Raw genomic sequence first — 48,768 nt, forward strand, 5'->3', positions numbered from 1 at the left:
AGGCCGGCGCCGGGCGCGGCTGGGACGGAGCGGCCGGGCGCGCGGGCGCGGCGCTCTCCGCCGGCGCGTTGACCGGGTGGAAGGCCAGCATCCGCAGCAGCGCCATATTGAAGCCGGCGTGCTCGTCCGGCGCCAGCGCCAGGTCTTTGCGGCCGTGGATGGCGATTTGATAGTACAGCTGCACGTCCTGCGGCGCGATGGCGTCGGCCAAAGCGAACAAGGTGTCGCGCTCGGGCTCGTCGGCTGCCAGCGCCGTCGGCACCGTCTGCGCAAGCGCCAGTTGCTGCAGCAGCACCGCCAGTTCGGACAGCGCGGAATCGAAACTGACGCCGCGCTCGGCCAGGCGGTCGGCCTCGGCCATCAGCGCCGGGCCGTCGGCAGCGGCCAGCGCCTGCAGCAAGGTGAACAGGTAGCGGCGATCCACCGCGCCCAGCATCGCGCGCACGCCGTCTTCCTTGACCTCGCCCAGTCCGTAGGCGATGGCCTGATCCAGCAGCGACTGCGCGTCGCGCATCGAGCCGGAGGCGGCGCGGCCCAGCAGCGCCAAGGCCGGCGCCTCGTACTGGATGCCCTCGACGTCCAGCATGTGGGCCAGGTGGGTCGACACCTGCTGCGGCGTCATATTGCGCAAGGAAAACTGCAGGCAGCGGGACAGCACCGTCACCGGCACCTTCTGCGGATCGGTGGTGGCCAGGATGAACTTGACGTGGCCCGGCGGCTCTTCCAGCGTCTTCAGCATCGCGTTGAACGCGCTCTTCGACAGCATGTGCACTTCGTCGATGATGTAGACCTTGAAACGGCCCATCGTCGGCGCGTACTGGGCGTTTTCCAGCACTTCGCGGATGTTGTCGATGCCAGTGTTGGACGCGGCGTCGATCTCCAGGAGGTCGACGAAGCGGCCGGTGTCGATCTGGCGGCAGGCCTGGCACTCGCCGCAGGGCTCGGCCGTGGTGCCGGTCTCGCAGTTCAGGCTCTTGGCCAGAATCCGGGCGATGGTGGTCTTGCCTACGCCCCGGGTGCCGGTAAGCAGGTAGGCGTGGTGAAGCCGCTGCTCTTTCAGGGCGTTGGAGAGGGCGCGCACCACGTGCTCCTGGCCGACCAGGTCGGCGAAGCGTTTGGGGCGCCACTTGCGGGCAAGGACTTGATAGCTCATGGGGGCGGATTTTAATGGCAATTGCCGCGCAAGGCGACAGGTTTCACCGGCGCGGCCTCCCAGGCGGCGCCGGCGTCTTGTTGCGAAAGCCCGCGTCTTACTGCGCGGCGGAGGCCGGGTCCGGCCGCTGCGCCAGCGACGCGTAGTAGCGCTGGCGCAGTTGGCCGGCGATCTCCTGCACCGCCTTGGCGTACAGCGTGCTGCGGTTGTAGCGGGTGATCGCGTAGAAATTGTTCAGGCCCAGCCAGTACTCGGTGACGCCGGGCGTGGTCTCCAGCGAGAACAGCACCGCCGGCACGTTGTCGGCCAGCGGCGTTTGCGGCGCCACGCCCATCTTGCGCAGATCGCCCACCGTGTAGTGCAGGTTGAATTTGTCGGCCAGCAACTTGTCGACCTGAGCCTCCGGCTCCACGCTGGCCGGCGCCACGATGTCGTCGCCGCGCCTCCAGCCGTGCAGCTGGAAGTAATGGGCGACGCTGCCGATGGCGTCGTGCGGGTTGCTCCAGATGTCGCGGTGGCCGCTGCCGTCGAAATCCACCGCCCACTTGCGGTAGCTGGACGGCATGAATTGCGGCAGGCCCATCGCGCCGGCGTAGGAGCCCTTCAGCGTCAGCGGGTCCTTGCCCTCTTCCTTGGCCAGCAGCAGGAACTGGGTCAGCTCGCCGCGGAAGTACTCGGCGCGGCGCGGGTAGTCGAAGCCTATGGTGGACAGCGAGTCCACCAGCCGGAAGCTGCCAGTGTTGCGGCCGTAATGGGTTTCCACGCCCAGGATGGCGACGATCACCTCCGGCGCCACGCCGTACTCCCGCTCGGCGCGCGCCAGGGCGTCGGCGTTGCCTTGCCAGAACGCGGTTCCGTCGACGATCAGCTTGTCGTTGACGGTGGACGCGCGGAACTGGTACCACGGCCGCGAGGTGGACGGCTTGTCGAGGATGCGGATGATGTTGGGCTTCAGCTCCACATTGGCGAACACCGCCTCCAGCTCGGGGCGGTTGAACTGGCCTGTGGCCACCTGCTCGTCGATGTAGCGCTGCACGTCGGGGCGCGCCAGAAAGGCGGCGTCGGCCTGGGCTTGCGGAGCGGTAAAGGCCGCGCCGGCCAGAGCGGCGGCTATGGCCAGTTTCAACATCGATTTCATGATTCTGCTTTCTTTTTCGATATGGCTTGAGTTCATTCGCGGAAGGACAGCGCGTTGCTGACCAGGCGGGCGGTGATGTCGACGATGGGAATCACCCGCTCGTAGGCCATGCGGGTGGGGCCGACCACGCCCAGCGTGCCCACCACTTGGCCGTTGATGCAGTAGGGCGCGGTCACCACCGAGCATTCGTCCAGCGTTATGACTCCAGACTCCTCGCCGATGAAAATGTTCACCCCCTGCGCCTCCCTGCCCTGCGCCAGCAGCTTCAGGAGTTCGGTCTTGCGCTCGAACACGCCGAACAGCTCCCGCAGCCGCGACAGGTCGTCGGACAGGTCGTGCACCTGCAGCAGCCGCGAGCCGCCGCTGACCACCACGTCCTCGTTGCGCTTGGCCAGAGTCTGCTGGCCCAGCCTCACCGCGGCGGCCATCAGCTCGGCGATGTCGCCCTGCAGCTGTCGCAGCTCGCCCTCCACCCGCGACGTGACGGCGCTCAGGCCTTGTCCGGCGTAATGCTGGTTGATGAAGTTGCCGGCCTCCACCAGTTCGGACGGCGTATAGTCGCGCTCGGTGTTCAACAGGTGGTTCTGCACGTCGCCGTCCAGCGTCACCAGTATCATCAGCACCCGCCGTTCGGACAGGCGCAGGAATTCGATCTGGCGGAAGGCGACGTCGCTGCGCTGCGGCGTCAGCACCACGCCGGCGAAGCTGGTCAGCTCGGACAACAGCGACGACGCCGCCTGGGCGATGCGCTGCGGGCTGTCCGGCTGCAGATTGGCCTCCAGCTCGTTACGCGACAGCTCGTCCAGCGGCCGTATCGTCAACAGCCGGTCGACGAACAAGCGATAGCCGCGCGCGGTGGGAATCCGCCCCGCCGAAGTGTGCGGCGAGGCGATCAGGCCCATGTTTTCCAGATCGGCCAGCACGTTGCGCACCGTGGCCGACGACAGCTCCACCCCGGGCAGCAGCGACAGAGTCTTGGAGGCCACCGGCTGACCGTCGGCGATGTACCGTTCGATCAGCGCCTTCAGCAAATGTTGGGCGCGTTCGTTCATCATGTCCCCATTGTACACATCCTGCACCGCGCCAAAAGGGGGCGTGGCGCGGCTTTACGACCATGGCACGAAAACCGCCCTCCCCAAGCTGCTGTTAGCCCTCTGGTTTTCTGCGATAATCGCCCCCATCATTGGTCCGACTACCCCATTGGAGACAGCATGGCTTCCGAAGACAAGAGCAAGGCGCTGGCCGCCGCCCTCTCCCAGATTGAAAAGCAGTTCGGCAAGGGTTCGATCATGCGCATGAGCGACAACCAGATCAACGAAAACCTGCAGGTGGTCTCCACCGGCTCGCTGACTCTGGACCTGGCGCTGGGCGTCGGCGGCCTGCCGCGCGGCCGCGTGGTCGAAATCTACGGCCCGGAGTCGTCCGGCAAGACCACCCTGTGTCTGCAAGCAGTGGCCGAGATGCAAAAATTGGGCGGCACCTGCGCCTACATCGACGCGGAAAACGCGCTGGACCCGCAATATGCGCAAAAGCTGGGCGTCAAGGTCGACGACCTGCTGATCTCGCAGCCGGACACCGGCGAGCAGGCGCTGGAAATCTGCGACATGCTGGTGCGCTCCAGCGGCGTCGATCTGATCGTGATCGACTCGGTGGCCGCCTTGGTGCCCAAGGCGGAAATCGAAGGCGAGATGGGAGACAGCCACGTCGGCCTGCAGGCCCGCCTGATGAGCCAGGCGCTGCGCAAGCTGACCGGCAACATCAAGCGCACCAACACCCTGGTGATCTTCATCAACCAGATCCGCATGAAGATCGGCGTGATGTTCGGCAACCCGGAAACCACCACCGGCGGCAACGCGCTGAAGTTCTACGCCTCCGTGCGCCTGGACATCCGCCGCACCGGCGGCATCAAGAAGGGCGAGGAAGTGATCGGCAACGACACCCGCGTCAAAGTGGTGAAGAACAAGGTTTCCCCGCCGTTCCGCCAGGCCGATTTCGAAATCCTGTACGGCGAGGGCATCTCGCGCCAGGGCGAAATCATCGAGCTGGGCGTCAAGCACGGCTTCGTCGACAAGTCCGGCGCCTGGTACGCCTACAACGGCCAGAAGATCGGCCAGGGCAAGGACAACACCCGCGAATGGCTGAAGGCCAACCCGGCCATCGCCGAGGAAATCGAGCGCAAGATCCGCGAAGCGGTGGGCATCAAGATCGAGATCAACGAAGCCCAGGGCGACGAAGAGTTCGCCGACGACGCCTTCGACGCCTGATGGCGGCGGAAGGCAAAAGCCTGAAGGCGCGAGCCGCCGAACTGCTGTCCCGCCGGGAATACACCCGGCAGGAACTGGTTCGGCGGCTCGCGCCTTTTGCCGACAGCGAGGATGAGCTGAACGCGGCGCTGGACGAGCTGGCCGCTGCCGACTGGCAATCGGACGACCGCTTCGCCCGCCAGTTCGCCAGCAGCAAAGGGGCCAAGTTCGGCAGCCGCCGCCTCGCGCAGGAAATGCGCCAGCGCGGCGTGGACAGCGAAACCATACGCGAGGCGCTGTCCGGCCAGGACGATCTTGCCAGCGCGCGCGCGCAGTGGCGCAAGAAATTCGGCCGGCTGCCGGCCGACGCCGCGGAAAAGGCCAAGCAGTACCGCTTCCTGGCGCAGCGCGGCTTTCCCGCCGACGTGATCCGCCAGGTATTGGCGGGCGGCGGAGACGACGACTTCTACGAGGACTGAGCCATGGCAACGCGCAGCATCGCCACCGAAATCGACATCGCCGCCAGCCCGGAACGGGTGTGGCAGGTGCTGACCGACTGGCGGCGCTACCCGGAATGGAACCCGTTCATCGTCGGCCTGCATGGCCGCCACGAAGCCGGCGCCCGGCTGGTGGCCACTCTCCATCCGCCGGGCGGACGCCGCCTGACTTTTCGGCCGCGGCTGAGCGAATTCGCCGCCGGCAGCCTGATGGCCTGGCGCGGCAAATTGCTCGTTGCCGGCCTATTGGACGGCGAGCATCGCTTCCGGCTGGAAGCGCTGGATGGCGGCGGCACCCGCCTGCATCACGGCGAGGATTTCTCCGGCCTCTTGCTGCCGCTGATCGGCGACGGACTGCTGGAGCGCGCCCGCCAAGGCTTCCTGCAAATGAACCAGGCGCTGAAGCGGCGCTGCGAAGCGCTTGCCAGCCAGGCCCCGGCTTGACACAATCGATGGATTCGTCCTGGCACGGCGCCCGGACCAGATTTTGAAAATTGACCAAAAATCATGAAAACCTCTGAAATTCGCAAGAAATTCCTGGATTTCTTCGCCTCCAAAGGCCACCAGGTAGTTCCCTCCAGCAGCCTGATCCCCGGCAACGACCCGACGCTGATGTTCACCGTCGCCGGCATGGTGCAGTTCAAGGACGTGTTCCTGGGTTTTGAAAAGCGCGACTACACCCGCGCCACCACCAGCCAGAAATGCCTGCGCGCGGGCGGCAAGCACAACGACCTGGAAAACGTCGGCTACACCGCGCGCCACCACACCTTCTTCGAAATGCTGGGCAACTTCAGCTTCGGCGATTACTTCAAGCGCGACGCCATCACCTTCGCCTGGGAATTCCTGACCGGCGAGCAATGGCTGGCGCTGCCGAAGGACAAGCTGATGGTGACGGTGTACGCGTCGGACGACGAAGCCTACGACATCTGGCACAACACCGTCGGCGTGCCGGCCGACAAGATCGTCCGCATCGGCGACAACAAGGGCGCGCCGTACGCGTCCGACAACTTCTGGACCATGGGCGACACCGGCCCCTGCGGCCCGTGCACCGAGATCTTCTTCGACCACGGCCCGTCCGTCGCCGGCGGCCCTCCGGGCAGCCCGGACGAAGACGGCGACCGCTTCATGGAGATCTGGAACAACGTCTTCATGCAGTTCAACCGCGACGACGCCGGCACGCTGCACCCGCTGCCCAAGCCGTCGGTCGACACCGGCATGGGTCTGGAGCGCCTGTCCACCGTGCTGCAGCACGTGAAGTCCAACTATGAAACCGACGCGTTGGCCTGTCTGGTGCGCGCCGCCGCCCGCGAAACCGGCGTGGAATACAGCCAGGACGTGCCGTCGCTGAAAGTGATCGCCGATCACATCCGCGCCTGCTCCTTCATGGTGGCCGACGGCATCCTGCCGTCCAACGAGGGCCGCGGCTACGTGCTGCGCCGCATCGCCCGCCGCGCGATCCGCCACGGCTACAAGCTGGGCCAGAAGGGCCTGTTCTTCCACAAGATCGTCGCCGACCTGGTCGCCGAGATGGGCGAAGCCTATCCGGACCTGCGCGAGAAGCAGGCGCATATCGAAGACGCGCTGCGCGCCGAGGAGATCAAGTTCGCCGAGACGCTGGAAATCGGCATGGGCCTGGTGGACTCCGCGCTGGAAGGCGGCAAGGCCGCTCTGGACGGCGACACCATCTTCAAGCTGTACGACACCTTCGGCTTCCCGGTGGACCTGACCGCCGACATCTGCCGCGAGCGCGGCATCCATGCCGACCTGGAAGGCTTCGAGCGCGCGATGGAAGCGCAGCGCGAGCGCGGCCGCGCCGGCTCCAACTTCAAGATGAGCGGCAAGATCGCCTACAACGGCGACGACACCCGCTTCCACGGCTACGACAAGAGCAGCGTCGACGCCAAGATCCTGGCGCTGTACAAGGGCACCGAACCGGTCGACAGCCTGTCCGCCGGCGATGAGGGCATCGTGGTCCTCGACCACACCGCCTTCTACGCCGAAGGCGGCGGCCAGGTGGGCGACGTCGGCGAAATCTCCGCCGCCGGCGGCATCGCCGCGCTGTTCGACGTGGCCGACACCCAGAAAATCCAAGGCGCGGCCTTCGGCCACAAGGGCAAGCTCGCCCGCGGCGCGCTGAAGGTGGGCGACGCCGTCACCGCCACCATCGACCTGCACCAGCGCCAGGCCAGCGCCCGCAACCACTCCGCCACCCACCTGCTGCACGCGGCGCTGCGCCATGTGCTGGGCGGCCACGTGGTGCAGAAGGGCTCGCTGGTGAATCCGGAGCGCACCCGCTTCGACTTCGCCCACGGCGAAGCCGTCACCGCCGCGCAGATCGCCGAGCTCGAGCGCGTGGTCAACCACGTGATCGCCGCCAACTACGAGGTCAAGGCCGAGCTGATGAGCATGGAAGCCGCGCAGAAGTCCGGCGCGATGATGCTGTTCGGCGAGAAGTACGGCGACGAAGTGCGCGTGCTGACCATGGGTGACTTCTCCGCCGAGCTGTGCGGCGGCACCCACGTCAAGCGCACCGGCGACATCGGCCTGTTCAAGATCGTGGTCGAAGGCGGCGTGGCCGCCGGCGTGCGCCGGATCGAGGCTGTCACCGGAGAAGGCGCGCTGGCCTACATCCAGGCCCAGGACGCGCTGATCAAGGAAGCCGCCGGCGCGCTGAAGGCGCAGACCAGCGACGAGGTGGTCGCCAAGATCACCGCGCTGCAGGACAACGTGAAGTCGCTGGAGAAGGAGCTGGCCAAGTTGAAAGGCCAGCTGGCGGCCTCCGCCGGCGACAGCCTGTCCGACGCCGCCGCCGACGTGAACGGCGTCAAGGTGCTGGCGGTCGAGCTGCCGGGCGCCGACAACACCGCGCTGCGCGAAACGCTGGACAAGCTGAAGGACAAGCTGGGCTCCGCCGCCATCGTGCTGGCCGCCAAGGGCGACGGCAAAGTGGCGCTGGTGGCCGGCGTCACCGCCGACCTGACCGGCAAGCTGAAAGCCGGCGAACTGGTCAACTTCGTCGCCCAGCAAGTCGGCGGCAAAGGCGGCGGCCGTCCGGACATGGCCCAGGCAGGCGGCACCCAGCCGGAAAACCTGGACGCCGCGCTGAAAGGCGTGCAAGCCTGGGTGGCGGGCAAGCTGTAAACCGCCTCTTGTTGCGCAGAACAAACGGCCGCATGGATTCCATGTGGCCGTTTTTCATATGTTCATAATTTCTGGTTACACTCGACGGCGGCCCATCCTCAGGAACACGCCATGAGCGATACCGCATTCCGCCTTGCCGGCTGGGACGACCTTCCCGCCATCCGCCTGCTGCTGCAGCAGGCCTTCACGCCATTGCAAGAGATATTGCCCAGCCGTCCCACCGCACTGGACGAAACCATAGGCAGCCTGACCGGCCACCTGGCCAGCGGCAGCCAGATTTTCGTCGCCGAGCGGCAAGGGCTGCCGGTCTCCTGCCTGCTGGTGCTGCCGCCCGACGACGGCTGCGCCGAAGTCAAACGCGTCTGCACCCACCCCGATTGGCAAGGCCATGGCCTGGGATCGGCGCTGATGAGCCACGCGGAGCGGCAACTCAGCCTGCAAGGCGTGCAAAGGCTGAAACTGTCCACTCGCCGCCGGCTGCCCGACAACCTGCGCTTCTACCAGCGGCTGGGCTACAGCCAGAGCGCGATCCAGCCTTACCCGGCCGGCATCGACGACGAGCGCATCGAACTGAGCAAGACGCTGGCGGCAGCCTGAGCATCTTGTAATAGTCTCAATTATCCAAACCAACAAAATCTGTAAGTTTGTTTCAAATCAAAGCACATGAAATCATAAATTACTAATATAACCATGCTTCTTATGGCTTCTCCTTTGTTGTTTGCTTTGATGCCCCGGTACCCCCGGGGCTCTTTTTTTGTCCGCCGCGCTTATAGTGGGAAATGAAAACATGCTGCCGCACCGGAGACATCCATGCGCGTCGCCGTCATCTCCCTGCTCTGCCAACTCCTGGCCCTGCCCTCCCACGCGGAGGCGCCGCCTCCCGATCTGCTCGCGCTGACCGAATCCCTGCCCCCTCTCAGCTATGAGGAGGGAGGCGAACACAAGGGTTTCTCCAACGAATTGCTGCAGATGATGCTGCGCGACAGCGGCTTGCGCGCCGTGATTGAAGTCAAGCCGTGGAGCCGGGCGCTGAGGGAAGCGCAGCAAACGCCCAATACCCTGCTCTATCTGACGGTCAGGACGCCGGAACGCGAGGCATGGTTCAAATGGATAGGCCCGGCGCTGCCGTTGCCGATCGAGGTATTCCGGCTGGCCGGACCGCATGCGCCGCCGCCATCGCCAGACGAAATCCGGCGGGCCAAGATCGCGGTGGCTCGCGACACGCCGGGAGAGAAGATACTGGAGGAAAAGGGCCTCGCCGCCAGCGACAATCTGGTGCTGACCAACGACGAGGCCCAGTCCGCCAGACTGCTGTACGCGCGCCGCGTGCAATTCAGCGCCGGCGTTGGCCTGTTTCAGCGCTACGCCGCTCGCCAGCAAGGACAAAATCCGGAACAGCTGGAACCGGTGCTGGCGCTGGACGACCGCACCCGCTTCTATTTCGCATTGCAAAAAGACAGCAAGCCGGAATACGCCGCGCGGCTGCAGGCGGCGCTGGACAAAATCAAGCAGGATGGCCGCTACGCCGCGCTGTTGAAGCGCTACAACCATCCATAGGAAATAGGCCAGTCGCAGGAACCGGCCGCCTCAAACGCAAGCGCCGCTGACAAAAGTCCCTAAGCAAGGCGCGCCGCCGCAGGCGGTACACATGGTACGACAAGGAGGCGCAACGCAATCGAGGCTTTTGTCCGCGGCGCAAAAAAGCTAAAGCACCAGCTTGCCGCCCGCCAACGCCAACATCACCGCCAGCGCCGGCCGCAGCCAGTGGTCGGACAGGCGGCCGGCCAAGCGGCTGCCCAGCCAGATGCCCGGCAAGGAACCGCTGAGCAGCTTCAACAGCAGCACCCAGTCCAGATGACCCATGCCGGCATGGCCCAGGCCGGCCACCAGCGTCAACGGCACCGCGTGGGCGATCTCGGTGCCGACCAGCCGCGAAGTGGGCAAGGCCGGATACAGCATGAACAGGGCCAATGTGCCCAGCGCGCCGGCGCCGATCGAGCTTAGCGTCACCAGCACGCCCAGCACCACGCCGACCAGCGCCGTCGGCCACCAGCGTCCATCGGCGCCCAGCTTGGCCGCATGATGGCCGCCGACCTTCAGCAGCCAGGGCTTGAACAGGATGGCGAAAGCCGTCAGCAGCAGCGCCAGTCCCAGCACGAAGCGGAACAGCGCGTCCATCACCTGGGCCGGCACGTGCAGCCAGGACAACAGGCCCAGCGTCAGCAGCGCCGCGGGCACGCTGCCCAAGGACAGATGCCAGGCGATGCGCCAATCTATGTGGCGCTGCTTGTGATGCACCACCACGCCGCCGGCCTTGGTCACCGCGGCATACAGCAGATCGGTGCCGACGGCGGTTGCCGGCGAGATGCCGAACCACAGCAGGATGGGCGTCATCAGGGAGCCGCCGCCCACCCCGGTCAAACCGACGATGAAACCGACGGCCAGCCCCGCCATCGTATATCCCAAATCCATGGGAGCCCCCATTCATGCTGCAAGATGTCGTTGATGCTACGCGCTTTGCTTATAACAATTTAGACCTATTAGCTACAACTTTATGATCAACAACACTAACCCATGCTTCCATGCAGGTTTCATCGCAGCGTCAAGCCGGCGTAACACGGTTCGACTATGTTTCGATATGAACAAAACGACAAGGAACGCCACAACCCTTTCCCGATTTACACCCAAGTGCTTTACAAACCAGGCAAATCGCGTCAACTTGATACCGTCAGGGCGCAGCCTGACCGCTTGCGACACCCAACAGCACGCCAGCCGCCAGGCACCCCTGAGAAGCCCACGTTTCGAGATCGAAAGGTGCAGGATGATTTCTCGTATCCCCCTGAGCGTTCGCAGAAAACAAGCCCGTGACCAACATGAAAGCTTTCTCTACGCAGTAGCCAAGCCCCAGCTGAGCGACGAGGAACGATCCCGCCAACAGAAGGTTCGCCAGCGCGCGCACGACCGCGACGACGCCCGTTTCCTGGCCGATCGCTGCGACGATCTGTTCTGACCCTATGCCCGGGGCCCCTGGCCCCCCGCAGCCTTCCCCTCGCCCAAGGCTGAGCGTCTCCTGTTTTTCTTTACACCCCCTCTCCCGCCCTAACTGCCCGTTGATCCCGACGGACAAAGCCTTCAAACTCGCCGGCATCCAGGCTCTCCAGCTAAAGAAAATCCCCCAAAATAGCCAAACCGCTAATTAATCAATCAAAAAATTGCCGATAAAGATAATTTTTATATTTTCTTTATGTCCGTTAGCGCGCTTTTATCATGTTTTTGACGCCGGTTTGATTACCTTCCACATCGCACATTACGTATGGAGATTTTCGTTATGGATCTGCTCTACCTGGGCCTCATCGCGCTGTTCGGCGCGCTGACTTGGCTCTTGATCGCAGCCTGCGACCGTTTGGGAGGCAAGCAATGACTGCCTGGTACCTGATCAGCGCCTTGCTGGCGCTGGGACTGTTCGTCTACCTGATCTACGCATTGGTCAAACCGGAGAATTTCTAATCATGAGCACACCCGCCATGCTGCAACTGGGCTTGTTCCTGGTTGTGTTGATCGCGCTGGCCTGGCCGCTGGGCGCTTACATGACGCGCGTCATGCAGGGGGAAAATGTCGGGCCGGTCCGCTTCTTCGCGCCGCTGGAGCGCGCCTTCTACCGCCTGGCCGGCATCAAGCAGGATGAAGAGATGGGCTGGCGCGGCTACGCGGTGGCGCTGATCCTGTTCAACGTGCTGGGCGTGGCCGCCGTCTACGCGCTGCAACGGCTGCAGGGCATGCTGCCATTCAATCCGCAGGCGATGGCCGCGGTATCGCCGGACTCCTCGTTCAACACCGCTGTTTCCTTCGTCACCAACACCAACTGGCAAGGCTACGGCGGCGAAACCACGATGAGCTATCTGACCCAGATGCTGGGACTGACGGTGCAGAACTTCGTGTCCGCCGCCACCGGCGCCGCCGTGGTGATCGCGCTGATCCGCGGCTTCGCCCGCCACAGCAGCGCCAAGATCGGCAACTTCTGGGTGGACGTCACGCGGATGACTCTGTACGTGTTGCTGCCGCTGGCCGTGGTATTCGCGCTGGTTTTCACCCAACAGGGCGCCATCCAGAACCTGTCCGCCTACAAGGACGTCCACACCGTCGAAACCGTCAAATACCAGCAGCCCAAGCAAGACGCCAAGGGCAACCCGGTGCTGGGCAAGGACGGCAAGCCGGCGATGGACGACAAGACCAGCCAGACGCAGACGCTGCCAATGGGCCCGGTGGCCTCGCAGGAAGCGATCAAGATGCTGGGCACCAACGGCGGCGGCTTCTTCAACGCCAACTCCGCCCACCCGTATGAAAATCCGACGCCGCTGGTCAACTTCCTGCAGGACATCGCCATCTTCCTGATCCCGGCCGCGCTGTGCTTCCTGTTCGGCCGCATGGTCGGCGACCGCCGCCAGGGCTGGGCCATCCTCGCCGCGATGACCATCATGTTCGCCACCGCGGTGGTGGTGGAAACCAGCGCCGAGCAGGCCGGCGTGCCGCAATACAGCTCGCTGGGCATAGACCAGCGCGCAAGCCAGCTGCAATCCGGCGGCAATATGGAAGGCAAGGAAACACGCTTCGGCATCATCGACACCTCGCTGTTCGTCGCCGTGACCACCTCCGCCTCCTGCGGCGCGGTCAACGCGATGCACGATTCGCTGACGCCCATCGGCGGCCTGGTGCCGATGTTCCTGATGCAGCTGGGCGAAGTGGTGTTCGGCGGCGTCGGCTCCGGCCTGTACGGCATGCTGATCTTCGCGATCCTGGCGGTGTTCATCGCCGGCCTGATGGTGGGCCGCACGCCGGAATACCTGGGCAAGAAGATCGAAACCTACGAGATGAAGATGACCGCGATCACCATCCTGGTGACGCCGACCCTGGTGCTGGCGCTGACCGCGATCGCCGTCAGCCTGGCCGCGGGCAAAGCCGGCATCGCCAACCCGGCCGCGCACGGCTTCAGCGAGATCCTGTACGCGTTCACTTCGGCCGCCAACAACAACGGCAGCGCCTTCGCCGGCCTGTCCGCCAACACGCCGTTCTACAACATCATGACCGGCCTTGCGATGTTCTTCGGCCGATTCTTCATGATCGTGCCCATCCTGGCGATCGCCGGCTCGCTGGCCGCCAAGAAGCGCCTGGCCGTCACCGGCGGCACCCTGCCTACCCACGGCCCGCTGTTCGTGACGCTGTTGATCGGCACCGTGCTGCTGGTGGGCGCCCTCAACTATGTTCCGGCCCTGGCGCTGGGCCCGGTGGTCGAGCACCTGCAAATGCTCGCCGCCCGCTAAGCGCGTCAGTCAAGGAAACTCGATATGAACGACAACAATCATTCCAAGCCGCTGGCGGCCCCCGCCGCCAGCCACAAGAGCGCCAGCAAGTCGCTGCTCGATCCGGCGCTGATGAAGCCCGCCATCGTCGACTCGTTCAGGAAACTGTCGCCTCGCACCCAGTGGCGCAACCCGGTGATGTTCGTGGTGTACGCCGGCAGCATCCTGACCACGGCGCTGTGGATCCAGTCGCTGGTCGGCCATGGCGAGGCTCCGTCCGGCTTCATCCTGGCCGTGGCGCTGTGGCTGTGGTTCACCGTGCTGTTCGCCAACTTCGCCGAGGCGCTGGCCGAGGGCCGCAGCAAGGCCCAGGCCGCCAGCCTGCGCTCCGCCAAGAAAAACGTGGTGGCCAAGAAACTGGCCGGCGGCAATCACGGCGCCGCCAAGAGCATCGTCGACGGCGCCAGCCTGCGCAAGGGCGACTACGTGCTGGTGGAAGCCGGCGACGTCATCCCGGTTGACGGCGACGTGATCGAAGGCGTGGCCTCGGTGGACGAATCGGCCATCACCGGCGAATCGGCGCCGGTGATCCGCGAGTCCGGCGGCGACTTCTCCTCGGTCACCGGCGGCACCCGCGTGCTGTCCGACTGGATCGTGGTGAAGATCACCGCCAACCCGGGCGAAACCTTCCTCGACCGCATGATCGCGATGGTGGAAGGCGCCAAGCGCCAGAAGACGCCGAACGAGATCGCGCTGACCATCCTGCTGGTGGCGCTGACCATCGTGTTCCTGATCGTCACCGTGACGCTGCTGCCGTTTTCGCTGTTCAGCGTGGACGCGGCCAAGGCCGGCACGCCGATCAGCATCACCACCCTGGTGGCGCTGCTGGTCTGCCTGATTCCGACCACCATCGGCGGCCTGCTGTCCGCCATCGGCGTGGCCGGCATGAGCCGCATGATGGGCGCCAACGTGATCGCCACCTCAGGCCGCGCGGTGGAAGCCGCCGGCGACGTGGACGTGCTGCTGCTGGACAAGACCGGCACCATCACGCTGGGCAACCGCCAGGCATCGGCCTTCATCCCGGCGCCGGGCGTGTCCGAGAAAGACCTGGCCGACGCCGCCCAGCTGGCCTCCCTGGCCGACGAAACGCCGGAAGGCCGCAGCGTGGTGGTGCTGGCCAAGCAGAAGTTCAACCTGCGCGAACGCCAGCTGGCCAGCCATGAAGCCGTGTTCATCCCGTTCACCGCGCAAACCCGGATGTCCGGCATCGACTACGACGGCCGCCAGATCCGCAAGGGCGCCATCGACGCGATCCGCCGCCACATCGCGGAACAAGGCGGGCAGTTCCCCGACGCGCTGGCGAAAAACGCCGAGGACGTGGCCCGCCGCGGCTCCACCCCGCTGTTGGTGGCGGAAGGCAACCGCGCGCTGGGCGTGATCGAGCTGAAGGACATCGTCAAGGGCGGCATCAAGGAACGCTTCGCCGAGCTGCGCCAGATGGGCATCAAGACGGTGATGATCACCGGCGACAACCCGCTTACCGCCGCCGCCATCGCCGCCGAAGCCGGCGTGGACGACTACCTGGCCGAGGCCACGCCGGAAGCCAAGCTCAAGCTGATCCGCAGCCATCAGGCCGAAGGCAAGCTGGTGGCGATGACCGGCGACGGCACCAACGACGCGCCGGCGCTGGCCCAGGCCGACGTGGCGGTGGCGATGAACACCGGCACCCAGGCGGCCAAGGAAGCCGGCAATATGGTGGATCTGGACTCCAATCCCACCAAGCTGATCGAGATCGTCGAAATCGGCAAGCAAATGCTGATGACGCGGGGCTCCCTGACCACCTTCTCCATCGCCAACGACGTGGCCAAGTACTTCGCCATCATCCCGGCGGCGTTCGCCAGCACCTATCCGCAGTTGAACGCGCTGAACGTGATGGGCCTGAACAGCCCGGCCTCGGCCATCATGTCGGCGGTGATCTTCAACGCCGTCATCATCGTGGCGCTGATTCCGCTGGCGCTGAAGGGCGTGAAATACCACGCCCGAAGCGCGGCCGAACTGCTGCGCGGCAACCTGCTGGTCTACGGCCTGGGCGGCCTGCTGGTGCCCTTCGCCGGCATCAAGCTGATCGACATGCTGCTGGGCGCGATGGGCCTGGTGTAAGCGGCGGCCGCGGCTCCCGGCATGCCGGGAGCCCGGCGACGCGGCGCGCTCCGCGCCAACAGAATGGAAAGGATTATCATGAAAGTCATTCGTCCCCTGCTGGTGATCTTCGGCGGCCTGTCGCTGATCACCGGCCTCGCCTACCCGCTCGCCACCACCGGCATCGCCCAGGCGGCGTTCCCGGCGCAGGCCAACGGCAGCCTGATCGAGAAAGACGGCAAGGTGGTGGGCTCGCGGCTGATCGGCCAGAACTTCGCCGGCGAGCAATACTTCTGGAGCCGCCCGTCGGCCACCAGCCCGATGCCGTACAACGCCGGCAGCTCCGGCGGCTCCAACCTGGGCCCGACCAATCCGGCGCAGCTGGCCGCGGTGAAAGGCAATGTGGAAGCGATCCGCAAGGCGCACCCGACCCAGACCGGCCCGGTGCCGGTGGACCTGGTGACCGCTTCGGCCAGCGGCCTGGACCCGGAAATCTCGCTGGCCTCCGCCTATTACCAGGTTGACCGCGTGGCCGCCGCGCGTAAACTGCCGGCAGACGCGGTGCGCAAGCTGGTCGACGGCCGCGTCGTCGGCGAAACCTTCGGCTTGCTGGGCGAGCCGCGCGTCAACGTGCTGGAGCTGAATCTGGCGCTGGACGAACTCTCCAAGAAAGCTTAAACCCGCATGACCGATCAGCGCCCCGACCCGGATGCCCTGCTGGATGAACTGAAGCGCGAAGAGCTGGAGGCTCAGCGCGGACGGCTGAAGATTTTCTTCGGCGCCTGCGCCGGCGTCGGCAAGACCTTCGCCATGCTGGCCGCCGCGAGGATCAAGCAACAGGAGGGGGTCAAGGTGCTGGTCGGGGTGGTGGAAACCCACGGCCGCAAGGAAACCGCGGCCCAGCTGGACGGCCTGGAAGTGCTGCCGCCCAGCCGGATCGAGTACAAGGGCCGCGCGCTGTCGGAATTCGACATCGACGCGGCGCTCGCCGTCAATCCGCAACTGATCCTGATCGACGAGTTCGCCCACTCCAACGCCCCCGGCTCGCGCCACCCCAAGCGCTGGCAGGACGTGGAGGAGCTGCTCGCCGCCGGCATCGATGTCTACACCACTCTCAATGTGCAGCACCTTGAGAGCCTTAACGATGTGGTCGGCCAGATCACCGGCATCATCGTCAGGGAAACGCTGCCCGACCATGTGTTCGACATGGCCGATGAAGTCTCGCTGGTGGACCTGCCGCCGGACGAGCTGTTGTCCCGCCTCGCCGCCGGCAAGGTCTATCTGCCGCAGCAGGCCGAGCGCGCGGTGAAGAATTTCTTCCGCAAGGGCAATTTGCTGGCGCTGCGCGAGCTGGCCCTGCGCCGCACCGCCGACCGCGTCGACGCGCAGATGCGCGCCTATCGCGCCGACCAGTCGATCAAGCCGGTCTGGCACGCGCGCGAGCGGCTGCTGGTCTGCGTCGGCCCCGGGCCCGGCACGGAAAAGCTGGTGCGCAGCGCCAAGCGGCTGGCCGCCAATCTGGACGCCGACTGGATCGCCGTCTACGTGGAGACGCCCAAGCTGCAGCGGCTGCCGGAAGAGCAGCGCGCGCGGATATTGAAGGGGCTGAGGCTGGCGCAGGAGCTGGGCGCCGAAACCACGGTGCTGGGCGGCAGTTCGCTGGCCGCCACCTTGCAGGCCTACGCCCGCACCCGCAACGTATCCAAGCTGGTGGTGGGCAAATCCAGCCGCGGCTGGATCGCCCGGCGGTGGGAAGGCTCGCTGGTCGCCGAACTCAGCCGCCTGTCCGGCGATGTCGACGTCTACGTGGTGGCGCATGAGCTGGAGGAGGACGCGGACAAGCGCGGCAAGCGCGTGCCCAGCCTGCTGTTCAGCGACAGCGAGTCCGGCAACGCCGCGCGCGGCTACCTGGCCGCCGCCGCCATCTGCTTCGCCACCACCGAGCTCAACCACCTGCTGGTGCCCTACTTCGCGCTGTCCAACGTGATCATGGTGCACCTGCTGGCGGTGGTGCTGATCGCCACCCGCTACGGCCGCGGCCCCGGCGTGCTGGCGTCCTTCCTGTCGGTGGCGGCGTTCGATTTCTTCTTCGTGCCGCCGCAGCTGTCGTTCGCGGTGTCCGACACCCAGTACTTGCTGACCTTCATCGTGATGCTGGTGGTGGCGCTGATCATCAGCCAGCTGACCGCCCGTTTCCGCTTCGAAGCCACCATCGCCACCTACCGCGAGCGCCGCACCCGCGCGCTGTACGATCTGGGCCGCGAACTGGCCGGCGCGCTGACCGCCTCGCAAATCATCGAAACCGCGGTCGGCCGGCTGGAGCCGCTGTTCCGCGCCAAGGTGATGCTGTTCATCCCGGACAGCGAGGACCGCCTGCGCGCCGCCACCGACAGCGGCAACGACGCCGACGCCGGCGTCGCGCAATGGGTGTTCGACAACCAGCAGCCGGCCGGCCTCGGCACCAACACGCTGCCGTCCAACGCCGCGCTCTATGTGCCGCTGAAAGCGCCGATGCGGGTGCGCGGCGTCATCGCGCTGTTGCCGGAGGAAACCGTCCACCCCTTCCTGCCGGAGCAGCAGCGGCTGCTGGAGACCTGCGCCGCCCAGATCGCGCTGGCGCTGGAGCGGGTGCATTACGTGGAAGTGGCCCAAGACGCCATCGTGGCGATGGAGTCGGAGCGGCTGCGCAACAGCGTGCTGTCGGTGGTGTCCCACGACCTGCGCACGCCGCTGACCAATATGCTGGGCATGGCCAATATGCTGAACGCACCCACCCTGCCGCCGGGCCAGCAAGCCGAGATCGCCCAGTCCATCCAGGACGAAGCGCTGCGGATGACCAAGCTGGTGACTAATCTGCTGGACATGGCCAAGCTGCAGTCCGGCGTCAAACTGAACAAGGAATGGCAGCTGCTGGACGAGGTCGTCGGCAGCGCCGTGCGCGCCTGCGAGCGCAGCCTGCGCCACCACAAGCTGGAGCTGGATCTCAGCCGCGACCTGCCGGTGCTGGAGTACGACGCGGTGCTGATCGAGCGCGTGCTGGTCAACCTGCTGGAAAACGCCGGCAAGTACACGCCGGCCGGCTCGCGCATCGAGCTGGCCGCCCGCCACGACGGCGACAAGGTCCGCATCACCGTCACCGACGACGGCCCGGGCCTGCCCGCCAGCATGGAACAGCGCGCCTTCGACAAATTCACGCGCGGCGCGCCGGAATCCACCACGCCCGGCGTCGGCCTGGGCCTGGCCATCTGCCGCGCCATCATTGAAAACCACGGCGGAACGATAGAAGCCGGCAATGTCCGTCCGCACGGCGCCCGCTTCTGCTTCACGCTGCCGGCCGGCGCGCCGCCCGCGCTGCCGCCTGACGACGCCTGAAACCACAAGAGCGACAAGACATGAACGACGCACCCATCTCCGTAGTGATCATCGAAGACGAAAAGCCGATCCGCCGCTTCCTGTCGGCGGCGCTGGAAGAGGAGAATCTTACCGTCTACGAGGCCGAGACCGGCAAGCAGGGACAGATAGAGGCGGCGACCCGCAAGCCCGATCTGGTCATCCTGGACTTAGGGCTCCCGGACATGAACGGCATAGACGTGATCAAGAGCCTGCGCGAGTGGAGCGACATCCCCATCCTGGTGCTGTCGGCCCGCACCCAGGAGACCGAGAAAGTGGCGGCGCTGGACGCCGGCGCCGACGACTACCTGACCAAGCCCTTCGGCGTCGCCGAATGCCTGGCCCGGATCCGGGTGCTGCTGCGCCGCCGCATCCACGGCAGCGCGGCGGCGCAGCAAACATTCCAGTTCGGCGACATCAAGGTGGATCTGGTCAACCGCCTGGTGCACAAGGGCGAAACCCCGGTGCATCTGACGCCCATCGAATACCGCTTGCTGTCCACGCTGATCCGCAACGCCGGCAAGGTCATCACTCACCGCGAGCTGCTGCTGGCGGTATGGGGGCCGTCATTCTCCGAACACAACCAGTATCTGCGCGTCTACATGGGCCACCTGCGGCAGAAGCTGGAAGACAATCCGGCGATGCCGCGCCACATCGTCACCGAAACCGGCGTCGGCTACCGGCTGGTGGAGCAGGAGCTGCGCCAGCCGGCGGATTGAAAGCCTTTCAGCGCGCGGCGCCGGACAGCAGCATGCCGATGAAAGCGTCGATGTCGCGCTCGGCGTCCAGTTGATCGGTCAACAGCCGATACCAACAGAAGCCGAATACCATGTCCAGCAGCAGCTCCAGATCGGCGTCCGCCGCCAGCTCGCCGCGCCGCGCCGCGCTTTCCAGCAGTTGGCGCGGCAGCTCTCGCCGGCGGCCCATGAATTCGTTCTTCATCTGCATCAGGGTCTGCGGGTCCAGCTGCGCCTCGGCGATCACGCTGCGGAACGCCTCGCCGCAGATCGAAGAGCGCCACACCCGCCATAGATTGTGCAACAGGAAGGACAGGTCCTCTCTCAGCGAACCGCATTCCGGAAACTGCCTCACCTGCCCGCTTTCGCTTTCATACACCTCGGCGATCAGCGCCGCCTTGTTCGGCCACCAGCGATAGATGGTGGGCTTGCTGGCGCCCGCGCGCCGCGCCACCGATTCGATGCTGATGCCGCAGTAGCCGACTTCCTTGAGGATTTCTATTGTCGAATCCAGGATCGCCCGATGCGTCTGCGGATTGCGCGCAGCCCCGGTCGAGCTTCTGATGGTGTTCTGCGACATGGAAAGCCATCCTCCTATTCTATTCATGATGAAGTGCCGCCGGCACTCGGGCGCGCCTTTCCGGCGGATCTCGGCGCGGCATCGCCACGCGGGCATGATAGCAAGACGGCCTGGGCGGCTTCTTAATCAAAAGAAAAAACGAAACGTTTCGTTTTGTTATAGAGAGCCCGCTTACAACGAAACGACGATGCCCGCGGACCATGGGTGCCAACAGCGCCGATATCCTGGCCTTTGCAATACAAGGAAAGGAATCGGCGCATGCGCGCGAGGCGAGAGCGCCAAGATCAAAAATATCGTGAGCGGCAACATATCACCTAACCGGCCCGCTGCGACACCCATCGCCGCCGCCGCTCGCCTCTTCTTCGCAAAAAAACAACAATGAATCGGCGAGGCCCGCAGACTGAAAACTAATTCTAAAGATAAAAATCATATAAAAAACAATGCCAAAGCAGACAAATTTACTGTCACTCAACTGTCAATCTCGACTCCCGCCGCCCAACAATATTCCCAATCGGAAAACCTTGTCCTCGAACAACAAAACCATACAAGCGCCAACGAAAATTTCCGATCCAAGCAAAAATTGTCCACTTTTCATCAATTGCGCAGCAAAAAAATCTCACTTTGCTTAGTCTCGATTGATGAATCATCAAGAAAAACCAACCTAGAACAGACATTCAAGCGGACTCCATACCCGGCGCGCGCTATCGATTCATTAAAACCATCATCTTAAATAACATTTCAATTAGTCTATTTTGTTCATTAATAAAATAATTCATGCTCGGCTAAAATTATAAGTTCACGAAATTTACCATTGACACAAAATGCCAACGGCATGCTAACTAAAAAAAGGAAACGGTACGTTTCGTATTTTTAGCGGCATGCCCGTCCATCACGCCAAGATCTTCGGCGCCAAGCGGGCTGCGGCCGCCCACGCACAACCCGTTTAGCGAAAAGGAAGCGCCATGAAGAAGGCAGGCATAGTGAGCTATGGCAGCGCCATCCCGGTTTGCCGGCTCAAGATAGAAGACGTCGTCGACGTCTGGAAAAACACCGAGGCCGCGCTGGTGCGCGACCATCTGGGGGTCAGCGAGCGCGCGGTGCTGCAACCCGACGAGGACGTGATCACGCTAGGCGTGCTGGCCGCGCAGCGCGCGCTGGAGCACGGCGGACACCCCAGGCTGGACGCGCTGTACCTGGGCACCTGCACCAATCCCTACGAGTCCCGCGCCTCCGCCGCCGTGATCCTGGAAATGCTGGGCCAAGGCTATGACCTATACTGCGCCGACATCCAGTTCGCCGGCAAATCCGGCACCTCCGCGCTGCAGATCGGGCAGGCGCTGGTCTCCGCCGGCATGGCGGAACACGCGTTGATCGTCGCCGCCGACGCCATCGGCCGCCACACCGCGCCGGGCGATCTGACCGAGTCCTACGCCGGAGCCGGCGCCGCCGCGCTGGTGCTGGGCAGCGGCAAGGTCATCGCCGAGATCGACGCCACCTTCTCCTGCGCCGCCGACGTCGCCGACAACATCCGCCCGCAAGGCGAACGCTACATCCGCTCCGGCATGGGCTTGGGCTCGGACAAGAACGGCATCGGCCTGGAAGAGCAGACCCGCCGCGCGGTGCGCGGCCTGCTGGACAAACTGAAGGCTTCGCCGTCGGACTTCGACTACGCGGTGTTCCAGCAGAACGTGGCGGCAACCCCGCGCTCGCTGGGCCGACAGCTGGGCTTCGCCGCCGAGCAGGTGGAAGCGGCGCTGTTCGCCGGCAGCGTCGGCGACACCGGGTCGGCCAGCCCGCTGCTGGGCCTGATCCAGGCGCTGGACCAGGCCAAGCCCGGCCAGCGCATCCTGCTCGCCTCCTACGGCTTCGGCGCAGGCAGCGACGCCGTCGCGCTGACGGTGACCGACGAAATCGTCGAACACCAGCGCCGCGCCAAGCCGCTGGCCGCGCAACTGGCCGCCAAGCGCCACATCGATTACGGCACCGCGATCAAGTACGAGTTCAAGTACCTGCGTCCGGACTACGCCCTGACCGCCTACCTCTGAGATCGAGCAACAGGAGAATAATCATGAGCGCACGACGCGTCGCCATCGTGGCGGCGGCCTACACGCCCAAGCCGGGCAGCAGCCGGGTCCGCCAGACTTTCAAGGAAATGATCGTCGAGTCGTCCTACCAGGCCTTGGCCAACGCCGGCATGGACGCCCGTGAAATTCAGGGCGTGGCCTATGGCTACCACGGCGAGGGCATCTCGGAATACGGCGGCCTGGGCCCGACCATTTCCGACACGCTGGGCGTCAGCCCCGCCCCCACCTTCATCACCAGCTCGAACTGCACCAGCAGCTCGGTATCGTTCCAGATGGGCCACCAGATGGTCGCGTCCGGCGAGTACGACATCGTGTTGTGCGGCGGCTTCGAGAAGATGACCGACCATTTCAACTACGCCGAATACATCGGCTCCAGCACCGAGTGCGAGTACGACTACTTCCTGGGCATCTCGCACACCGACGCCTTCGCGCTGGCCACCTCGGAATACTTCCACCGCTACGGCTACGCCGGCCGCGAAGCCGACGTGCTGGCCGCCTTCGGCCGCCAGATGCGCGTCTACGCCCACAACACGCCGACCGCCACCCGCTACGGCCAGCCCATCCCCTCGCTGGACGAGCTGAAGAAAAGCGAGGCGCACGGCTCGATGCTGGCCTGGGGCGAGGCCAGCGGCTGCGCGATCCTGGTGGCCGAGCACCTGGCGCACAAGTACACCGACAAGCCGGTGTTCATCAAAGGCTGCGCCTACACCGGCGTGTCGCATTACTTCGGCACCCGCTACCACAATCCGACGCTGCGCCACCCGGGCCTGGCCACCGACACCGGCATGGCGCTGTCCGCCAACTCGGTCGCCTGCGCCGAGATCGCCTACAAGAAGGCCGGCATCAGCGCCAAGGACATCGACGTGGCCCAGGTCTACGACCTCTTGGGCGCCGGCCTGATCCAGATGGAATCGATGGGCATCTGCAAGCCCGGCCAGGCCGGCCACTTCGTGCTGGAAGGCGGCATCGCCATCGACGGCGAAACGCCGCTGAACACCGACGGCGGCAACATCGGCCGCGGCCACGCCTCCGGCTGCGACGGCATCCTGCACATCACCGAGCTGTTCCGCCAGCTGCGCGGCGAATCCGACAACCAGGTGAAGAACGCGCGCATCGCGGTCTCGCAAAACCTCGGCGGCTACGCCGCCCACAACTCGGTCATCGTACTGGGCAACGAATAAGGAGCGTCAGCATGTCCCTGTATCCGGAACACATCCACCGCATGACCACGGCCAGCATGCTGCGCGAATGGCGCGAGCATGGCGGCAAGTACCGCCTGGAAGGCACGCGCTGCAAGGCGTGCGGCGAAATCTTCTTCCCGCGCCGCAGCGTGTGCGGCGCCTGCAACTCGCTGAGCGTGGAAACCTACCGCTGCGCCCGCGCCGGCGTCATCGTCGCGCTGTCCGAGGCATCCAACCCCATCCTCGCCGGCATGGGCTACGGCGAGACCGTGCCGCGCCACATGGCGATGCTGAAGCTGGACGACGGCATCGGCCTCGCCTCCGAAGTGGTGGACGTGCTCGACCCGTCCCGGCTGAAGATCGGCGCCCGCGTGCGCATGGTGCTCCGCAAGCATGTGCGCGAGAGCAACCTGGCCTGGCAATACGCCTACAAGTTCGTGCTGGAAGATTGATCGCGACCGGGCGGGATGCGTCGCCCCGCCCGGCGCCCAGGATGAAAACGACGCCACCCGAATCTTAGCCACTCACTGATATAAAGGTCTGAACCATGTCCACGCTCTGCCAACCGTCCGTGCTGTTCCCGCAATACAAGATCACCCAGGCCCAGATGATCGAGCACCTGGAAGAACTGCACGGCGACCACCCGCGCCTGCCGCTGGCGCGCAGGATGATCCAGAACACCGAGGTGAACACCCGCCACCTGGTGCTGCCGATCGACGAATTGTCGGTGCACACCGGCTTCACCCACCGCAGCATCGTCTACGAACGCGAGGCGAGGGCGATGTCGTCCAAGGCCGCGCTGCAGGCGCTGGAAAGCGCCGGCCTGACGCCGCAAGACATCCGCATGGTGATCGTCACCTCGTGCACCGGCTTCATGATGCCGTCGCTGACCGCCCACCTGATCAACGATCTGAACATGGCGCAATCGACGATCCAGCTGCCCATCGCCCAGCTCGGCTGCGTGGCCGGCGCCGCCGCCATCAACCGCGCCCACGACTTCGCCAGCCTGGGCGGCCTCAACCACGTGCTGATCGTGTCGCTGGAATTCTCGTCGCTGTGCTACCAGCCGGACGACACCAAGCTGCACGCCTTCATCTCGTCCGCGCTGTTCGGCGACGCGGTGTCGGCATGCGTGGTGCGCGCCGACGACGACGCCGCAGGCTTCCACATCAAGGGCACCCGCTCCTTCTTCCTGCCCAAGAGCGAGCACTTCATCCGCTACGACGTCAAGGACACCGGCTTCCACTTCACGCTGGACAAGGCGGTGATGAACTCGATCAAGGACGTGGCGCCGGTGATGGAGGAGCTGAACCAGCAGGTGTACAACCAGCAGTGCTCGTACAACGACTTCTTCGTGTTCCACACCGGCGGCCGCAAGATTCTGGACGAACTGGTCAACAAGCTGGAGCTGCCGGCCGAGAAGGTGGCCCACTCCCGCAACAGCCTGTCAGAAGCCGGCAACATCGCCAGCGTGGTGGTGTTCGACGTGCTGAGCCGCCGCTTCGCCGCCAACACCGAAGAAGGCTCGATCGGCATGCTGGCGGCCTTCGGCCCGGGCTTCACCGCCGAAATGGCGGTGGGCCAGTGGGCGGCCTGAGGCCATCCGCCTGACAGGCGCGCCGGAACGGCGCGCCTGTCCCCTCCCATCGTCAGCTTCCCTTTCGCCACTCCCGCCGCGGGCAGGCGCGCCCGTCGGCGACGCCTCAGGAAAACGCGATGAACAAGACCACGCTGCCCGGCCCCGGCGCCGGGAGACACGAAACCATCATGGTGGTGCTGCTGTCGCTGGGCTTCGGCCTGGTGGGACTGGACCGCTTCATCATCCTGCCCTTGTTTCCGGTCATCATGCGGGACCTGCAAATGAACTATCAGGATCTGGGCAACCTGTCCGCCGCGCTGGCGATGGCCTGGGGCCTGGCCGCGCTGACCGTGGGCGGCATGGTGGACCGCCTGGGCCGCAAGACGGTGCTGGTCGGCTCGTTGTTCCTGGTGTCGATGCTGTCCGGCCTGTCGGCGCTGGCCGGCGGCCTGTTCGGCCTGCTGGCGCTGCGCGCGCTGATGGGCATGTGCGAGGGCCTGTTCACGCCCGCCGGCATCACCGTCGCCACCGAGGTGTCCCATCCGGACCGGCGCGGCTTCAATCTAGGCGTGCAGCAAGCATTGTTTCCGGTGCTGGGGCTGGCGCTAGGGCCGCTGATCGCCGTCTGGCTGCTGGAAACGCTGCACTCCTGGCGCGGCGTGTTCGCCGTGGTGGCGCTGCCCGGCTTCCTGCTGGCCTGGCTGATCCACCGCCACTACCGGCCGGAGCTCGGCCACCTGCCCCCCGCTTCCGGCCAGCCCGCCGGCTCTCCCCTGCCATGGCGGCGGCTGCTGCGGCTGGGCAATATCCGGCTCAACGTGTTGCTGATGTTCTGCATCCTGGCCTGCCAGTTCGTGCTGTGCGCGATGCTGCCCAACTATCTGACCGACCACCTGCGGCTGTCGACGATGGAAATGGCGTCGGTGATCTCCGCCATCGGCATCGGCGGCTTCATCGGCCAGTTGATCGTGCCAGGCCTGTCCGATCTCTACGGCCGCAAACCGGCGGTGATGCTGTCATTCGCCGCCAGCGCGGCGCTGGTGCTGCTGCTCAAGATGGCGCCGGCCCAGCCATGGCTGCTGTTCATCCTGCTGTTCGGTATTTCCTTCTTCAATTGCAGCCTCACCTGCCTGACCGTGGGCCCGCTGACCGGAGAGTCGGTGCCCGCCGCGCTGCTGCCGGCCGCCACCGGCATCGTGGTGGGACTGGGCGAGGTGCTGGGCGGCGGCGCCGCGCCGGCGCTGGCGGGTTTCGTCGCCACCCGCTTCGGCCTGCCGGCCATCCTTTATGTGGCGCTGGGCGGCAGCCTGGGCGGCCTGGCGCTGTCCACGCTGCTCAAGAGACCCCGCGAGGAACCGTCCAGCCTGCCTATACCGGATGAAATCCCGCCGTCGGCCCGCGCGCTGCCGGAACGGGTCTAGCCGGGAAACCGGTGTTGACAGCCAGCTGCCATCGGCATAATCTAATACTCATGCGCCGATTTGACACAGCTTGCGGGCGCTTGATAAATGCCAGCTAAAGCGTATCCGGATCAACCCGCTTGCGCTTAATGGCCAGCGGTTTTTTTCATGGCTGGCCGGGCATGCTCTCCCGCAGGCGGTTTCGGATCGGTTCAGGCGCCGAGTTAATGACAACTTGCAGGGCGCCGAAAAATCCTGCTAAAGCGTCGCCGGCCATCCAGGCCCGGCACGCGCAGCGCGACCGAACCTGGAGAGCCAAAAATGTACGACTGCCTGCAAGACAGCTATACCGATTTCTCTTTTGCGATTTTTGATGCCGTGGGAAGACCTCGCCCCCTCTGTGGCAGCCTGAGCGCCACACCGCTGCCGTCCGGCGACGACAGCGCCCTGCACGACCTCGCCGCTTTCGCCCGCGACCAGGGCTATGAGATAGACCGCTGCGAACAGCAACTGACCGTCCGCGACATCAGCCTGGCCGACGCGCTGGCGATCAACACCCGCTTCGGCGGCGAGCTGATCATCAGCTGCGATCTGCGGCGCGATCCGCCGGTGCGGTTCTAAGCGCGTCCTGCCAAGCGCCTGGGTCTATACTCCGTAGCGCAACGTGGCGCCATGTCCACGGGGCTTGGCCGTCCTTATGCAGACAGTATGCGGGCGGGACGGCTATAATCGGCAGTTTCTGCCCCAAATCCGCAGGACCGCATGCTGTTCGAACTCAACCGCGCCTCGCGCGCCGAAATCCTGGCCGAAGCGCGCCAGATCGCCGGCCTCGCGCTGCCGATGATGATCGCCCAGATCGCCCAGGTGGCCACCAGCTTCGTCGACACCGTGATGGCCGGCCGCGTCGGCACCGACGACCTGGCCGCCGTGTCGCTGGGCGCCAGCGTGTTCATCACCGCCTACGTGACGCTGATGGGCGTGGTCGCCGCGCTCAATCCCATCCTGTCCCACCACTTGGGCTCCCGAGACCAGCGCGCCTTCGGCCACGACGCGGCCCAGGGTTTGTGGTTCGGCCTCATCCTCGGCATCCTGGGCGGCGGCCTGATGCTGGCGCTGGAAGCGCCGCTGCGCCACTGGCTGCACTTGCCGTCCGAGGTCACCGACAAGGTGATGCTGTTCATCACCGGCGCGGCCGTAGGCATGCCGGCGGCGATGATCCACCGCGCGCTGCACGCCTACGCCTCCAGCCTGGGCCACCCCAAGGCCATCATGGTGGTCAGCCTCTTGGCGCTGGCGCTGAACATTCCGCTCAACTACATCCTGATCCACGGCCTGTTCGGCATGCCCAAGATGGGCGGCGCCGGCTGCGGCTGGGCCACCGGCATCGCGTTCTGGTTCAACTGTCTGGCGCTGCTCGCCTATGTCAGCTGGCACCGCAATTTCCGCGACAACCGCATCCTGGCCGGCTTGGCCGCGCCGGATTGGCGCCGCTTCCTCGCCTTCCTGAGGCTGGGCGTGCCCATCGGCCTGTCCTTCTTCGTCGAAGTCAGCCTGTTCTCTTTCATCGCGCTGCTGATCGCCGAGCTGGGCACCGTGGTCGTGGCCACCCACCAGTCGGTGCTGAACTTCTCCAGCCTGATCTACATGCTGCCGCAAAGCGTGGCCACCGCGCTGTCGGTGCGGGTCGGCCATCACGCCGGCGCCGGCGACTACAAGGCCGCCCGCTTCATTTCCGGCGTCGGCATGCTGATGGGGCTGGCGATGGCCGGTGGCGCGATGTTGCTGGTGCTGATGCTGCGCGAGCCCATCATGTGGATGTACAGTACCGATCCCAGAGTGATCGCGATGGGCACCACGCTGCTGCTGTTCGCCGCCGTCTATCAACTGACCGACGCCGCCCAGACCATCGCCTCCGGCGCGCTGCGCGGCTACAAGCTAACCGCCGTGCCGATGCTGATCCACATCACCTCGTTCTGGATGGTGGGCCTGGGCCTGGGCATGCTGCTGGGGCTGACCGACTGGATCGTGCCGCGGATGGGCATCTACGGCTTCTGGACCGCGCTGGTGATCAGCCTGACCGTGGCCGGCCTGCTTCTGACCTATTATCTGGCCCGCGCCAGCCGCAAGCGGCTGCGCCGCGATCAAGGAATCATGTTATGACCCTGCAGTTTCGCGCGGATGTCGACCTGCGCTCCTACAACACCTTCGGCATGGCCGTCCGCGCCGCCCACTTTTGCCAGCTGGACGATGCCGCCGACCTGCCGGCCCTGCTGGCGCATCCGCTGTACCGCCAAGGCCCGGTGCTGTGGCTGGGCGGCGGCAGCAACCTGCTGCTGACCCGCGACTATCCCGGCCTGGTCATCAAGGTGGCGCTGGCCGGCATCCGCCTGCTGGGCGAAGACGGCGACGACGTGATCGTCGAGGCCGCGGCCGGCGAAAACTGGCACGGCTTCGTCCAATACGCGCTGGCCCAAGGCTGGTACGGCCTGGAAAATCTCAGTCTGATACCCGGCACAGTCGGCGCGAGCCCGGTGCAAAACATCGGCGCCTACGGCGTCGAAGTGAAGGACCGCCTGCTGGAGGTGGTGTGCGCGCGGCTGGACCGGAACGGCGAGGCGCTGACGCTGTCGAACGCCGAGTGCCGCTTCGGCTACCGCGACAGCGTGTTCAAGCGCGAGTCCGCCGGCCGGCTGCTGGTGACGGCGGTCCGTTTCCGGCTGTCCCGCCGCGCGGATCTGCGCACCGGCTACGGCGACATCCAGAAACAGCTGCAGGCCGACGGCGTGGATCAGCCGACGCCGCTGGACGTCAGCCGGGCGGTGGTCGCCATCCGCCAGAGCAAGCTGCCCGATCCCGCCGTGCTGGGCAACGCCGGCAGCTTCTTCAAGAATCCGGTCGTCGACGCCGGACAAGCCGCCGCGCTGCTGGAGCGCCATCCGCAGTTGCCCAACTATCCCGCCGCCGACGGCCGGGTCAAGCTGGCCGCGGGCTGGCTGATAGATCAATGCGGGCTGAAAGGCTATCGCGACGGCGACGCCGGCGTGCATGACAAACAGGCGCTGGTGCTGGTCAACCACGGCCAGGCAACCGGCGCCCAAATGCATGCGCTGGCGCGCAAGGTGCAAAACTCGGTAAGCGAGAAATTCGGCGTGGCGCTGGAACCGGAACCGCTGATCCTGTAAGCGCCCGTCCCCGACAACGCAATGTCTTTGGAGAGCAAATGAGCAAGCAAGCGGAAGTTCTGGTATTCGATCTGGGCGGCGTATTGGTGGACTGGAACGGCATCGACCCGCTGGTGCGGCTGTCGGATGGCCGGCTGGAGCGCGAACAGGCGCGTCTGTTCTGGATCGACAGCCCCTGGGTGGCCAAGCTGGATTTGGGCGAATGCGCGCCGCGCGAGTTCGCCGCCGCGATGACCGACACCCTGCAGCTGGGCGTCGACGCCGACGCGATGCTCGGGCAGCTGTCCGACTGGCTGGCCGGCGCCTACCCCGGCGCAGCGGAAATGCTGGCCGAACTGTCCCGCCGCTTTCCGCTGGCCGCGCTCAGCAACAACAACCCGCTGCACTGGGACAAGATAGACCGCGAATTCGGCCTGCTGCCCCACTTCCGGCACACCTTCGCCTCCCACCTGCTGCATCTGCGCAAGCCGGACGCCGCCATCTACCGCCACGTCCAGCAAACCCTGGGCGTCGCGCCCGAAGCCATCGCCTTCTTCGACGACAACATCGAGTGCGTGGAGGCCGCGCGCGCCCAGGGCTGGCAAGCCTTCCACACCGCGGGCCTGCCCCAGGTACGCGCCGCGCTGCAGGCGCAGGGCTGGCTATAAGGCGATCACGCCGCCGGCGCGCAAGAACAGGTAAAGCACGGCCAGCAGGCCGATCAGCCAGGCCAGCGAGCGCAGCGCCGCCTGGTCCGCCACGTACAGCAGGCCGTGTCCGACGCGCGCCAGCGCGAACACGGCCGCGGCGGCGTTCATCTCCGCCACCGGCACCTTCATCAGCCAGGCGGCCGTAACGGCCGCCAGATAAGTGGGCAGCGCCTCCCAGGCATTCTGCTGCGCCCAGTTGGCGCGCTGGCGGCGGCCAGCCAGCTGCGCCGCCCACTCCCGCGGACGATGGTTGTCGTAACGCACCCCGGCCTTGGCCACGCCGGCCCAGATCAGCGGCAGCACCGCGGCCAACAACAGACTCCATAGCACGAACGGCATCGACTCCTCCTTGTTTTGACAGCGGCAAACGCCGCTCAGCCGGGGCCCGGCTTGCCTCCAAGATAGCGCCCGTCGTCAAAGGTCGCCACCCAGCGCGGCTTGTACACCACCAGCACCGCGAGCAGCAAGCCGGTGGTGAAGGCTTCCGACCACGACAGCAAGAAGTAATAAGGCAATGCTTCCTCCAACAGCGCGTCCCAGGGATAGGCGCCGGCCAGGCCCAGCCCCAGCACGCCGCACAAGGCCGCCGCCAGCAGGCTGGCCCCGCCGGCCAGGAAGCCGTTGACGAAAATGTAGACGAAGAAATGCGCGGGCAAGCGCCGCCGCGCCAGTTCCAGCATGCCGGCGGTCACCGCCACCGCGGGCAGCGCCGTCAAAAGCCAATTCAGCCCCAGCGCCCGCCAGTCGGCGTGGCCGGCCGCGGCCAAGGCCAACTGCACCGCCGCCAATGCCAGCATCGCCAGCCACGGCCCCATCAGCAAGGTGAACAACGCCGCTCCCAGCAAATGGAAGGATAAGCCCGGCTGCAGGCCGCCGCGCAGCAGCCATAGCGCCAGATCCAGCACGCAGGCCCCCATCCAGGCATTCAGCGCCGCCGGATCCAACATGCGCCATCGCACCCGGAACGCGGCGAAAGTCAGCGCCGCGGCCGCGAGCGCGCCGGCCAGCCACGGCGCCCAGCCGGCAAACAGCAATGCGGACAAATCCATGACATTCAAATTTAAAGAAACCGGGCCTCAGCATAACAGATGCCCGCGCGCCCTCCCGGACTTTCGCCGCCGGCGCACGCGCCAACTCCGGCTCCTGCCGTTACAATACGCTTTTGGATGGAGACCTTCATGCCCCTGCCCGCCCACCACCTGATCGCCCAACACGTATCCCTGGCCCTGGCCGAAGACATCGGCCCCTGCGACTGGACCGCCCGGCTGATAGCCGCAGACAAAACCGGCGCCGCCCGCGTGATCGCCCGCGAAGACGCGGTGATCTGCGGCCAGGCCTGGTTCGACGAGTGCTTCCGCCAGGTGGACGCGGGCTGCGCGGTGGAATGGCTGGCGGCCGAGGGCGAACGCGTGGAGGCGGGCCGAGAGCTTTGCCGGATCAGCGGCCCGGCCCGCGCGCTGCTCACCGCCGAGCGCAGCGCGCTCAATTTCCTGCAGTTGCTGTCCGGCGTCGCCAGCGAGACCCGCCGCTACGTCGACGCGGCGGCCGGCCATCGCGCCCGCATCCTGGATACCCGCAAGACCGTGCCCGGCCTGCGGCTGGCGCAAAAGTACGCAGTCACCGTGGGCGGCGGCGCCAATCAGCGCATCGGCCTGTTCGACGGCATCCTGATCAAGGAAAACCACATCATGGCCGCCGGCGGCGTCGCCCAGGCGATGGCCCAGGCGCAGGCCGGCCTGCCGCCGGGCGTCACGCTGCAGATCGAAGTGGAGTCGCTGCCGCAACTGGAGGAAGCGCTGAGCCACGGCGCCAAACTGGTGCTGCTGGACAATATGTCGCTGGACGACATGCGCCGCGCGGTGGAGATCAGCGCCGGCCGCGCCGAGCTTGAGGCCTCGGGCGGCATCGACCTCGACAGCGTGCGCGCCATCGCCGCCACGGGCGTCGATCGCATCTCCGTGGGCAAGCTGACCAAAGACGTGCGCGCGCTGGATCTGTCCATGCGCTTCACCCTGTAACGCGCTACGCAGCCATGGGCAGAGCTGTCATACTGGGGACATGCCTACTATAAGCAAAGCATAGCCCTCACCGTTCATGGACATGACTCCGCCCAGATTCGGCTCCCGCTCCGCCCGCCACGCCAAATGGGGCGCCGCGCTATTGTTGCTGGTGACCCTCGCGTTGCTGGCGGTGGACCTGTCCACCAGCTACCGCCAGCTGGAAACCGAGGCCGGGCGGCAAGCGAGCGGCCTCAGCCAGCTGCTGGCGGAAAGACTGAGCTCCGGCATCCACGAGGCCGGCCTGATCCTGCAGAGCAGCAACCAGATTCCCGAAATCCAGCGCCTGCTGCGCAGCGGCGCGCTGGAGCCCGGCGCGCGCCAGAACCTGACACAGAAACTGCTGCAGCTGCTGCAGCTGGCGCCCTACCTCAGCCGCGTCGAAATCGTGGACACCGCCTGCCAGACGGTGTTCAGCAGCAAGCGCGACAGCGCCTCCCCCCCGCACCACAACGAATTCTGCCGCTGGCTGCACCGGATCGACCCCAAGGAAAGCAACTACACCACGGTGATACACAGCCCCACCGACGGCGGCATCGTGCTGGCCAACAAGCTGTACGACGGCGAAGGCAACCTGATCGGCATGGCCACCGGACTGATCAAGCACAACTTCATCCAGGACGAGGTCAGCCGGCTGACGGTTGGGGAGCACGGCGAGATCCTGGTGCTGGACCAGCGCCAGCTGACGGTGACGCGCTGGCCGCAAACCAGCGGCAACGATCCGCAAAGCTACCGGCCGCTGCAGCCGCGCGAAATCCTGTCCCACGACCCCGGGCAGATGCTGTTCGACGCGCCGTCCAGCTTCGACGGCCGCGAACGGCTGTACAGCATGCGCCAGACCGGCAACTACCCGTTCCAGGTGGCGGTGGGCCTGTCGCGGCGCGACTTCACCCGCTACGTCTGGGACAAGGCCTGGCTGGCGATCCCGGGCTGGCTGTTCCTCTCCGCGCTGACCCTGCTGGCGCTGCGCAAGCATCTGTCCAATCTGCGCCAGCACCAGTTGCTGCTGCAAGGCAACGAGCGCATACGCGCCAGCGAGGAGCAGGCCAGGCTGATCCTGGACACCGCGCCGCTGGCGCTGCTGCTGGTGAATCCCCAGACCATCCGCATCCGCCACGCCAACTCACCGGCGCGGGAAATGCTGGGCCTGCCGCCGCGCGATCCCGAGCAGGCCGCCGACAATGAATTGAACCTGCCCTTGAAGCTGCAGCCGGTGGAGCAATGGCTGCGCGAGGGAGAGGACGCGTTGCAGCAAGAGGTGGAGCTGGAACTGGAGGACAAGAGCCGGCTGTGGGCGATCGTCTCGCTGCGCCGGCTAGGACACGACAGCCAGCCGTCGGCGCTGATCGCGTTGTATGACATCTCCGGCCGCAAGCTGCTGGAACAACAGTTGCACGAAAGCAATCAACAACTGGCCGAGATGGCGGTCACCGATCCGCTGACCCGCCTGTACAACCGCCGCCACGCCGACATGGTGCTGCGCGACGAGATCAGCCGCTGCGAGCGCTACGGCCAGACCATGGCCATCGCCGTGTTCGACATCGACCACTTCAAGCGCTTCAACGACCAATATGGCCACCAGGCCGGCGACGACGTGCTGGTGGCCGTCGCCAACGCGCTGCGCGACACCACCCGCAACACCGACATCAACGCGCGCATCGGCGGCGAAGAGTTCATGGTGATCTTCCCCTACACACGGCTGCGCGACGCGCAAAAAGTGATGAACCGGCTGCAGATCGCGCTGACCCACACCACCTTCCCCTTCGTCGAGCAACGCATCACTTTCAGCGGCGGCGTCACCGACTGGCGGCCGGGCGACAGCCCGGCGCTGATGATGTCGCGCGCCGACAAGCTGCTGTACGACGCCAAACAGTCGGGCCGCAACGTGGTGCTGTCGGATCAGGAAGAAGCGTGAGCCGGCAAATCCGGCGTTAGAAAGACGCGCCGCCCAGCGCGTCGGCCAGCATCCACATCATCGCCGCGGTGGCGCCCCAGATGGTGTGCCGGTCCCATTGCAACGACAGATACTGGCCGGCCACGCCATCGCGGACATAGTCGTGGCGGCTGTACGCCTGCCGATCCAGCAGCAGCGGCAGCGGCACTTCGAATACCTCGGCCACTTCGTCCGGCGCCGGCGCCAGCGCCAGCGGCGGATGCAGCAGGCCTACCACCGGCGTGACCAGATAACCAGTCACCGTCACGTATTCCGGCAAGCTTCCCAGCACCCGCACCGACGATTCCGGCAGGCCGGTCTCCTCGCGCGCCTCGCGCAGCGCGGCCGCCTGGGCCGACGCGTCGCCGCTCTCCAGCTTGCCGCCGGGAAAACTGACCTGGCCGGGATGGCTGGACAGATGGTCGGTGCGGCGGGTGAACAGCACCGTGGCGCCGTCCGCGTGCCACACCAGCGGCACCAGCACCGCGGCCGCCTTCAAGCCAGGCGACGCCGCCCGATAGGGCAAATCGGCCACCCTGCCGGTGAAATCGTAGGATTGCAGCCGTCCGGCGATCATCGCGGCGGCCTCGTCTGCCTCCATGGACCACATATCGTTATCCTTTTATCTCCCGGCGCCCGCTCTTGCGGCAGACATGTCTCCAATGTACCAAAAAAAATGCCAGACCGGCATGGTCTGGCATCTTGGCTGGCGGATATCGCTCAGCGGCGCATCGAGTCGAAGAAAGCCTGGTTCGACTTGGTGGCCTTGATCTTGTCCTGCAGGAATTCCATCGCCTCCAGGTCGTCCATCGGGTACAGCAGCTTGCGCAGCACCCAGATGCGCTGCAGCTGGTCTTGCGGAATCAGCAGCTCTTCGCGGCGGGTGCCGGAACGGTTGATGTTCATCGCCGGGAAGATGCGCTTTTCGGCCATCTTGCGGTCCAGATGGATTTCGCAGTTGCCGGTGCCCTTGAATTCCTCGTAGATCACATCGTCCATGCGGCTGCCGGTGTCGATCAGCGCGGTGGCGATGATGGTCAGGCTGCCGCCCTCCTCCACATTGCGCGCGGCGCCGAAGAAGCGCTTGGGACGCTGCAGCGCGTTGGCGTCCACGCCGCCGGTCAGCACCTTGCCGGAAGCCGGCACCACGGTGTTGTAGGCGCGGGCCAGACGGGTGACGGAGTCCAGCAGGATGACCACGTCCTTCTTGTGCTCGACCAGGCGCTTGGCCTTTTCGATCACCATCTCGGCGACTTGCACGTGGCGGGTGGCCGGCTCGTCGAAGGTGGACGACACCACTTCGCCGCGCACCGAGCGTTGCATTTCCGTCACTTCTTCCGGACGCTCGTCGATCAGCAGCACGATCAGCACCGCGTCCGGGTGGTTGGCGGTGATGGCGTGGGCGATGTGCTGCAGCATCACGGTCTTGCCGGACTTCGGCGGCGCCACCAGCAGCGCGCGCTGGCCGCGGCCGATGGGCGCGATCAGATCGATGATGCGGCCGGTGATGTTTTCTTCGGCGCGGATGTCGCGCTCCAGCTTGAACTGCTCGGTCGGGAACAGCGGCGTCAGATTCTCGAACAGAATCTTGTGCTTGGAATTCTCCGGCGCCTCGCCGTTTACCTTATCCACTTTCACCAGCGCGAAATAGCGCTCGCCATCCTTCGGCGTGCGGATCTCGCCCTCGATCGAATCGCCGGTATGCAGATTGAAGCGGCGGATCTGCGAGGGGCTGACATAGATGTCGTCAGGGCCCGCCAGATAGGAGGTATCCGGGCTGCGCAGGAAACCGAAGCCGTCCGGCAATACTTCCAGCGTACCCTCGCCGAAAATGCTCTCGCCCTTCTTGGCCTGGTTCTTCAAAAGCGCAAAGATCAGATCCTGCTTGCGCAACCGGTTGGCGCCGTCGATCTCGTTGGAAATGGCCATTTCAACGAGCTCGGATACGTGGAGATGTTTGAGATCAGATAAGTGCATAGCGGTCGTGAGGTCGACTCGGTAGTAATGAGGCGGAGCGCCTATCGGGGGTGTGGAAGCGTAAACGAAACGGGCGGCTTGTTTATGCCACCCGTCATGAAAGATTGTGCGTGGAGAATAGACGCTTTACAGTTGACTGTCAATGAAGGCGGTCAGCTGGCTCTTGGACAGCGCGCCGACCTTGGTGGCGGCGACTTGACCGTCCTTGAACAGCATCAGAGTCGGAATGCCGCGGATGCCGAACTTGGGCGGAGTCTGCTCGTTCTGGTCGATGTTCAGCTTGGCGATTTTCAGCTTGCCTTCGTATTCCTTGGCCACTTCGTCCAGGATCGGGGCGATCATCTTGCACGGGCCGCACCATTCGGCCCAGTAATCGACCAGCACCGGGCTGTCGGACTTCAGGACATCGTTTTCAAAAGAATCGTCGGTTACGTGCAGGATCAGATCGCTCATGGCTTCCTCGTCAAAATTGGGTGTGCTTAATTCGGGATGGTAGCAAGCGGCGGAGCGGGCGGCAACCTGCGGCACAAAGTTCCGTTCCCCCTACGTTCAAGGGGTTATCCTTGCCGAAACCGGCGCTTAGCTTCCACGACGCTGCTGCAAATCGCCGGCATTCGGTATAATGGCTGGCTGTTTACATGTGAAGGACACCAAATGGGCTTTCTGCAAGGCAAGAAAATCCTGATCACCGGCATGATCTCCAACCGCTCGATCGCCTATGGCATCGCCCAGGCCTGTCATCGCGAAGGCGCCGAGCTGGCGTTCACTTACGTGGTGGACAAGCTGGAGGACCGTGTCCGCGAAATGGCGGCCGACTTCGGCTCCAAGCTGGTTTACCGCTGCGACGTGCAGAACGACGACGAGATCAACCAGCTGTTCGCCGACCTCGCCAAGCAATGGGACGGCCTGGACGGTCTGGTGCACTCGATCGGCTTCGCCCCGCGCGAAGCGCTGGAAGGCGACTTCCTGGATTCTCTGAGCCGCGAAGCGTTCCAGATCGCTCACGACGTGTCGTCCTACAGCTTCCCGGCGCTGGCCAAGGCCGCGCGTCCGATGATGCAGGGCCGCAAGGCCGCGCTGCTGACGTTGTCCTACCTGGGCGCGGTGCGGGCGATCCCGAACTACAACGTGATGGGCCTGGCCAAGGCCAGCCTGGAAGCGTCGGTGCGCTTCATGGCCGCCAGCCTGGGCAAGGAAGGCATCCGCGTCAACGGCATCTCCGCCGGTCCGATCAAGACGCTGGCCGCCGCGGGCATCTCCGGCTTCTCCAAGCTGCTGAACATGGCCTCCAGCCAGGCCTGCCTGCGCCGCAACGTGACCACCGAGGAAGTGGGCAACGCCGCCGCCTTCATGCTGTCCGACCTGGCCTCCGGCATCACCGGCGAGATCACCTACGTCGACGCCGGCTACAGCGTCAATGCCTTGAACGTGCCGGAAGAATAAGCGTTTTCGCGTTCCAGACGCCGACGGCGCAGGCTTTGCCTGCGCCGTTTTCCATTCATGCCCCGCCAGTCGCCCCCGCCAGCAAAGCTCCCTCCGGTTTTTTCACGCCACTCGGCGCTGATTCCGATATAACTGACCACTCATTCCGGTGAAGGGTAGCTATCGAGCGCTCACAATGCTGGTGATGACCAGCCCCAGCCACAGTCGCTTGCCCGAAATCAGATATGAAATCGCTCCACCACGTTCTTGAGCTTGCTAGCGCGCTGGTTCAATTCGTCCAGGGTGGAGCTAGCGCTCTGCGCCACTTCCGACGTGGAACGGGTCATGCCGTTGATGTGCTCTGTGGTGTGGGCGATATTGCCGACAGCGGTGGACTGCTCTCGGGTAGCATGGGTGATCTGTGCGAAGGTTTCTACCACCTGCCCCATCAACCCGCCTATGTTCTCGATTTCGTTGGCAGCGCTCTGAGCCAGGTCCACGCTCTGATCCACGGTGCTGCGCGCCTGCTGCATACTGCTGACGGTGCCGGCGGTCTGCTGCTGCATGCCCTGGGTCATGGTGGTGATTTCAGTCGTCGCCTGTGCTGTGCGCTCGGCCAACTTGCGCACCTCGTCCGCCACCACAGCGAAACCCCGGCCCTGTTCCCCGGCGCGGGCGGCCTCGATGGCCGCGTTCAGCGCCAGCAGATTGGTTTGGTCCGCAATATCCTTGATCACGCCGACGATAGAACTGATCTCCTCGGAATGCTTGCCGAGGGAGTGCAGGGTATCGCCCAATGTCGCCATCGCCTGGGACAGTTTGCCCACCTCCGCCGATACCTGCTGCATCGCGTGGCGGCCGCGCTCAGCGCTGTCATTGGCCTGGGAAATGATGGCGTTGGCGTCTGAGGTGGTATCGGCGACATGGGTCACGCTGACGGTGATCTGCTCGATGGTCGCGGCATTGGAGCTGATCGCCTGGTTCACCTGATCGGCGTCCGAACTGATGCGGTTGGTGGTCTGATGCAATGACCCCACCGCGCTCACCAGCTCGCCGGCGTTGTTGTTGACCTCGCCGATCAATCGGCGCAGCCGCTGGTTCATCACCCCGATCTGGCCCAGCGCGCTGTGTTCCGGCGCATTGGGCACCGCCACCGTCAGATTGCCGGAGGCGATTTCCTGCAGCACCTGCTCGATCTCGCTTACCGAGCCGCCCAACTGGGCATTCAATTGGCGCCGGCCCAGCAGAATCAGGAACAGGATTTCGCCCACCAGCAGGATGATGGTCACCAGAAACATCAGCTGCGCATTGGACAGCCTATCGCGCGCCTGTTGCAGTGCGGTATTGGTGCGCTGATCCAGCAGAACGAAGAAGTCGTCGATAGGCTTCATGATCTTGGCCTTGTACTGGTGGTACTCCTTGCTGTGCACCAGCTTGCGCGCCAGTTCCATGTCGGGCTGCCCGTTGACGGTGTAATTGCCCTGCGCGTCGGCGAACTTGCCCTTCACCGCATTCATCGCTCGCACTTCAAGGTTGACCAGGCCGTCGGAGTTGGCCTGCGCTTCCTTGAGCTTGGCAAACTCGTCGTCGGTGAATCCGGCTTGCTTCATCAGGTTTTGCAGCGGCACGGTTTCGCCATCCGGCCTGGGCTTGTCCTGGCCCGCAGCGACAAAGTCCCAGTAAATGCGGTTGTACTCCTGCGGCCGCGGCGCCTTGCCGTTGCGGATGTCCAGTACCCGGTTGTACTGCTGCTCATAGGCTGGATCGCCGGTGACGACGTAGGTGCGGCCCAGGCGAGTAAGATCATCCGAGCTCTGCCGCAGCTCGGAGGCGAGCAAGTAGGAATGGTAGCGGTTGTCGCTGGCGGCGCTCATCGAGTCAACCGCCTGCCGCATGGATATGAAGGTATACACCACGCCGATGAAGGTCAGCACGATCAGCCCCAGCAGACCGTTGATCACGACATTGCCGCGAAAATTGTTCATGGAGGAAGCTCCTTGCGATCCGGGTCCGCCGCCGATCCCGGCGACGGAATCAGATACGGGATGCGGGACCGGTCCCGATAACGACAGCACGCGAATGGGCGGCAGCCGGACTTTGGATGATCGCGCCGACATCGGCGCGTGTCTGGAAACGCTGCATCAGCCTTTGCATCTCGTCCGCGCAGTCATTGCCTTTTTCGGAGATGACCGCCAGTTCTTCGACGAGGCATGCATTCTGCTGCGTGGCGGCGCTCAGTTGCTGGATCGTGGCGTTGATCTGCCCGACCGCGCAGGCTTGTTCCTTGGCGGCGCTGGCGATTTCCTGGATCAGATAGGCGGTGCGGCGGCTAGAGTCCACGCTGGCTTCAAGCTGTTGTCCGGCCCGGCCGGCCATGTTCACTCCCAGATTGGCCACGCTGGAAATTTCGCGCGCGGCCATCTGGCTGCGCTCCGCCAATTTGCGCACCTCCTGCGCCACCACCGCGAAACCCCTGCCTTGCTCGCCGGCGCGGGCGGCTTCAATAGCGGCATTGAGCGCCAGCAGATTGGTCTGATAGGCGATGTCGTCGATAACCATGGTGCATTCGGCGATCCGCTTCATGCTTTGCACAGTCTGCTGGACGATATCTCCGCCCTGCTGCGCGTCGACGGCCGCCTTAGCCGCCATGTCTTCCGTCAAGGTCGCGTTGTCACTGGTCTGACTGATGGATGAGGAGATTTCCTCCAGCGAGGCCGCCGCTTCCGACAGATTGGCTGCCTGTTCCCCGGTATTGCTGGAGAGGCTCTGGGAAGTGCTATTGATCTCCGCCGCCAAGGTGGACAGGCGGCCGGCGCTGCTCTGGCTGCTGGCGATGGAGGCATTCAGCCCCGCGATGGTCTGGACAATGGCGCCGGCCATGCTGTCGGCTGGGTAGCCGCCCTCGCGCGCGTTCACCGTCAAATCCCCTTCGGCCACCGCCCGCATCATGCCTGACACATGCAACGGCTCGTCCCCCAGCATCCTGTGCAATTTTCGGTAAATGGTGCGGAACATCAGCACACTCAACACGCAACTGGCGAACAACAAACCAATCAGGATGGCCAGCCACAAGCCAGCCTGCGACTGGGCCTGGCTCACTGCGCGGTTAGTACGCTGCTCCATCATCTGGTAGAACGTGTCCACCGGGCGCATGATAGAAGCCTTATCCTGATGGTACTGGCTGTCATGCAGGATGCGTCTGGCCATCGCCGGATCAGGTTCTCCCTGCCGGGTAAAACCGCCCCTGCCATCGGCAAAGCGCCCCTTCATCGCGTTCATCGCCACCGTTTCGGTATTCACCAGTCGGTCTGAATTAGCCTGCGCTTCCTTGAGCTTGGCAAACTCGTCGTCGGTGAAGCCGGCCTGGCCCATCAGCGTCTGCAGAGGCACCGCGACGCTATCAGGCTGCGGCTTGCGGCCATCCACGGCCATGAAATCCCAGTAAATGCGGTTGTAATGCTCTGGACGCGGCAGCTGGCCATTGCGGATGGCCAGCACTGCCCAGTATTGCCGCTCGTACATGGGATTGCCGGTTTCGGCATAGGTGCGGACCAGCCGGGTCAAGTCGTCTGAGCTTTGCCTCAGCTCATTGGCCAGCAGGTAGCTCTGATAGCGCTGCGACTCCGCCCGCGCCTGCGTACCCAACGCCTGCTGCAGTTGGAAAGTGCATAGCAGGACCAGCGACAGCAGCAGGATCGTCAGCCCCGCGCTTGCCGCCAGCAAAGATTTGATGCTTAGTCTCATACCCCGCCCACCTCGCGCTCAATCGTGGGAATCCGCCCTTCAAGGGGCTGTTTTGGTACCGTTATAGGTACTAATGCGAACATTACCAATAGATCGATATCAGACATCGCTCTGCGCACAAGTGACGCCGGGGTAAGCTACAAACAGCTTGGGATGTCTGAATCGCCCCAGATGCGATTAGTTGAGAAACCATCGGTCTGATCCAGGAAGCGCCAATGGCGGGCCTGCCGTCAGCACCGGCCATTTTTCCTGGCGTGGATCATCGACCGCTTTGGCAGAACTCCCGACCATCCTGCAGGCTGACGGGCAGGCCTTCGACTCGAGATGTCTGCCACACTGCCTATGCGCCAAAACGGCAGAAGGGAAGAAAAGCACCTGCAACTGCCCAGGCAATGCACAGGCTTGCCAGCGGCTGTCGCTGCGGCAGTTTTTTCAAAAACTTTGCAGAAAAACCAGATTTTTTCAGGAACTCTGCGCCAGTTCCGCTTTGTTGCAAGCGCACAAAAATGAAAAAGCCTTATTCGGCAAGGAATGGGGTTTTCACTAACGGAACCTCTCTACAGCGCTCCTCACGTTGGATCAATCCAGCCCCTTCCCCTCGTCCAGCGCGCGCAGCGCCTCTATGGAACAGCCAAACGTCCGCTCCAGCTCCGGCAGCAGATCCACGGCCGACGCCAGATCCTCTCCCTTGCCCTGCTGCTCCAGCGCCAGGCACAGCGAAGCCAGCGGCTGGGCGCCCACGCTGCCGGCGCAGTTCTTCAGCGCATGGGCCGCGCGGAACAGGCCGGCGCCATCGCCGGCGTCCACCGCCTGCCGAATGTCCATCAGCAACCGCGGCCCCTCGTCCATCCAGGCGCTCAGCATGCGCGGCAGCAAATCCGCCTTGATCCCCCGGATCGCATCCAGCGTGCCGGCGTCGAGCCATTCTCCATCGCGGCTCTCCGCATCGCCCGCCGCCCCTTCCGGTCCGGCTTGCGCCTCGTCTCCCAAAGGCAGCCAGCGGGCCAACGCCGCCCCTAGCTCCTGCTGGGTAAAGGGCTTGGCCAGATAATCATCCATGCCGGCCTCCAGGCAGCGCTCCCGCTCGCCCAGGCCGGCGTTGGCGGTCAGCGCGACGATGACCAGGCGCGCGTCCCTGCCGCGCTCCCTCTCCCGCTCCCGGATCGCGCCGGTGGCCTGCCAGCCGTCCATCACCGGCATCTCGCAGTCCATCAGCGCCAGATCGAACGCGCCGTCCTGCCACAAGCGCAGCGCCTCTTCGCCGTTGCGCGCCAGCGCCATCTCGCAACCCAGATTTCCCAGCATCGCCGTCGCCAGTTCCTGATTGACCAGATTGTCCTCCACCAGCAGCACCCGGCCCTTCAACTTCGGCTGCCGGTCGTCTCCGCCCCCTTCCGCCTGCGCCGCCCTGGCGACGGACGATCCCAGCTGCAGCAAGGCGTTGTACAGCTCGGACCGGCGCACCGGCTTGGTCAGCACCTGGCGCGCCAGCTGCGCGGCGCCGTTCAGCTGCTGGAGGTCGTCGGCGGCGGAGCTGAGGATGATGGCCGGCGGCGCCGACGTCCCCAGCCTCTCCCGCACCAGGCTCAGGAACATCTGCCCGTCCATCTCCGGCATCATCATGTCGGATACGATCAGATCCGCCTCATGCCCCGCAGCCAGCCAGTCCAGCGCCTTCCCGGGCTCATGGAAGGCGTGGATGTGGCACTTCCAGGACGCCAGCTGCTGCTCCAGAATCTCCAGATTGGTGACGTTGTCGTCCAGCACCAGCACCCTCATCCGCGCCACGCCGTCGGCCGGAGGCGGCGGCGACAGGCTGCTCGAGGCTCGCGGCAGGCTCAGCGTGAAGTGGAACTCGGCGCCGGCGCCGGGTTCGCTCGCCAATTCGATGCTCCCGCCCATCATGCCCACCAGCCGCTGGGAGATCACCAGGCCCAGCCCGGTGCCGCCAAAGCGCCGGGTAGTGGAGCTGTCGGCCTGGGAAAAAGGCTGGAACAGCCGCTTCTGCTGTTCCGGCGAGATGCCGATGCCGGTATCCCGGACGCTGATCCGGCACGTCAACGCCATCCCCGTCTCCGCTACGCTGTCCACCCGCGCCAACACCTGGCCGGACTCGGTGAACTTGATCGCGTTGCCCAGCAGATTGGTCAGCACCTGGCCCAGGCGCTTGCCGTCGCCGACCACGTCCACCGGCATCAGCGGCAGCGCGCACATCAGCTCCAGCCCCTTGCCGTAGGCGACAGGCGCCAGCCGTTCGACGATTTCCTCGACCAGCAGATTGAGAGAGAACGGCCGGTTGTCCAATTCGAACTTGCCGGCCTCTATCTTGGAAAAGTCCAGAATGTCGCTGATGATGGCCAGCAGGCTCTCGCCGGAGCGATGCACCACGCTGACGTAGTGGCGCTGCCGCTCGTCCAGCCGGGTTCGCCTCAGCAGGTCGGTCATGCCGATCACGCCGTTGAGCGGCGTGCGGATTTCATGGCTCATCACCGCCAGGAATTCGCTCTTGGCGCGATTGGCCGCCTCCGCCGCGTCGCGCGCCTCGGTCAGCTGGGCGTTGGCATCCAGCAAGGCCTGGCTGCGGACCTCCAGCGCCATCTCGCGCTCGTGCAGCTTCTGGTACAGCCGGACGCGGTTGAGCAGCAGGTTGTCGTCCAGCGGCTTCATCAGGTAATCCACCGCGCCCAGGCCGTAGCCGCGGCCGATGAATTCGTCGGCCTTGAAAATGGCGGTGACGAAGACGATGGGAATGCCGCGCGTGCGCTCGGTCATCTGCAGATGGCTGGCGGTTTCGAAGCCGTCCATGCCCGGCATCTGCACGTCTAGCAGGATCAGGTTGACCTCCCGCTCCAGCGTGATCAGCAGGGCCTCCTCGCCGGAGCCCGCCTCCAGCACCTCGCAGTCGTCCAGCCGGCCCAGCAGGGCCTGCAGGGTGACGCGGTTGTTGCCGTTGTCGTCCACCACCAGTATCACGAATTTCCGGCTCATGACGCGGCGCTCCGTCCCACGCGATAGATATGGCTGCCGCTGCGATAGAGCTCGAAGCCCATGTCCAGCGCCAGGCGGTTCAGGCCGTCCTGCGGCCCCAGCACCAGGAAGCCCTCCGCATGCAGCGATTGCGCGAAGCGCCGCAGCACCTGGCGCTGCAGTTCGGTGTCGAAATAGATCAGCACATTGCGGCAGACCACCAGCTGGAATTCATTGAAGATGCCCTCGTCGGTCAGCGAATGGCGGTAGAACAGGATGCGCTGGCGCAGATGGTCGTCGGCCTGCAGGAAGCGGCCGTTCCGGGACAGGTAGGCGTCGAACAGCCGCTTGCCGCCGCTGCCCAGGTAGTTGGCGCGGTTGGCGTCCAGCGCCTGGGCGGGGAACAGCGCGCTGCTGCCCTGGGCCAGCAGGTATGGATTGAAGTCGGTGGCGAACAGGTGGCTGCGGTCCAGCAGGCCCAGCTCGTCCAGCACGATGGCCAGCGAATAGGCTTCCTCGCCGCTGGAGCATCCGGCCGACCACAGCTTGATCAGCGGAAAGCTGGACAGATAGGGCAGGATCTCCTCGCGCAGCAGCTTCAGCTGCTCGGGATGGCGGAAGAAGCTGGTCACCCCCACCGGCAGCTCCGCGCACAGGCGCTCGAACAGCGCGACGTCGGACAGCACCGCGCGCTGGAAGTCGGCGAAGCCGCCCATATGGAACTGCCCCATCAGGTTGCGGATGCGGCGCTTCAGGCTGTCGCGCTGGTAATTGCGGAAGTCGTAGCCGTAATGACTGACCAGCGCGGCCAGGAACAGCTCCAGCAGCTCGCCTTCCGGCTGGGCGTCGGCGCCGGCCGCCGCGGCCGCGACCACGCTGGCGATCGCCGGCAGCTTCATCAGGTAGTCGTAATGGCCGGCGTTGCGCGCCGCGTCCGGCATCACGCGCGCCGGCGCGCATTCGCCGCCGTCCTGGATGATCACGCAGGCGCCGGCGGCGCGCAGCGCGGCGCAGCCGTCGGTGCCATCCTGGCCGAAGCCGCACAGCAGCACGGCCATCGCTTCCGCGCCGTACTCGCCGGCCAGCGACTCGAACAGCGCGTCGATCGACGGCCGCGCGAACTGGATCTGCCGATCGCGGGTCAGGTAGACATAGCCATGGCCCACCCGCATGTGATGGCCGGGCGGGGCCACGTAGATCGTTCCCGGCTTCACCGGCGCCATGTGCTGCGGCATTTCCACGCTGTAGCCGGTGCGCGATTTCAGCAGCTGATCGAGCAGGTTCACCTGGTTTTCCTGCACGTGCTGGGCGACGAAGACCGCCATCTCGGACACCGGCAGCCGCTCGACGATGTGCAGGATGCACTCCAGGCTTTGCGCGGACCCGGCCAGCGCCAGCGCCCGCGGATTCGGCCGCGCGTCGGCCGGCGCGGTCCGGCCGGAGACCAGCCGCGCCGGCAGATTCAGCCGCGTCAGCCCATGCGCCAGCAAGGCATGGTAAGCGACGATTTTCAGCTTGCCGCCCCCGTTCAGCCGGTCCGCCATCGCGCACAACAGCTCCACGCACAATAAATCAGCATCGTAAAAGCTCAGCTCCAGCGCCTGCTCCGGATTGGCGCGCAGCAGGTCCAACACCACATTGCGGTCCTCCTGCCGGTCCAGCCGCCCCAGAATGGCGACCTTGCACTGGCCGGAGCGCTGCTGCACCGTCACGCTCACTTAGCCCGTCCCTCGCACCATTGCGCCACCTTGGCCACCAGCACGTCGTAATCCACCGGCTTGGACAGGTAGTCGTCGGCGCCGGTGGCCAGGATCTTCTCGCGCTCGGCCGGCAGCGCCTTCGCCGTGATCGCCACCACCGGGATGTCCTTCCAGGCCGGATTGGCGCGGATGGCGGCGATGGCCTGGTAGCCGTCCATTTCCGGCATCATGATGTCCATCAGCACCAGATCCACGCTCTGGTGCTGCAGGAATTCCAGCGCCCGCCGGCCGTTGACCGCGCTGTTGAGCTTGGCGCCGTGCCGCTCCAGCGCCGCGGTGATCACGAACAGATTGCGCGGATCGTCATCCACCACCAGCACGTGCCGGTCGGCCAGCAGCTTGCTGCCGGCGGGCGCGATCGGGGCCTTCAGCTCGGCCCGCTGCCTGGGCACGTCCTGCAAGAAACGCTCCACGTTTTCCAGCAGCCGCTGGCCGGCCTGCGGCGTCTTGACGATCACGCAGTCGGAATAGGCCCGCAACGCCGCCTCGTCCTCCTCGCTGGGCTTGCCGCTGGCGTAGAACACCAGCGAGATGTCGGGATCCACGCCGCGCAGCGCCTCGGCGACGGCCACGCTGTCCGCGATCTCCGCCTCGCCCAGGTCCAGCACCGCCAGCTGGCTGCGGTGCCGTTCCAGCAGCGCCTTCCAGTCGGCGTCGGGCGCCGCCGCCACGATGTCGCCGCCGATATCGCCGACCAGCTTGGACACCTCGTCGCGGCTGATGCCGCCGCGCTCCACCACCAGGATGCCCCCGCCCTTGCCGCCCACCGCCTTGACCAGCTCGGCCTCGGCCGCGGCTAGCAGCTTGTCGCTGGCGGGCTTGCGCAGAAAGCCGATGGCGCCCTGCTGCAGCAGCGCCTCGTCGCGGTCGCGCGCCGACACGATATAGACCGGGATGTCCGCCAGCGCCGGCCTCGTCTTGATCTCGTGCAGCACCTGGGTGCCATCCATGTCGGGCAGGCCCAAGTCCAGCAGGATGCCCGCCGGCCCGTGCTCGGAGGCCAGCTCCAGGCCTTCCGCTCCGGTCGGCGCCAGCAGCGTTTTGTAGCCCAGCCGCCGGTTCATCGCCACCAGCATCTGGCCGAACACCGGATCGTCGTCTATCAGCAGTATCGCCTTGTCGCCGCGCCGCAGCGCCGCCCTGTCGTCCGCCACCTCCAACGAAACCGAGCCGGCCGACGCCGCTTCCGGCCTGCCGCTCTCAGGCAGCCAGACGATGAACTCGCTGCCCTCGCCCGGCTCGCTCTGCAGCTCGATGGTGCCGCCCAGCATCTGCGCGAAGCGCAGGCTGATGGTGAGGCCCAGGCCGGTGCCGCCGAATTCGCGCGAGGTGGAGCCGTCGGCCTGCTGGAAGGCCTCGAAGATCACGCTTCGCTTTTCCGCCGGAATGCCGATGCCGCTGTCGCGCACGCTGATGCGTATCGGCAGCGCCGCGTCCGGATGGCGGCTCATGGAGAGCGTGACGCCGCCGCTGCGGGTGAACTTGATCGCATTGGTCAGCAGATTGCGCAGGATTTGCGACAACTTGTCCGGATCGGATACGAAATCGCTGTCCAGGCTGTCGTCGACGACGAAGTCCAGCCCCTTGTCGCGCGCCAGATGCTCGAACATGCCTTGCAGCTCGCCGCATACATCCCGGCTGCTCAGCGTGGCCAGGTGCACGTCCATCCGGCCGGCCTCCACCTTGGACAGGTCCAGCACGTCGTTGATCAGCCGCAGCAAGTCCTCGCCGGAACGATGGATCACCTGCGCCCACTTCAGCGCCTGGTCCTTCACCGTCCCGTCCTCGTTGTTCACCATCATCTTGGACAGCAGGATGATGGAGTTCAGCGGCGTGCGCAGCTCGTGCGACATATTGGCGAGAAACTCCGACTTGTACTTGCTGGCCAGGTCCAGCTGCTTCGCCCTGGCCTCCTGCAACAGCCTCGACTCCTCCAGCTCGCGGTTCTGCTGTTCCAGCTGCTGCTGCGACTCCTCCATCTGCGCATTGGTCTGCTGCAGCTCTTCGGTCTGCTGCCGCAGTTGCTGCTGCGCCTCTTCCATCTGCGCGTTGCTCTGCTGTAGCTCTTCCGACTGCTGCTGCAGTTGCTGCTGCTGCTCTTCCATCCGCGCATTGCTTTCGCGCAGCTGCTCGCTCTGCTCCCGCATTTCCTTTTCCGCCGCCTCGCTGGCGGCCAGCAGCTTGCGGATGTGGACCCGCTGCTCGGCGACGAACAGGAAAGACGCCAGCATGCCGCCGACGTTGGACAGGAACTCCAGCTTGCGCTCGTCGAAATGCTCGAAGCTGGATAGCTCGATCACGCCGACCAGCTCTTTTTCGTGCAGCAAGGGGTAGGTGTAGGTGTAGCGCGGCAAGGCCAGCATGGTGCCGGTGACGATGGGCGCGGCGGCGGCATCGCCGCTCACTTCCAGGATGATGGGCTTGCGCTCGCGCGCCACCTGGCCCACCGCGCCCTCGCCCAGCGCGAAGCTGGCGCCC

General features: G+C 65.2%; 41 protein-coding genes. 26 read left to right on the forward strand and 15 right to left on the reverse strand.

The features are described 5' to 3' along the window. The 3 genes from dnaX to hrcA form a co-directional block, all read right to left on the reverse strand. On the reverse strand, positions 1 to 1,153 hold a 1,153-nt coding region (gene dnaX / locus VL52_RS17190; RefSeq protein ID WP_144410310.1), incomplete at its 3' end, for a DNA polymerase III subunit gamma/tau. A 97-nt stretch (positions 1,154 to 1,250) separates the two neighbouring features. Further along, a complete protein-coding gene (gene mltB / locus VL52_RS17195; protein WP_200896043.1) occupies positions 1,251 to 2,291 on the reverse strand; it encodes a lytic murein transglycosylase B in 1,041 nt (346 codons plus the stop codon). A gap of 32 nt (positions 2,292 to 2,323) precedes the next feature. Next, on the reverse strand, positions 2,324 to 3,346 hold the full coding sequence (hrcA, locus tag VL52_RS17200; protein ID WP_046158182.1) for a heat-inducible transcriptional repressor HrcA: 1,023 nt from the start codon (positions 3,344 to 3,346) through the stop codon (positions 2,324 to 2,326). A gap of 156 nt (positions 3,347 to 3,502) precedes the next feature. Between hrcA and recA the strand changes: the two genes are divergently transcribed. From recA to VL52_RS23515, 6 genes are all read left to right on the forward strand, one after another. Then, positions 3,503 to 4,555, forward strand: a complete 1,053-nt coding sequence (recA, locus tag VL52_RS17205) for a recombinase RecA (protein WP_021476347.1) — start codon at positions 3,503 to 3,505, stop codon at positions 4,553 to 4,555. After that, entirely contained in the window at positions 4,555 to 5,013 is a 459-nt protein-coding gene (recX, locus tag VL52_RS17210; protein ID WP_046158183.1) for a recombination regulator RecX, read from the forward strand. Before recA ends, recX begins: the two co-directional genes overlap by 1 nt. 3 nt (positions 5,014 to 5,016) lie before the next feature. Next, complete coding sequence (locus VL52_RS17215; RefSeq protein WP_046158184.1) at positions 5,017 to 5,475, forward strand: SRPBCC domain-containing protein; 459 nt, start codon at positions 5,017 to 5,019, stop codon at positions 5,473 to 5,475. Positions 5,476 to 5,538: 63 nt separating this feature from the next. After that, complete coding sequence (alaS, locus tag VL52_RS17220; protein WP_046158185.1) at positions 5,539 to 8,172, forward strand: alanine--tRNA ligase; 2,634 nt, start codon at positions 5,539 to 5,541, stop codon at positions 8,170 to 8,172. A gap of 111 nt (positions 8,173 to 8,283) precedes the next feature. Then, on the forward strand, positions 8,284 to 8,769 hold the full coding sequence (locus VL52_RS23510; protein ID WP_052729374.1) for a GNAT family N-acetyltransferase: 486 nt from the start codon (positions 8,284 to 8,286) through the stop codon (positions 8,767 to 8,769). 213 nt (positions 8,770 to 8,982) lie between these two features. Beyond that, complete coding sequence (locus VL52_RS23515) at positions 8,983 to 9,729, forward strand: substrate-binding periplasmic protein (RefSeq protein WP_052729375.1); 747 nt, start codon at positions 8,983 to 8,985, stop codon at positions 9,727 to 9,729. A 147-nt stretch (positions 9,730 to 9,876) separates the two neighbouring features. Here VL52_RS23515 and VL52_RS17235 read toward each other — a convergent pair whose 3' ends face one another. After that, positions 9,877 to 10,644 (reverse strand): sulfite exporter TauE/SafE family protein, encoded by a 768-nt coding sequence (locus tag VL52_RS17235; protein ID WP_046158186.1) that lies wholly within the window; start codon positions 10,642 to 10,644, stop codon positions 9,877 to 9,879. Between the two features lie 349 nt (positions 10,645 to 10,993). On the opposite strand from VL52_RS17235, the gene VL52_RS24725 reads away from it, so the two are divergent. The 7 genes from VL52_RS24725 (at position 10,994) to kdpE (ending at position 19,717) form a co-directional block, all read left to right on the forward strand. Next, positions 10,994 to 11,182, forward strand: a complete 189-nt coding sequence (locus tag VL52_RS24725) for a hypothetical protein (RefSeq protein WP_011135152.1) — start codon at positions 10,994 to 10,996, stop codon at positions 11,180 to 11,182. 407 nt (positions 11,183 to 11,589) lie between these two features. Then, the gene (gene kdpF / locus VL52_RS24150) at positions 11,590 to 11,679 is read left to right on the forward strand and encodes a K(+)-transporting ATPase subunit F (RefSeq protein ID WP_021476355.1); all 90 of its coding nucleotides are present in this window, start codon (positions 11,590 to 11,592) and stop codon (positions 11,677 to 11,679) included. A 2-nt stretch (positions 11,680 to 11,681) separates the two neighbouring features. Then, entirely contained in the window at positions 11,682 to 13,490 is a 1,809-nt protein-coding gene (kdpA, locus tag VL52_RS17245; RefSeq protein WP_046158188.1) for a potassium-transporting ATPase subunit KdpA, read from the forward strand. A gap of 24 nt (positions 13,491 to 13,514) precedes the next feature. Then, the gene (kdpB, locus tag VL52_RS17250) at positions 13,515 to 15,629 is read left to right on the forward strand and encodes a potassium-transporting ATPase subunit KdpB (protein ID WP_046158189.1); all 2,115 of its coding nucleotides are present in this window, start codon (positions 13,515 to 13,517) and stop codon (positions 15,627 to 15,629) included. A gap of 78 nt (positions 15,630 to 15,707) precedes the next feature. Then, positions 15,708 to 16,286: a potassium-transporting ATPase subunit KdpC gene (gene kdpC / locus VL52_RS17255; RefSeq protein WP_046158190.1), complete on the forward strand. Its 579-nt coding sequence runs from the start codon at positions 15,708 to 15,710 to the stop codon at positions 16,284 to 16,286. Positions 16,287 to 16,292: 6 nt separating this feature from the next. Continuing rightward, the gene (locus tag VL52_RS17260; protein WP_046158191.1) at positions 16,293 to 18,980 is read left to right on the forward strand and encodes a DUF4118 domain-containing protein; all 2,688 of its coding nucleotides are present in this window, start codon (positions 16,293 to 16,295) and stop codon (positions 18,978 to 18,980) included. A 20-nt stretch (positions 18,981 to 19,000) separates the two neighbouring features. Continuing rightward, positions 19,001 to 19,717, forward strand: coding sequence for a two-component system response regulator KdpE (gene kdpE, locus VL52_RS17265; protein ID WP_021476360.1), 717 nt, complete (start codon positions 19,001 to 19,003; stop codon positions 19,715 to 19,717). 7 nt (positions 19,718 to 19,724) lie between these two features. Here kdpE and VL52_RS17270 read toward each other — a convergent pair whose 3' ends face one another. After that, complete coding sequence (locus VL52_RS17270) at positions 19,725 to 20,315, reverse strand: TetR/AcrR family transcriptional regulator (RefSeq protein WP_046158192.1); 591 nt, start codon at positions 20,313 to 20,315, stop codon at positions 19,725 to 19,727. Positions 20,316 to 21,277: 962 nt separating this feature from the next. Between VL52_RS17270 and VL52_RS17275 the strand changes: the two genes are divergently transcribed. The 9 genes from VL52_RS17275 to VL52_RS23520 all read left to right on the forward strand — a co-directional run bounded on the left by VL52_RS17275 (position 21,278) and on the right by VL52_RS23520 (position 30,388). Continuing rightward, positions 21,278 to 22,360, forward strand: coding sequence for a hydroxymethylglutaryl-CoA synthase (locus VL52_RS17275; protein ID WP_046158193.1), 1,083 nt, complete (start codon positions 21,278 to 21,280; stop codon positions 22,358 to 22,360). 23 nt (positions 22,361 to 22,383) lie between these two features. Next, the gene (locus VL52_RS17280) at positions 22,384 to 23,580 is read left to right on the forward strand and encodes a thiolase family protein (protein ID WP_046158194.1); all 1,197 of its coding nucleotides are present in this window, start codon (positions 22,384 to 22,386) and stop codon (positions 23,578 to 23,580) included. Between the two features lie 11 nt (positions 23,581 to 23,591). After that, positions 23,592 to 24,032, forward strand: coding sequence for a Zn-ribbon domain-containing OB-fold protein (locus tag VL52_RS17285; protein ID WP_046158195.1), 441 nt, complete (start codon positions 23,592 to 23,594; stop codon positions 24,030 to 24,032). A 95-nt stretch (positions 24,033 to 24,127) separates the two neighbouring features. Then, positions 24,128 to 25,177, forward strand: a complete 1,050-nt coding sequence (locus VL52_RS17290) for a type III polyketide synthase (RefSeq protein ID WP_046158196.1) — start codon at positions 24,128 to 24,130, stop codon at positions 25,175 to 25,177. A 119-nt stretch (positions 25,178 to 25,296) separates the two neighbouring features. Beyond that, complete coding sequence (locus tag VL52_RS17295) at positions 25,297 to 26,580, forward strand: MFS transporter (RefSeq protein WP_046158197.1); 1,284 nt, start codon at positions 25,297 to 25,299, stop codon at positions 26,578 to 26,580. 300 nt (positions 26,581 to 26,880) lie between these two features. Beyond that, a complete protein-coding gene (locus VL52_RS17300; protein ID WP_021476368.1) occupies positions 26,881 to 27,180 on the forward strand; it encodes a hypothetical protein in 300 nt (99 codons plus the stop codon). 141 nt (positions 27,181 to 27,321) lie between these two features. Beyond that, positions 27,322 to 28,719 (forward strand): MATE family efflux transporter, encoded by a 1,398-nt coding sequence (locus VL52_RS17305; protein WP_046158198.1) that lies wholly within the window; start codon positions 27,322 to 27,324, stop codon positions 28,717 to 28,719. Then, positions 28,716 to 29,741 carry a UDP-N-acetylmuramate dehydrogenase gene (gene murB / locus VL52_RS17310; protein WP_046158199.1) on the forward strand — a complete coding sequence of 342 codons (1,026 nt, stop codon included), beginning with the start codon at positions 28,716 to 28,718 and terminating at the stop codon, positions 29,739 to 29,741. Before VL52_RS17305 ends, murB begins: the two co-directional genes overlap by 4 nt. Before the next feature lie 38 nt (positions 29,742 to 29,779). Further along, positions 29,780 to 30,388: an HAD family hydrolase gene (locus VL52_RS23520; protein WP_052729376.1), complete on the forward strand. Its 609-nt coding sequence runs from the start codon at positions 29,780 to 29,782 to the stop codon at positions 30,386 to 30,388. On the opposite strand, the gene VL52_RS17320 is transcribed toward VL52_RS23520, so the two are convergent. Next, positions 30,383 to 30,769, reverse strand: coding sequence for an MAPEG family protein (locus VL52_RS17320; RefSeq protein ID WP_046158200.1), 387 nt, complete (start codon positions 30,767 to 30,769; stop codon positions 30,383 to 30,385). The two genes, VL52_RS23520 and VL52_RS17320, sit on opposite strands and share 6 nt — an antisense overlap. Before the next feature lie 35 nt (positions 30,770 to 30,804). Next, entirely contained in the window at positions 30,805 to 31,479 is a 675-nt protein-coding gene (locus VL52_RS17325; RefSeq protein ID WP_046158201.1) for an energy-coupling factor ABC transporter permease, read from the reverse strand. A gap of 129 nt (positions 31,480 to 31,608) precedes the next feature. Between VL52_RS17325 and nadC the strand changes: the two genes are divergently transcribed. Both nadC and VL52_RS23525 read left to right on the forward strand, forming a co-directional pair. Further along, complete coding sequence (nadC, locus tag VL52_RS17330) at positions 31,609 to 32,448, forward strand: carboxylating nicotinate-nucleotide diphosphorylase (RefSeq protein WP_046158202.1); 840 nt, start codon at positions 31,609 to 31,611, stop codon at positions 32,446 to 32,448. Positions 32,449 to 32,530: 82 nt separating this feature from the next. Then, entirely contained in the window at positions 32,531 to 34,402 is a 1,872-nt protein-coding gene (locus VL52_RS23525) for a sensor domain-containing diguanylate cyclase (RefSeq protein WP_160298960.1), read from the forward strand. A gap of 16 nt (positions 34,403 to 34,418) precedes the next feature. On the opposite strand, the gene VL52_RS17340 is transcribed toward VL52_RS23525, so the two are convergent. The 3 genes from VL52_RS17340 to trxA all read right to left on the reverse strand — a co-directional run bounded on the left by VL52_RS17340 (position 34,419) and on the right by trxA (position 36,850). Beyond that, complete coding sequence (locus VL52_RS17340) at positions 34,419 to 35,030, reverse strand: CoA pyrophosphatase (protein WP_046158203.1); 612 nt, start codon at positions 35,028 to 35,030, stop codon at positions 34,419 to 34,421. Positions 35,031 to 35,140: 110 nt separating this feature from the next. Further along, positions 35,141 to 36,397 carry a transcription termination factor Rho gene (gene rho / locus VL52_RS17345; RefSeq protein ID WP_021476377.1) on the reverse strand — a complete coding sequence of 419 codons (1,257 nt, stop codon included), beginning with the start codon at positions 36,395 to 36,397 and terminating at the stop codon, positions 35,141 to 35,143. 126 nt (positions 36,398 to 36,523) lie between these two features. Next, on the reverse strand, positions 36,524 to 36,850 hold the full coding sequence (trxA, locus tag VL52_RS17350; RefSeq protein ID WP_046158204.1) for a thioredoxin TrxA: 327 nt from the start codon (positions 36,848 to 36,850) through the stop codon (positions 36,524 to 36,526). Positions 36,851 to 37,051: 201 nt separating this feature from the next. Here trxA and fabI point away from each other — a divergent pair, with 201 nt between their 5' ends. Continuing rightward, positions 37,052 to 37,840 carry an enoyl-ACP reductase FabI gene (gene fabI / locus VL52_RS17355; RefSeq protein ID WP_021476379.1) on the forward strand — a complete coding sequence of 263 codons (789 nt, stop codon included), beginning with the start codon at positions 37,052 to 37,054 and terminating at the stop codon, positions 37,838 to 37,840. A gap of 218 nt (positions 37,841 to 38,058) precedes the next feature. Here fabI and VL52_RS24730 read toward each other — a convergent pair whose 3' ends face one another. Both VL52_RS24730 and VL52_RS25640 read right to left on the reverse strand, forming a co-directional pair. After that, positions 38,059 to 39,804 (reverse strand): methyl-accepting chemotaxis protein, encoded by a 1,746-nt coding sequence (locus VL52_RS24730; protein WP_052729377.1) that lies wholly within the window; start codon positions 39,802 to 39,804, stop codon positions 38,059 to 38,061. Between the two features lie 49 nt (positions 39,805 to 39,853). Continuing rightward, positions 39,854 to 41,563 (reverse strand): methyl-accepting chemotaxis protein, encoded by a 1,710-nt coding sequence (locus VL52_RS25640; protein ID WP_046158205.1) that lies wholly within the window; start codon positions 41,561 to 41,563, stop codon positions 39,854 to 39,856. Positions 41,564 to 41,887: 324 nt separating this feature from the next. On the opposite strand from VL52_RS25640, the gene VL52_RS24735 reads away from it, so the two are divergent. Next, positions 41,888 to 42,073 (forward strand): hypothetical protein, encoded by a 186-nt coding sequence (locus VL52_RS24735; RefSeq protein ID WP_144410312.1) that lies wholly within the window; start codon positions 41,888 to 41,890, stop codon positions 42,071 to 42,073. A gap of 69 nt (positions 42,074 to 42,142) precedes the next feature. Here the strand turns inward: VL52_RS24735 and VL52_RS17370 are convergent, their stop codons facing one another. The 3 genes from VL52_RS17370 to VL52_RS17380 form a co-directional block, all read right to left on the reverse strand. After that, positions 42,143 to 44,551, reverse strand: a complete 2,409-nt coding sequence (locus VL52_RS17370) for a response regulator (protein ID WP_052729379.1) — start codon at positions 44,549 to 44,551, stop codon at positions 42,143 to 42,145. Beyond that, a complete protein-coding gene (locus tag VL52_RS23535) occupies positions 44,548 to 46,248 on the reverse strand; it encodes a chemotaxis protein CheB (RefSeq protein ID WP_052717450.1) in 1,701 nt (566 codons plus the stop codon). Before VL52_RS23535 ends, VL52_RS17370 begins: the two co-directional genes overlap by 4 nt. After that, on the reverse strand, positions 46,245 to 48,768 hold a 2,524-nt coding region (locus tag VL52_RS17380), incomplete at its 5' end, for a response regulator (RefSeq protein WP_046158206.1). The genes VL52_RS23535 and VL52_RS17380, both read right to left, overlap by 4 nt.

The sequence above is a fragment of the Chromobacterium vaccinii genome (genome assembly GCF_000971335.1).
In the GTDB taxonomy this organism is placed as follows: Bacteria; Pseudomonadota; Gammaproteobacteria; order Burkholderiales; family Chromobacteriaceae; genus Chromobacterium; species Chromobacterium vaccinii.

What these genes read in the sequence shown, in the direction of transcription:
- mltB (WP_200896043.1), bottom strand. Translation starts at nt 2,291, where the DNA reads ATGAAATCGATGTTGAAACTGGCCATAGCCGCCGCTCTGGCCGGCGCG.
- hrcA (WP_046158182.1), bottom strand. Translation starts at nt 3,346, where the DNA reads ATGATGAACGAACGCGCCCAACATTTGCTGAAGGCGCTGATCGAACGG.
- recA (WP_021476347.1), top strand. Translation starts at nt 3,503, where the DNA reads ATGGCTTCCGAAGACAAGAGCAAGGCGCTGGCCGCCGCCCTCTCCCAG.
- recX (WP_046158183.1), top strand. Translation starts at nt 4,555, where the DNA reads ATGGCGGCGGAAGGCAAAAGCCTGAAGGCGCGAGCCGCCGAACTGCTG.
- VL52_RS17215 (WP_046158184.1), top strand. Translation starts at nt 5,017, where the DNA reads ATGGCAACGCGCAGCATCGCCACCGAAATCGACATCGCCGCCAGCCCG.
- alaS (WP_046158185.1), top strand. Translation starts at nt 5,539, where the DNA reads ATGAAAACCTCTGAAATTCGCAAGAAATTCCTGGATTTCTTCGCCTCC.
- VL52_RS23510 (WP_052729374.1), top strand. Translation starts at nt 8,284, where the DNA reads ATGAGCGATACCGCATTCCGCCTTGCCGGCTGGGACGACCTTCCCGCC.
- VL52_RS23515 (WP_052729375.1), top strand. Translation starts at nt 8,983, where the DNA reads ATGCGCGTCGCCGTCATCTCCCTGCTCTGCCAACTCCTGGCCCTGCCC.
- VL52_RS17235 (WP_046158186.1), bottom strand. Translation starts at nt 10,644, where the DNA reads ATGGATTTGGGATATACGATGGCGGGGCTGGCCGTCGGTTTCATCGTC.
- VL52_RS24725 (WP_011135152.1), top strand. Translation starts at nt 10,994, where the DNA reads ATGATTTCTCGTATCCCCCTGAGCGTTCGCAGAAAACAAGCCCGTGAC.
- kdpF (WP_021476355.1), top strand. Translation starts at nt 11,590, where the DNA reads ATGACTGCCTGGTACCTGATCAGCGCCTTGCTGGCGCTGGGACTGTTC.
- kdpA (WP_046158188.1), top strand. Translation starts at nt 11,682, where the DNA reads ATGAGCACACCCGCCATGCTGCAACTGGGCTTGTTCCTGGTTGTGTTG.
- kdpB (WP_046158189.1), top strand. Translation starts at nt 13,515, where the DNA reads ATGAACGACAACAATCATTCCAAGCCGCTGGCGGCCCCCGCCGCCAGC.
- kdpC (WP_046158190.1), top strand. Translation starts at nt 15,708, where the DNA reads ATGAAAGTCATTCGTCCCCTGCTGGTGATCTTCGGCGGCCTGTCGCTG.
- VL52_RS17260 (WP_046158191.1), top strand. Translation starts at nt 16,293, where the DNA reads ATGACCGATCAGCGCCCCGACCCGGATGCCCTGCTGGATGAACTGAAG.
- kdpE (WP_021476360.1), top strand. Translation starts at nt 19,001, where the DNA reads ATGAACGACGCACCCATCTCCGTAGTGATCATCGAAGACGAAAAGCCG.
- VL52_RS17270 (WP_046158192.1), bottom strand. Translation starts at nt 20,315, where the DNA reads ATGTCGCAGAACACCATCAGAAGCTCGACCGGGGCTGCGCGCAATCCG.
- VL52_RS17275 (WP_046158193.1), top strand. Translation starts at nt 21,278, where the DNA reads ATGAAGAAGGCAGGCATAGTGAGCTATGGCAGCGCCATCCCGGTTTGC.
- VL52_RS17280 (WP_046158194.1), top strand. Translation starts at nt 22,384, where the DNA reads ATGAGCGCACGACGCGTCGCCATCGTGGCGGCGGCCTACACGCCCAAG.
- VL52_RS17285 (WP_046158195.1), top strand. Translation starts at nt 23,592, where the DNA reads ATGTCCCTGTATCCGGAACACATCCACCGCATGACCACGGCCAGCATG.
- VL52_RS17290 (WP_046158196.1), top strand. Translation starts at nt 24,128, where the DNA reads ATGTCCACGCTCTGCCAACCGTCCGTGCTGTTCCCGCAATACAAGATC.
- VL52_RS17295 (WP_046158197.1), top strand. Translation starts at nt 25,297, where the DNA reads ATGAACAAGACCACGCTGCCCGGCCCCGGCGCCGGGAGACACGAAACC.
- VL52_RS17300 (WP_021476368.1), top strand. Translation starts at nt 26,881, where the DNA reads ATGTACGACTGCCTGCAAGACAGCTATACCGATTTCTCTTTTGCGATT.
- VL52_RS17305 (WP_046158198.1), top strand. Translation starts at nt 27,322, where the DNA reads ATGCTGTTCGAACTCAACCGCGCCTCGCGCGCCGAAATCCTGGCCGAA.
- murB (WP_046158199.1), top strand. Translation starts at nt 28,716, where the DNA reads ATGACCCTGCAGTTTCGCGCGGATGTCGACCTGCGCTCCTACAACACC.
- VL52_RS23520 (WP_052729376.1), top strand. Translation starts at nt 29,780, where the DNA reads ATGAGCAAGCAAGCGGAAGTTCTGGTATTCGATCTGGGCGGCGTATTG.
- VL52_RS17320 (WP_046158200.1), bottom strand. Translation starts at nt 30,769, where the DNA reads ATGCCGTTCGTGCTATGGAGTCTGTTGTTGGCCGCGGTGCTGCCGCTG.
- VL52_RS17325 (WP_046158201.1), bottom strand. Translation starts at nt 31,479, where the DNA reads ATGGATTTGTCCGCATTGCTGTTTGCCGGCTGGGCGCCGTGGCTGGCC.
- nadC (WP_046158202.1), top strand. Translation starts at nt 31,609, where the DNA reads ATGCCCCTGCCCGCCCACCACCTGATCGCCCAACACGTATCCCTGGCC.
- VL52_RS23525 (WP_160298960.1), top strand. Translation starts at nt 32,531, where the DNA reads ATGACTCCGCCCAGATTCGGCTCCCGCTCCGCCCGCCACGCCAAATGG.
- VL52_RS17340 (WP_046158203.1), bottom strand. Translation starts at nt 35,030, where the DNA reads ATGTGGTCCATGGAGGCAGACGAGGCCGCCGCGATGATCGCCGGACGG.
- rho (WP_021476377.1), bottom strand. Translation starts at nt 36,397, where the DNA reads ATGCACTTATCTGATCTCAAACATCTCCACGTATCCGAGCTCGTTGAA.
- trxA (WP_046158204.1), bottom strand. Translation starts at nt 36,850, where the DNA reads ATGAGCGATCTGATCCTGCACGTAACCGACGATTCTTTTGAAAACGAT.
- fabI (WP_021476379.1), top strand. Translation starts at nt 37,052, where the DNA reads ATGGGCTTTCTGCAAGGCAAGAAAATCCTGATCACCGGCATGATCTCC.
- VL52_RS24730 (WP_052729377.1), bottom strand. Translation starts at nt 39,804, where the DNA reads ATGAACAATTTTCGCGGCAATGTCGTGATCAACGGTCTGCTGGGGCTG.
- VL52_RS25640 (WP_046158205.1), bottom strand. Translation starts at nt 41,563, where the DNA reads ATGAGACTAAGCATCAAATCTTTGCTGGCGGCAAGCGCGGGGCTGACG.
- VL52_RS24735 (WP_144410312.1), top strand. Translation starts at nt 41,888, where the DNA reads ATGTCTGCCACACTGCCTATGCGCCAAAACGGCAGAAGGGAAGAAAAG.
- VL52_RS17370 (WP_052729379.1), bottom strand. Translation starts at nt 44,551, where the DNA reads ATGAGCCGGAAATTCGTGATACTGGTGGTGGACGACAACGGCAACAAC.